Genomic DNA, 57,671 nt, shown 5'->3' on the forward strand with positions numbered 1-57,671 from the left:
AGAGAAAACTGCTCCAACAACTGGGAAAAATAAACCCCGCTTAAAAAAGCGGGGTTTATCATCAATCTGAGGCCCTTATAAAGGGCCTTACTTTTATACCCATTTGCTTCATTAAGTGATCTATTTTGAGGTAAGGGAATCTTGTCGATAATACCGCTACCGCCCTACTATCTCCAAGGTACCTACATCCATGTAGGCAAGGCGAAAAATTTGCTATTTAGTTGTTCTAAATAAGAAATTTTTAACACAATTAGCGTCAGATTTGCTCCTTCAAATTGAGCTAATATTAAGATAGATTGATATATCCCTTCCTAGAATGACTTCACCACTTTAACGCTGCTATCTGCAGCTCCCGAAGATACAAACCCAATTAGGTTAGGGTTACTCGCAACGAGTTTGAGCACCTCAGCATCATCAGCAGCTTCTTTTGGTGGTGTCCCTTTTCCAGTAAATACTAATTTTGACCAATAAGCTTTAAGCTGACTCGATGACTTATTAAGTACCTTTTCATTAAACTCATCGGTTACCGTCGAGCCATCAGCCTGTGTTATCGGAAGTGCTTTAGAGCCATCGGAGAATGACTTTGATTTACCGATAAAAATTTGCTTAATTTCGTTTTCATCAAGTGTAGAAGTATTGGCAGGATTGACAATGACATCCACGGCTAAGCAACTAAAAGTGCTGCAAAGTAGAGTAAGTAAAAATAATTTTTTCATGCTTCTCTCCTTAAAATACCATGTCGATGCCAATTGTAATGGCTTTACTATCACCCGAGACCGCTAAACCAACAGAGTTATCCTCCACCTCATCATACTGAATCTTGAAAGCCGCAGAGGAATGAAAATCCCAACGTACTCCAAATGAAGTAGTTTCATGGCTTTCGGCATCCTCGCCCTCCCCTTCAAAATCTGCATAAGATACGAATGGCGTGATACTGTTAAAGCGGTAGCCCAATGTCAGCATCTTGGTGTCTAAATTACCGTCTAAATCCAACCGATTTAGCTCAGATAAAATAAAGAAATTTCCCCAGTCTGCATTTACTGCTAAACCATAAAACTTGCCATCTCGCTCATCACTCCCCTCCCATAAGACGGGCTCTCCAGAACGATATCGCAGGTTGGTGTAACGCATATGGGTTAGACGCACCTCAAGCCAATCATTACTGGTTTGAATTACGCCGCCTAGGATGTCTTTCCAGATTTCTCTAGTTGGCTCTTGAAAGAAAAACTCGCTCAACAGCTTATTGTCATCATCGTCTTCTTTACCGGCGTAAATATTCCCGCTTAATGACCAGTCACCTATACTACCGCTGTAAAGCATATTGATGCCATTGTAATTAAAAATTTGCCAGGTGTAGTTGTCCGCGGGTGCACGCATCCAAATATAGGCGTAACCCACATCGTAAAAGTCGGAATAATAGAATAGCGGTAACCGCTTTTTACCTGCTTGGAAAGTCCAATTCTCATTAATCTCATAGGACAAATAAGCCCACTCAAACTTTGCATCAAAATCGTCTGCACCGCGCGCAACAATCTGACCAGTAACGCTTAATCCTTCGGTTAGATCAGCACTAAATTGAAGACCCATCAGTGTTTCAGGTTCAAATGAGATATCCTCGTCGTAAACACTGACGATAGGATAATCGGCGAGAAATATTGGATCGTTTATTCCGAATTGTGGAACACCACTTCCGCTCAGCACCTTACCAGCATTGATACTTGCGAATCCGGAAAAGTTAACCTCTGCATGCCCTGAAAAACAGGCAAGGCAAAGGGTACAACCTAAAGCTAGTTTCATCTTCATTGTGATTCATCCCAATTGCTTGTTCTACAAGTACTACATTGCAAGTATAGTTAAATTTAAGAAAATGCTAGCAAAAGCAGAAAATTGATAGAAATATTTGCGGAAAAAGGGATGACATAGGTACAAAAAAGCAGCTTACGCTGCTTTTTAACGGCTAAGATTCGTCGTTATAATAACGTTCAATTTGATCCTTTAAGTTAGGCGGTACACCTTTAATTGTAAGTGTATCGCTTGCAGCATCATAAATAACTCGCTCACCTAAATGCTTACGTTCAAAGCCAACGCTCACTCCGCCACCAAGCCCAGAAAACTTTACCATACTCGTTACTGTCTTTTTATCAACAGGAAAGCTTTCTTCCAGCTCATAGCCCTGCTCTTTATAAAAATCTTCAAACTTTACGTCTGAAGACTTAGAAAGCGCCTCAGATAGTGTATTAACATCCGCGTCCTCGCCGCTTGAAACACAGTCGTTACAATAGTCAAAAATCTCCTTACGGATGTCGTCTTTTTCAGACTTTTCATATTGCTGTGTAGACAAATAATCCTCAACCGCGTGTAACATAGTTTGCGATTGCTGCTTTGGATCGATCCCCTCTTCACAACCAAGAAAATCTAAAAAGAAATCAGCGACTTTTCGACCAGCACGCCCCTTAATAAAGGAAATATAGCGGTTCTCTTCTGCGGCCGTATCCCAAGCATCTAAATCGATTCTCGCAGCCAATTGCATACGTGAAATATCTAAGTGTTTTGCTGCAGATAAGTCTAAATCTGAGGTAATTGTGTAATGTTCTTTAATATTAATCAGAGCAATCATAATAAAATTGCTAGCAACATACTGATAATGACAAAACACTAAATATCCGGTTTCATGAAACGCATATTTATTAAGCTCTTCTTTAAGCACATTGGTTGCTTCTTGGGTTAAATTCCAAAAGTTCAGCTCATTATTTCTATAACTCTGCATCGCAGACGCGACTACACTGCTTTTTTCACTGCTAAAAGCACAGAACCCTTTACCCGGTTTGCCATTGTAGGCATGATGCAATTGTTCAATGAAAACATTAACTTTGTCATTGATTTGCATTTCATCTTCACGTAGATGTATTTCGGTATCTTCGTCTTGTTTGTCTACATAGTGAACAACTAGTTTTTTTACCTCAACGCTCATCTTTGTTTTTCACGCCTCTAATGTTAAAATGTAAGAATTATTGCTTTTATAAATTGAACCAACTGATGCCTATCCAATCAAAGTATTCCAATAAACAAGTAGAAGAAATTGTTGACCAATTAGTTAATGTATTAAGCTCGCAAAACGCACCAGTTGATCTCAGCTTAATGTGTTTGGGTAATTCTATCACGCACATTCTAAAAGAACATGTTCCTGAGAGTAAGAGACAATCTGTTGCCGAAAATTTTGCCAAAGCGCTTACACAATCAGTAAAGTAACGGAATGAATCTTACACCGCACAGCCCTTTTTCATCAAAGGCAAGTCAATTACTAAGCTGGGGACACTGGTTTACCTTTGCTAACATTGGCTTAGTTTTATTGATTAGCTCAGTTTATTTGTTCGCCGACAAAGCGCCGAATACCTTTGTCGGTTGGTTTTATATGCTGATCACATGGATAAGCCATACCAGCTTTATCACTTTTTGTGCGTTTGTATTAACTATCTTTCCGCTTAGCTTAATATTCCCTTACCCACGACATATTCGCGGGATGGCTGCAATTATTGCCTCGGTCGGTATTGTTGTATTAACGGTGGATGCCTTTGTTTACCTACAACTTGGCTACCATATAAACCTGGCTTCGCTTTCCGATATCTTTGTTTTATTGTGGGAAGCGTTAGTCGGTTCATCCCTAGTTAACCTCATCATCACCATCGCAATGCTTGCGTTGGTGCTCACTTTTGAGCTACTCGCTGGAAATTATGCTTGGCGTCATTTGGCCGAGCTTAAATCCTATAAATTCCCCCGTTATGCAACGGGCACCATTGTGACCTGCTTCGCGCTCAGTCACAGCCTACATATATGGGCTGATGCGAATGCCTTTTTCGATATCACTAAGCAAGATAATGTATTGCCCCTATCTTACCCAACAACCGCAAAGAGCTTACTCGCTAGACACGATTTACTTGATATCGAACAGTATGAAGAAGCACATTCGCTAAGTATTGGTGATACGCATTCAAAATACAAAGCTCCTGTAATTTCAGCAGTATGCAAAGAAAAGAAAGATACCGCTGAGCAACCTATCAACGTTTATGCTTACACAAATGAAAGGCTCTTTCAAAAAACAGCAACAGCGCTTCAGAACGACGGTAAAAATAACGTGTTCCGAATGGATTCTGTTTTGCGAGCAGGAAATAGTAGCGATGCACTATTTAGCCTTATATATGGTCTACCGAGTTATTATAAAGAGTCTGTCCTGCTGCAACAGCAAGTTCCAGTTTGGTCAATTGATAATGACTTAATGAGCGTCAATGCTGGCGGCGAGTTCTCTTTTGTTCCTTCTCACCAAGCAAGTAAATTAACACTCGTTGAAGTAAGTGACGAAATTGACATTGATAGTTCAAAGCCTTTCGTGGCAATTGATATTAGTGCACAGAAAGCGACAGTATTAACCAGTTCTGCGGTAACCAACATTGACCTGTTTGCTCATGCTTATGGTCTTGTGCAGCCCAATGACATCACCTATACCCTGTTAAGCTCTTATCTAGGCTGTGATCCCCTTGCTCAACAAAGTATGCTGGCATCGAACATTAAAACTCGCTCTCATGTAGAAGGCGTTAACTTTACGCAAGGTGTCTTAGTTGCCTTCAAAAAAGACAAAATCACTTTAGTCAATCAAGATGGTAGCTTCAAACAGATATCAGCAAAGGAAGGCTTTGTATTAAATGGCAATTTAGATATTCCATTTTTAATACAAAGTATTAAGACATTAAAAAAATTCACAGCCCCTGAAGCGCAATAACCTTGAATAAAGTGGGATGTCATCTATTGTTAAGTAGATATTGACTGTTACAGCAAGGATGCCATATGCAATTATATCTAAAACTACCTTTACTGATTTTTGTCTCTGCTCATTGTTTCGCCGCAACATCGGTAAAATACTTCAAATGCACTACCGACAGAGGCATCGTTTTTAGCCAATTTCCCTGCTCGGCCAATGCGACCCAGCATACAATAACCACATCCGATCCTAAAGCCTCAGTTCCCTCGGAACAGCACTATAAAATGCTAAATAATTTGGAACGTAACCAAATTGCGAAAAGGACAAAGCGTGCGCTCAGAGCCAAACACCATGAAAAAGCCGTGCTCAATCGCAAAAGAGATACCGCGGTTAGAGAGCAACAAGATAAATTAACTAAACTAATGAATGAAGACAGGCGCAAAAAAGTCGTCAGGCAGGTTAAAAAGGAAATAAAAGCCATTAATAAGGCGCATGCTAAAGCGCTTAAAAAACTAGAGAAAGAGATTTCAAAATTAGAGAAGCAACTAAAAGAATATGAGTGATATAACCGCTCAATTACATTGATTGCTTTTTTGAGAGTCGCACTTGGTCAATGAGCATTAGCTATGACTATACAAATGCCTTACTGGTATTACCAGATGACTTTTCGTACATTACCTTGTAAAGTGAAACCACTTCGCGTGGATAATTTATGAGGGATGTAGATGCAAGAACAGCAGTTGGCAGAACAAATTTTATCTGGTTTCCAAAACCACTATCACGCATTTGTAAAAATTACGAAGTTGGCACCAATCGCTTTTGCTTCTCAAAATTGGGGAGAGATAGAACGAATAAGTAAAGCGAGGATCAGCCAATACGATAGTAAAGTTGATGAAACCGCACAGAAGTTAATACAACTCTATGGTTCGACGCAACTAGATGAATCGCTATGGTACCAAGTCAAGCAGGCTTACCTTGAACGTCTTACCTTTCACCCTCAACCAGAGCTTGCTGAAACTTTCTATAATTCAGTCTTTTGCTGCCTCTTTCACCGCCGATATTACAATAGCGATTTCATTTTTGTTGAAACCCAACTAGCTAATGCCACGTCGCTCCCTGTAGAGGCTGAGTATCGAAGTTATTTCCCAGTCGTCAATGGTCTCAAGCCTACCATCAAAAAAATCATTGAACACATTGACTTTCATTGTAAATTTGAAGATTTAGATAGAGATATTCGACTACTCGTTAAGGCGTTTCTTAAACAAGCACCTAATACGCATCATCAGGCGCACCTAATGCGCTTCGATATCCTCAGCGCACCTTTCTATCGTAATAAAGGCGCCTATATTGTCGGCCGAGTGGTATCTAAATCTGGTGTGCAGCCGTTTATCATCTCGGTATTACACGCACAAACAGGGGGCTTACTGATCGATGCGCTGCTTACCAACAGCTCACAAATGCGAGTGATTTTCGGTTTTGCGCGTGCTTACTTTTTAGTAGAAACCCATGCTCCATCTGCGCTAGTTAAGTTTTTAAATCAACTCATGCCAAATAAAACAAAGGCTGAGCTTTATAACGCCATCGGCTTTCATAAACAGGGGAAAACCGAATTTTATCGTGAGTTTTTACACCACTTAGCGAATTCTGAAGAACAGTTTGAAGTCGCACCAGGTACACCCGGTATGGTGATGATGGTATTCACTCTGCCTAGTTTTCCCTATGTTTTTAAAGTGATCCGTGACCAATTTCCAGAAAGCAAGCCATTTACAAAAACAACCGTTCTAGAGCGGTACCAACTCGTAAAACGCCATGATCGCGTGGGTAGAATGGCAGATACGATAGAATATTCCGATGTGGTACTCCCACTTACACGTATTTCACCAGTCCTTTATCAGCTGTTGCTGGACTCTATCTCTCAAAGTATACGTATTGAGGGGGACAATATGGTGATAAAACACTTGTATATTGAGCGCCGTATGACACCGCTCAACCTCTTTGTACAGCAAGCCGATAAAGAAACGTGCGAGCAAGTTATTAGAGATTACGGCTATGCGCTCAAAGAAATGCTCGCTGTAAACATTTTTCCAGGAGATATGCTGTTAAAAAACTTTGGCGTGAGTAAACACCACAGAGTTATCTTCTATGACTATGATGAAGTGCAATACCTTACTGAAATGAACTTTAGAGCGCTGCCAAAACAAGAGCTTGATAATATGTACGACTCTGGCGATATTTCCAGTGCGCCACAAGACGTCTTTCCTGAACAGTTGTGTACATTTGTTCTCACAAATCCTACACTAAAGGAAATGTTTCTGCACCATCATGCTGATTTGGCTGAGGTGTTGTTTTGGCAGCAAGCACAACGAGATATTCGTGAGAGAGTCGTAAGACATATTTACCCTTATCCACATGAAAATCGTTTTCTCCAAGATGCCAAAAAAGAAGAAGAATACAAAGGAAAACTGAGTGAACATTAGTAAAATTGACCTTAACCTGCTGGTTTACCTCGATACCTTACTTCGAGAGTGCAATGTAACACGTGCCGCAAATCAATTAAGTATTACCCAACCGGCAATGAGTAATGGTCTTAAGCGTCTCAGAAACCTCTTTAATGACCCCATTTTAGTACGTACCAGTGAAGGCATGGTGCCAACAGAGCGCGCACTTGAGCTGCAGCCTGTGATCCGTGGTATACTCATGACTTTGGAAGAAACTTTAGCCCCTAACAGGGAATTTGAAGCAGCGAGTAGTAATCGAGTCTTTCGGATTATGGCTAGCGACTATGCTGCGAGTACGCTTGCGCCAAAACTCCTGACTAAACTTCACGAAGAAGCACCAGATACGACCCTTGATATTCTCACGCCGAGTGATGTTACTTTCCATGATGTGGAAAATGGCAAGGTAGACATGGCAATTAACCGCTTTGAAAATCTACCGCAATCGTTTCACCACAAACGAATTTGGAAGGATAGTTTTTGCTGCCTCGTGAAATCCGACAACCCCGTCATTACCCACTTTACCCTTGATGCCTATTTAAAATCTCGCCATATTTGGGTAAGTAAAACCGGATTTGGTGTTGGGGTTGGAATGGACCCTGCAGATGTACAGAAACTTGGCTGGGTTGACGAAGCGCTTGCACACTTTGGAAAACACAGAAACATCGCAACTTTTACGCGTAATTATCACGTTGCAATTCACTTGGCAAAAGAGCAGAACTTAATTGCAACATTACCGTCAAAAGCCGCGAATATCTATCGTGATGACCCGACCTTAGCGGTTCTGGAGCCGCCATTCCCTATTCCGCCATTTGAGTTAGATATGATTTGGAGCCCGCTATTACACCGCGATGCGAGTCACATTTGGTTGAGACAAAAAATTGCTGAGGTAGCTGAAGAACTAGCATAACAATATAACTAGTCAGCAGCTTTGCTTAGGTGCGCTTTTTGAAATTGGTATCGCCAGCTAATTGAACTATCCTTTTATCTATATGCATAAAAGGTGCAATAAAGCATGGCGAAATTCTCTTATAGAGCAACGATTGATAGTAAAGAGGAACTTATCCACGCAGCCGCATACGGGGAGTGCATGGAAGCCAATATCATAGAGATGTACAAAAATTTAGGGCTTGCACTTAAATCGAATCAGCTAAAGAGTTTAGTTATCGACGTCTCTCAATTACATATCACCTACGACTATCCAAGCGTGCTAGCCGTTTTACAAAAACTCAATCAATTTGTTGATGGGATTGCTCTTGCCCGAGTTATCTCCCCCTCGGACACTAAAAGTGGATTAATTGAAGCATTTGCTGACAAGCACGGCTTAGCGATTAAGAACTTCGAGAACTACAATGATGCAGTAGCTTGGGTACATACTGTGAATGCAAAAAATAAATAAAATTAAGTGAATATTCAGAATAAAGTCATGAAATTAGTGATATTATTTGCCGTTGGTCAATAACTGATGGCCAATCATAAGCAATTTGTGAACAACCTTTATTTCATAATAGGGAACTATGGAACACTATATCTCAACGTTCATCTTTTTCTTTGCGGTCATCGACCCCATTGGCACTATTCCGGTATTTATCGCAACCACCACAGGCTTTGATATTACGACAAAACGAAAAATAGCGGTTAAAGCGACACTGGTTGCAGCCATTGTGTTGCTGTTTTTTATTATTGCGGGTGAAATCATTTTAAACGCGATTGGTATTCCCCTACCTGCGTTCGCGATTGCCGGTGGCATCGTACTATTCATCTTTGCCATGACAATGATTTTTGGCGAAGGCAAGCCAAGTGAAGAGATTAAGTTAGACAGTAAAGCATCCGACACCGCTATTTTCCCTTTAGCGATGCCTTCCATCGCAAGTCCAGGAGCAATGTTGGCAGCCGTTTTGCTTACTAAAAACAGCGAAAACAATGTATTTGAACAACTCCAAACATCGATTATTATGCTCAGCGTATTGGCTATCGTGTTGATATTCTTACTGCTTGCAACAAAAATTCACCAATGGATTGGTGACAGTGGCGCAAGTATCGTCAGCCGAGTAATGGGACTTATTTTAGCTTCCGTTGCAGTATCTAGTGTATTGGCGGGTATTAAAGAATATTTTATGTTGTAATATAGAGAGTAACGAGAGGGCTAGCCCTCTCTTTCAACGCCAGCTCTCTTGCAATGTCATTGTTTCAAAATAAATTTCTTCACCGCTTTATTGTGTTCAGTAAGTGTTTTCGAAAAGTGGTGTCCACCATCTCCTGACGCAACAAAGTACAAGTATTCGGTTGTTGCTGGATTAAGTGCTGCATGGATAGCGGCACGAGACGGCATTGCAATGGGTGTCGGTGGCAAACCATCAATCCGATAAGTGTTATATGGTGTCTTTTCACGGATATCTTCACGTTTAATGTCACCATCAAAGTGCTCACCAATACCATAAATAATGGTTGGATCTGTCTGTAAACGCATACCTTTACGTAAGCGATTGATAAAAACGGAGGCTACTTTATCTCTTTCTGCAACTACGCCCGTTTCTTTCTCAATAATCGAAGCCAAGATCAAGGCTTCATAAGGCGTGTTTAAAGGAAGATCTGGCATTCTATTTTGCCATTCCTTTTCAAGCACACTCTGCATTTTGGTATGGGCACGTTTAAGTAAGCGCAGCGCTGAGTCATTTCCATGATAATGGTAAGTATCGGGGTACAACCACCCTTCAGCTGAACTTTGCGATAAATTCAGTTGTGCTGTGAGCTTATCAATGTCTTGCCTTAAGTAGGGGGCGCTAAGTAGCTTGTTTTTGACTTCCCAAATGGGCATCCCTTCAATGATTGTAAAGCTAAAGTTGTGTTGCTCTCCACGACTAATTTTGCTGATGGCCTCTAGTACCGTTAGACCTTTAAGATCGTAAAAACCCGCTTGTAACGCGAATAGTTTAGGGTCTAACTTACTATAAAGTTGATAAGGAAAGCAGTTAGATAATGCCCCGCTACGCTGCCATAGATGACATAGCTGATTAAATGTTTGCCCAGACTTTATCTCAACTAATGGCTCAGAGATATTAAGTGGTTCAAATTTAACCTTATTTATTTGCTGAGATAACCACCATGACGCTGCTGCTATCAAAAATGCGACTATGATAAACAGTTTTTTCATTAATATTACTTCCCTAAAAATCGCCTTTTCAATTTATGTAAGTCGGCGATATCGAAATGTTTATTCTCAATTCTTACTACAGGTACCAACTGCATTAAACTATTACAAATAAAGACACCATCAGCTGCTTTTAACTCGTCAAAAGCTATATTTTTGACCCTTATATCGTGTTTACTTGCAAGTGCGGTTAAAAACACGCCTTTAATGCCTGAGCCACTAAGATCTGGTGTATACAACATGTTGTCTTTAATCATGATGATATTTGCCGCTGACGCTTCAATCACCCTATCATTGATGTCCGTCACAATGACATCGTCACAAACCAATGTCTGTGCATCTTGTTTAATAAGTACTTGTTCTAACCGATTCAGTGTCTTTAATCCAGCTAATAACGGCTGAATACCTAGCTGTACCCTACTTAATACAACCTCAATCCCACTCTGCTGCCAAGTTGTATAGTGTGAAGGAAAAGGTAAGATCTGAATACTCACACTCAGCTCAGGCGTCTCAGGAGCTTGATAACCACGACCCCCTTCCCCTCGAGTGATAAGGAGCTTTAGCACCGCTTCCCTTTTATCTTTAACTTGCTCTTGAACCAAAGACTCGATTTCACCTAGTCGTAACTCAGGAAAGCCCAAGCGCTGCTGACATTCCACCAGTCGGTTTCTATGAAGTGGCCACAAATCAACATTTCCATCACGGACTAACGCGGTGGTAAAGAAGCCATCGCCATAGGCCAATCCTCTGTTAGTGCAAGAAAAAAGCTGTTGATTCTCCACATCACTTTCCTTTTTAAGGGTATCCAAAACATAAAAAAGCTCGGCATTGCCGAGCTTTTTTATCATAACCTACTTTGCTATTAGATTACTAAGGCTGATCTACACCTTTTTAAATAGCAATGAACCGTTTGTTCCACCAAAACCAAACGAGTTACACAAAGTGTACTCTAGTTTCGCATCACGGGCAGTATGAGGCACATAATCTAAATCACAGCCTTCATCTGGGTTATCTAAGTTAATGGTCGGCGTTACTTTTTGGTCTTGCAGCGCCAGAATTGAAATAATTGATTCAACTGAGCCCGCAGCACCAAGTAAGTGACCCATCATTGATTTAGACGAGCTCACCATCACATCTTTTGCCGCAGAACCAAATACCGACTTAACAGCATGCGTCTCTGCAACATCACCCGCTGGAGTGGAAGTACCGTGTGCGTTGATATAGCCAACCTGCTCTGCATTGATCCCTGCGTCGTTTAATGCATTAACCATGGCTTGTGCAGCGCCAGCACCATTTTCTGGTGGTGATGTCATGTGATATGCATCGCCACTCATACCAAAACCAACCAGTTCAGCGTAGATCTTCGCACCACGTGCTTTCGCATGCTCATACTCTTCCAGAACGATAACACCCGCTCCATCAGCTAGCACAAAACCGTCACGGTCTTTGTCCCAAGGGCGAGAAGCCGCTTGCGGATCATCGTTACGCGTAGAGAGCGCACGAGCTGCACTAAAACCACCCATACCAATTGGGGTTGACGCTTTTTCAGCGCCGCCTGCAACCATCGCATCCGCATCGCCGTATGCAATCATACGTGCCGCATGACCAATATTATGAAGGCCAGTTGTACATGCTGTCACAATCGAAATATTTGGGCCTCTCAAGCCATGCATGATGGACAAGTGACCAGAGATCATATTAATAATGGTAGAAGGAACGTAAAACGGAGAAAGTTTGCGTGGACCGCTATTTAATAGCTTAACGTGGTTTTCTTCAATTAGCGTTAAGCCACCGATACCAGAGCCGATGGCTACACCAACTCTAGCGGCATTCTCTTCGTTAACTTCAAGACCTGAGTCTTTTAAAGCCTGTACACCTGCTGCGATACCGTACTGGATGAAGACATCCATTTTTTTAGCATCTTTAGGGGAAATGTACTCAGTGACATCAAAGTCGTTAACTAAACCAGCAAACTTAGTTCCGAAACCTTCTGTGTCAAAATGCGTGATATTGCGAATGCCACTACGGCCTTCTAATAAGCCCTGCCAGGTAGATGCAACATCATTACCCAGCGGCGTCAACATACCTAAGCCAGTTACTACGACTCGACGTTTAGCCACGGTGTCCTCCAAAAAGGGATTATTATAATAATTGGGGGGTCTAGAAAGAGTTAGGGCAGCGAGTGCTGCCCTAATAGAAAAGCTAGTTACTCAGCGTGAGCAGTAACGTAGTCGATAGCTGCCTGAACAGTAGTGATTTTCTCAGCTTCTTCATCAGGGATCTCTGTATCGAACTCTTCTTCTAGCGCCATTACAAGCTCAACAGTGTCTAGAGAGTCAGCACCTAAATCATCTACGAAAGACGCTTCCGATTTAACTTCTTCTTCTTTAACACCTAGTTGTTCAACAATAATTTTCTTTACGCGTTCTTGGATGTCGCTCATTCTTCTTTCCTTTATTTAAACGCTACTGCGTTAATTTTCAGATTGCGGCGCAGTTTACGACGCATCATTCTGGGATTCAAGGATTGACCCGTACTTTTTTTTCTGGTCAAACCTGTTACAAAGCTTTGGATCTTTTTATCGCCTATTTTCGTGACGATTTCAAGTACGTTGTCGACAAGATCACAAAAATTTCAATTAATTTGTGATCTTAGCGAGTTAAACCATGTACATCGCACCATTTACGTGCAAAGTTTCACCAGAAACATACGCTGCGACATCTGATGCTAAATAAACCACAGCCGCTGCGATTTCTTCAGGCTGACCTAAACGACCTGCTGGTACATTCGCCAAAGTTGCTGCTTTTTGCTCATCAGTTAGCTCATCCGTCATATCTGTCTGAATGAAGCCCGGTGCTACAGTATTTACCGTAATACCACGAGATGCAACCTCACGCGCCAATGATTTTGTAAAACCTATTACACCCGCTTTTGCAGCTGCGTAGTTAGCTTGACCCGCATTACCCATAGTGCCCACTACTGAACCAATGTTAATGATACGGCCATTTTTCTTCTTCATCATTGGACGAAGTACCGCTTTTGATAAGCGGAAAATAGATGACAAGTTAGTATCGATGATGTCATCCCACTCTTGATCTTTCATGCGCATCAGCAAGTTATCGCGTGTGATACCAGCATTGTTTACCAACACATCGATCTCACCTAAGTCTGCTTTGATTGCATCCAAAGTTGCTGCGATTGAGTCGACATTTGTCACGTTTAGCGCATAACCTTTCCCATTTTCGCCTAGATATTCAGAGATACGCTCTGCACCAGACTCACTCGTTGCAGTACCCGCAACTTTTGCACCTTGTGCCACTAAGGCGTTAGCGATTGCTTTACCAATACCACGGCTAGCACCCGTTACTAGTACTACTTTTCCTTCTAAAGAAAATAAATTACTCATAATGCTCTCGTTATTATTCTGCTGCTGCAATGGCAGCTAAATCATTTACCGACACACACGACACTGAGCGGTCGATGCGTTTAACAAGACCCGAAATCACTTTACCAGGGCCGAACTCAAAAGTTGTTGTAACACCTTCTTTCGCAACCGCTTGTACAGTTTCAGTCCATCTTACAGGACTATAGAGCTGACGAATAAGCGCATCTTTTATTGCTGCAGCATCTTTTGCAACAGCAACGTCAACATTGTTGATCACATCAAACTTTGGCTCTGAAAAAGCGAGTGCTTCAAGATCTTTAGCTAATTTATCAGCCGCAGGTTTCATTAATGCGCAATGAGATGGAACACTAACTGCAAGTGGCAATGCACGTTTAGCTCCTGCTTCTTTACACGCTTCAGAGGCTCGATTTACTGCTTCAACATGACCCGCAATCACCACTTGACCTGGTGAGTTGTAGTTTACCGGCGAAACAACGTCCCCCTGTGCAGATTCGGCACACACCTTAGCAATCACGTCATCATCTAAACCAATAATTGCCGCCATTGAACCCGTGCCAGCAGGAACCGCTTCTTGCATGTATAAACCACGTTTTTCAACTAATTTAACGGCATCTGCAAGGGTTAATACTTCTGCACATACTAATGCAGAGTATTCACCTAGACTATGGCCAGCTAGTGTCAATTCAGCTTCAACGCCTTTCTCTTGCCACGCTCTAAAGATAGCAACACTTGCGGTTAATAATGCCGGTTGAGTACGGTGCGTTTGGTTTAATTCTGCTTCAGGACCATTTAGCACAAGTTCGGCTAAATCGTAGCCTAGTGCTTCTGACGCTTCAGCGAACGTCGCTTTAACGATGTCGGAAGATGCTAATAATTCAGATAACATGCCCACGCTTTGTGAGCCCTGTCCTGGGAAAAATAATGCGATTTTTTGTGACATATTGTGCTCTTATTTTCTCTGTTGTCGCCACGTCCTCATGTCACTTAGCAGTGTTAGGGATGCGGACCTGACGGTTGTTTTTCTGTGTCGACCTGAGCAAACACCGCTTGGATCTTTTCAGGGATCTTACGTTGTACTTCTTGCGCAGCTTCTTCAATCGCGGCTAAAAATGCCTTAGTTGTGGCATTTCCGTGACTTTTCACAACAATACCGCGCAATCCTACCAGACTTGCGCCGTTATACTGGTCGGGGTTCACCCTTCTATACAATTTTTTTATAACGGGTCGAAGTAAAAAAGCCAACGCTTTATAAAAAAAGTGCTTTTTTAACGCTTTGCTAAACTTATGCATGATGAGTTTGGCGATCCCTTCACAGGTTTTCAAGGCAACATTACCGACAAATCCCTCACACACAATAACATCGGCTTTGCCAGAAAACATATCGCTCCCCTCACAATAACCTTGATAATTAATAACAGATGAGGATTTCATTAATTTTGCAGCTTGCTTGATACCATCATGGCCTTTGATTTCTTCAGAGCCAATGTTTAGCAAACACACTTTAGGTGAAGGAATATTTAATGCCTCTCCTGCAACGATTGAACCCATAATACCAAACTGGCAGAGGGTTTCAGGATCACAATGCACATTCGCACCAAGATCAAGCAAATAAACAGGTTGTTTTTTCTCTGTTGGAACGGCTGAGATTAACGCGGGACGCTTAATACCGGGCAACATTTTTAACACATAGTGGGCCATAAAAAAGAGCGCACCTGTATTTCCTGAACTAACACAAGCCTGCGCTTCGCCAGATTTCACCAAATCAAGCGCTATACGCATTGAAGACTGCTTTTTATTTCTAAGTGCAGAGGCAGGTTCACAACTGTTAGTGACGACTTCTTTACAGTGTTTAATTTTGAGTCTTGGATGATCCAGCATATTAGCTTTAGTCAAAGCACTTTCAATAACTTGCTGATTACCACAGAGGATTAAATTTAGATTTGGGTGCTTAAGCACAGCAGCGATAGCTGCGGGGATAGATGAACGGGGGCCGTAATCGCCCCCCATCATATCTAACGCAATGGTTAGATCGGTCAGCATAAAGTAATCTCTTACTTAGAAATTACTTTAACGCCTTTGTAGTAACCGTCAGCAGTCACGTGGTGACGACGATGAGTCTCGCCAGAAACCTGATCTACAGTTAGAGCTGGTCCACTGATCGCATCGTGTGAACGACGCATACCACGACGTGCCCGTGACTTCTTGCTTTTTTGTACCGCCATTAGCCTTCTCCTAAGAATCTTTCTTAAGTTGTTTCAAAATTTCAAATGGATTTGGTTTGCTATCTTCTGCTTCAATTTCACCAAAGCTCTTTGGCTTATCAGAATAAGAGCATAGTGCTTCATCATGCGTCGGGACTATCGGAATCGCGAGTAGCAGTTCATCTTCGACGATTTGTCTTAGATTAACTTCACCCTCTTCATCCAGTTCCAACACATCATAACGCTCGGGAAGATCATCCGACTCTGCACCTAATCCGACTGGCGAATACGCAAAGTCTTGTTCCAAATCCAACCCTAATTCATCATTACAACGCTGACATACAACTGTTAGATGAGCTCGGACTTTGCCTTGCACAACAACCAAACCTTGTTCGTCGATGTTGAAATGAATGTCTACCGCTATTTCACTATTTTGATCACGCACAACTTGCTGCAATCGAGAAAGTTCTTCAAGCATTACAACACCGTCATAAGATGCTCGACGTTGCGCTGCTCTGCATGGATCAATAGTGATGGGAATTTTCACCTTTTGCATAGGGGCTGCATCATATAGATAGTTACTGTGTTAGTCAAAGTAAAAATACACTTTCCCTTTGTTTTTCGCGTTATTGCGCATTATCCTGTTGGCTATGTTGTCACAAAGATAAAAATCTCATGAAAACGCCCCTTATTCTAGCCTCAAGTTCGTCATTTAGGCAGTCAATTTTGAAAAAATTAATGCTTCCTTTTGCATCTTTTTCACCGGATGTAGATGAGCAAACACTCGAAGGTGAATCAGCGCAGCAACTTGTTGCACGGTTGAGCGAATCAAAAGCCAAAGCAGCAATAGCAAAATATCAACAAGGTGTGGTGATTGGTTCAGACCAAGTCGCGCTGTTCAACGGTGAGATCCTAGGAAAGCCGCATAATAAAGAGAACGCGATTAAGCAACTAAGCCTATTTAGTAATAATCGCGTGACTTTTTTGACTGGTTTAACCGTTTTCGACATTGAAAGCGGCAAAACGGTCACTAAAGTAGTACCGTTCTACGTTTACTTTCGCCAGCTTACCCAAGCACAGATCAGTAACTATTGTGATGCGGAAACACCTTACAACTGTGCTGGCAGCTTTAAAAGCGAAGGGTTAGGGATCTGTCTGTTTGATAAACTTGAAGGAGAAGACCCCAATACCCTGATTGGCCTTCCCCTTATTCAACTCACTAAAACACTGCTCACATTTGGTATTGATGTGCTCGCTGAGCAATCAGGCCAACAATAGGTTAGACAAGTCTTGATAGTTATCGCAAATATGGGCAGCCGAAGTTTGCGATAACTCGTCTCTAGAGGCCACACCTAAAGTGACACCGATCGCGTCAACACCGGCGTTGCTTGCAAGGTTCATATCAATAACAGAGTCGCCCACCATAACGGTATCTTTTGCATCTACGCCAAGTTCTGTCAATATTTGCAGTAACATGTCTGGGTGTGGTTTAGATTCAGCTTCGCAAGCCGTTCGTGTCGTGACAAAATAATCAGTAAGCCCATTTTGAGCCATCAATCGGTTCAAACCCGTGCGGCTTTTTCCTGTGGCGACCGCAATTTTTACTCCTCTGTCGCGAAGCTTACCAAGTAATGACTCCACGCCCTCGAATATAGGTGATGGCGTGTCATCTTCATTTGAGTAAATGTATTTGTATGCGTTGGCTAACGATTCGGCTTTATCTTCATGATGAGGAAATAATACCTGCATCGCCACAGGCAAAGACAAACCAATAATGCTTTTCACTTCACTATCACTTACTGGCGTTATATTGCATGACTTTGCAGCCAAATGAATGGTATTTACGATTTTTGGTACAGAGTCCATGACGGTGCCATCCCAGTCGAAAATTACACACTTATACTGCATTTTACTTCCTTAATTTAACTAAGCATGCTTCCAAAGCTCCACCCAATGGCGCTTCTACATGATGTGTTGTTTCTGTTTTCGGGTGTATAAATCTGAGTTCTTTGGCATGCAAAAACAGCCTATTTAATCCCACTTCACGCATTTTGGCATCAAACACCTGATCGCCATACTTATCGTCACACGCAATCGGATGTCCTTTACATTGAGTATGTACTCGGATCTGGTGTGTTCTGCCTGTTACGGGTGACGCCTGCACCAAAGTAGCAGACTCAAAACGCTCGACGACTCTAAAACGAGTATGAGAAGGCTTGCCTTGCTCATGATCCACTCGCACTACTCGTTCGCCTGACTTTAAGGTATTTTTACGTAGCGGTTCGGTGACATTTTTATGTTTGGCATCCCATTGCCCTGAAACCAGTGCAAGGTAATTCTTCTCCATAGTCTTTTCTCTTAGCTGCTCATGAAGTCCTTTCAGCACAGCACGACGCTTTGAAATCAACAAACAACCCGATGTGTCGCGGTCCAAACGGTGCACCAACTCCAAGCTTTGCTCTTGTGGGCGTAATGCTCTTAATGCTTCAATTAAGCCGTAGCTTAAGCCGCTGCCACCATGTACCGCCATACCGGCTGGCTTATTTATAACTATCAGATACTTATCTTCATAAAGAATGGCATCTTCTAAGTTTGCGACTTTATCTAGGTTTTTAGGCACAAACTCTGCTTTCTCCGCAACACGCACAGGTGGGATACGGATTTCATCATTGATTTGTAATTTATATACAGGCTTCACCCGCTTTTTGTTTACGCGCACTTCCCCTTTACGAAGAATTTTATATACGGCGCTTTTTGGCACCCCTTTTAAATGCGTAACTAAAAAGTTATCGATCCTTTGACCTTCTTGGTCTTCAGTCACGGTAACGAAGCTAACTTGTAATGCGGGTTTCTCTGACATTGCCTAATCACTGATTTGAGTAATAATTTAGTTGCTATCTCGACATTATTAGTGGGATAATTAGGCCGCAAATTTTTGCGAGGTGCTTTTTATCGCAAAAACAATGTCGTGATGCACATCTTGGATGGCAGATCATACAGATTAGAGCTAATATTTCCAAAGCTTTTATCATCCATCTAAGATAAACACGTGCGAACAGTCAGTGCGAAGCGCGTAATATTTCGTTTAATGACTGGACACGATGAACAAACCAAAAAGCAAGAAATTAAAATTTGTCTGATACGTTTACCACAGTTGCAGTAATACCCGTGCATAGCAGGCCGCAACTCGTGAATAACCACAAAGCAATCAAGTCAAAAAATGGTGATAGCCAAGCTTGGTAAACCAAGCTCAGCTTACCCCGTGCATGACTACTTTGTGAAACGAATAAACGTGCAAAAAGCGAACGATAGATCAGTGATTTTACCCTGATTTAAAGCGGAAACTGTGAATATGTTCCCTTTCCCCCAGTCGTGAGACTGCATCATTTAATAGGAACATCCAAGGTGTAGCACGCTGTCGCTGGCAAGACGTATCAGGCGCTGTAAATAATTAAGTAGAGAATTACAATATGAAACGTATGCTGATCAATGCAACGCAGCAAGAAGAAATGCGCGTGGCACTGGTTGACGGCCAGCGTCTATACGATCTAGATATAGAAAGCCCTGGTCACGAACAGAAAAAAGCCAATATCTATAAGGGTAAAATTACCCGTATCGAACCATCCCTAGAAGCCGCATTTGTTGATTATGGCGCTGAGCGCCACGGATTCCTTCCTTTAAAAGAAATCGCTAAAACGTATTTTCCAGACGGCTATACATTCAATGGTCGCCCTAACATCAAAGATGTGATCAAAGAAGGTCAAGAAGTCATCGTTCAGGTTGACAAAGAAGAACGTGGTCAAAAAGGCGCGGCACTCACAACGTTTATCAGCGTCGCTGGTAGTTACTTGGTATTAATGCCTAATAACCCAAGAGCAGGCGGCATTTCACGTCGTATCGAAGGTGACGAGCGCATAGAGCTAAAAGAAGCATTGAGTCGTTTAAACGTACCTAAAGGTATGGGTCTTATCGTACGCACCGCAGGCGTGGGTAAATCTTTCGAAGAACTAGAGTACGACCTTAAAGCGCTACTCGTTCATTGGGACGCTATTCAAAATGCGGCAAATAGCGGTAAAGCACCTTTCTTAATTCACCAAGAAAGTAACGTGATCTTCCGTGCAATTCGCGATTATTTACGTCGTGATATCGGTGAGATCCTAATTGATAAACCGCGTGTTTTTGAAGAAGCGAAGGCGCATATCGAGCGTTTCCGTCCAGATTTCATCAATCGTGTTAAGCTTTATCAAAACGATGTGCCATTATTCACGCATTATCAAATTGAGAGTCAGATTGAGTCAGCTTTCCAGCGTGAAGTGCGTTTGCCTTCAGGTGGTTCTATCGTTATTGACCCAACAGAAGCACTTACTTCTATCGATATCAACTCGTCAAAAGCGACGAAAGGTGGCGATATCGAAGAGACGGCGCTGAACACTAACTTAGAAGCGGCTGATGAGATTGCACGCCAGTTACGTTTACGTGACTTAGGTGGCCTAATCGTTATCGACTTTATCGATATGACTCCGCCTCGCCATCAACGTGAAGTAGAGAATCGCTTGAAAGAAGCCGTGCGTACTGACCGTGCTCGCGTGCAAATCGGTAAGATTTCTCGTTTCGGCCTGTTAGAGATGTCACGTCAACGTTTGCGTCCGTCTTTAGGTGAAGCGAGCCAGCATACGTGTCCACGTTGTGACGGCCAAGGCACCATTCGCTCAAACGAATCCATTGCTTTGTCTATCTTGCGTCTAATCGAAGAAGAAGCGATCAAAGATAATACCGCTCAGGTCAATGCCCAAGTGCCTGTCGCTGTTGGTGCTTATCTATTAAATGAAAAGCGTCGTTCTGTGCAACGCATTGAAAAGCGCCACGAGTGCCACGTTGTTATCATTCCTAACCAACATCTAGAAACACCTCACTATGAGGTGGTTAGATTGCGTAAAGATGAAACAACAGAAGCTGCAAGCTATGAGCAAATCACAGCGCCTGAGCCTGAAGTTGTTGAAATTACTCGAGCTCAAGCGATTGTGAAAGAGGAGCCTGTGTTAAAAGGTGTCGTTATGCCTGATGCACCAGCGCCTGCGCCAGCCCCTACTCCAACTCAAGCTGCAAAACCACAAGCACGTAAGCCACAAGAAAAGCCAGCTCAAAGCGGCACTAGCCTGTTTGCAAAGATTGGTCAGTGGTTCAAGAGCCTATTTGCTAGTGACAGCGATAACCAAGAAGAAAACAAGCCTTCTGAAGAAAAATCATCACGCGATAACAACCGTGATAATCGCCGTCGCAATAATAACAACCGTCGTCGTAACAATAACCGCCGTCGTAACGATCAACAAAAAGACACAACGGTTGAATCGAAAGACGAAAACAACAGTAACGAGCAACGTGGTGATAACCGCAAACGCCGTCGTCCAAATAACAGAAAACGCCAAGATCAGGACAAAGCAAACCGTCCAGCTAAGCAATCTGTAAACGATAACGTTGAAGCGGCCGAGGCTAACGAGGCGCCAGTTAAAGAAGCAACAGTAAAACCACGCAGACAAAGACGTAATCTTCGCAAGAAGGTACGTGTGGAAGAAACCAACGCACAGGATACTAACAAGTCAGAGCAAACTGGCACTGAAGAAGTGAAAGTAGAAGCAAAGCCGCTTGAACAACCAGCGAAAACGGCAGCTGAGTCTAAAGCTGAACAAAAGCCAAGGCATAGAAAAGCGAAACCTGTCGAGGATAAGTCAGAACAAGAGTCAGCAACAAACGAACAAGTAGCATCACGTTCTCAACAAGCTGACGTACACGCTCAAGCAAAGCAGCAAGAAACTGCTAACACTGAGCGCCACGAACAAAACGATGTTACCGAGGTGGTATCTGCCGAACTTTCAGAATCGCAAATTGATGACGAAAATAAAGAAGGCCGCACTCGCTCTAGACGTTCTCCGCGTCATCTGAGAGCGGCAGGTCAACGTCGCCGTCGTCAGGATACGCCTGAAAAAGGTCAAGCTGCTGCATTTGTGCCCGTTGCAGATCAAGCAGCTGCAGAATACGAAGCAGAGCTAAAAGCAAAATCTTCTTCTGACATTGACGTTCAAGAAGGTGTACAGCAAGAAGCAAACACAATTGAGACTCAGTCGTCACCTAAAACGGTAACTGAAGACAATGCACCAACAACACAAACTGATGCAGAGCAAGATGTCGAAGCTAAGCCGGCCGAAGCACAGGTTGACGAAAATGCAGCGCAAGAAGTGGAGTCTGTAAAAGAAGTTGAGGCAAGTACTGCTGAAGCACCAATGCAACAAACGGCGCAGCCTGAAACATCTACAAGCACTGACGAAGTAATCGCAGAAGAAGTAGAAGCTATGCCGCCAGAAAAAGCAAGAGTGGTTAAAGCTGAGCCAATCGCTGACACAGTAGAGACTGAACAAGTTGAAACGGCGAAGGCTGAAGATGAAGCTGAGACTGAAACTGCAGTTGTAGAAGAAACTCAGGCTTCTGACACTGAGGCAATAGCAGAAGTTCAGGAGCCAGCAGTCGAGGCCCCGGCAACAGAAGCGGTTGTGGAAACAACAGCTGCTGAAACAGTTACTGAATCTTCAACTGAAGAGACTCCAGTCGCTGAAACAGTTGAAGCACCTACTCAACAAGTAGTAAACGGCAATTCAGTACAAAGCCGTATACGCTTCAACCAAACGGCTGCCGCGCCAATGACAAAAGCACAAAGTGTGATTGAGGATGTCGTGGTAGAAACACCATCTGCGATGCCACATGAACAGCGTCAGACTGTGGCGAATAGCGGCTTGGGTGTTGGCTCTAAGTCACCAACAGGCAGAGCAAGCGCCGACATGGCCTCTCCTGCTCAGGTTGACTAAGCAGTAATTGAAAAGCCAGTCTTTTTAGACTGGCTTTTTTGTGTCCGAATTTTACTGAGCAGACAAATGGTAATACCAGTCCTTCGTAGCACTCCGTGTTATTTATCAGTAGAATGCCGTCAATTCTTTGATCGTTAAAGTCAAAAGTATGATCACACTTAAGAGATTTAAAAACGCCTCTTTAAAAGGTGACCTATTCGGTGGTGTAACCACTGCAATTATTTCTTTACCACTCGCACTCGCTTTTGGTGTTGCCTCTGGTGCTGGCGCAGAAGCTGGGATGTGGGGCGCAATTTTAGTTGGCTTATTTGCCGCGCTGTTCGGTGGTTCAACCTCCCTCATTTCTGAACCAACCGGCCCAATGACTGTTATCATGACAGCAGTACTCACCGCCATGATGAGCAAGTACCCCGAAAATGGTCTTGCGATGGGCTTTACTGTTGTCATGATGGCAGGTGCTTTTCAGGTTTTACTCGGTACGCTCAAGTTAGGTAAATACGTTACCTTGATGCCTTACAGCGTCATCTCCGGATTTATGTCTGGTATTGGTGTTATCCTCATTATTTTGCAGCTTGCTCCTTTACTTGGACACCAAGCGCCTGCAGGTGGTGTTGTTGGCACTTTGTCTAATTTGCCCAGCCTGCTAATGGATTTACACTTTTCCGAGTTGTTCCTCGGGGTGATCACACTTGCAATCTTATTCAAAATGCCAAGTAAGTGGCGCCAGTACGTCCCCGCTCAACTGGTCGCACTCGTCGCCGTTACACTGCTTTCAATTATTATTTTTGATACCGATAGTATTCGCCGCATCGGAGAAATTCCAAGTGGCTTGCCAAGTATTGTGTTGCCAGTATTATCACCAGAGCTATTCGTTGAAATGCTTATCGACGCATTGGTACTGGGCACTTTGGGCTGTATAGATACGTTGCTAACAGCAGTAATAGCCGACAGTTTAACGCGAACCGAGCATGATTCCGATAAGGAGCTCAGAGGCCAAGGTATTGCCAATATGATAGCTGGCCTTTTTGGTGCATTGCCAGGTGCTGGCGCAACGATGGGAACTGTGGTCAATATTCAAGTGGGCGCTCGCTCGCCAATCGCTGGCATATTCAGGGCACTAATTTTGATGGCCGTAGTCTTTATCGCGGGCAGTTTGACCGAGCCAATCCCAATGGCGGTGCTTGCTGGTATTGCAGTGTATGTTGGTTTTAATATTCTGGATTGGAGTTTTATCCAGCGTGCTCATAGGCTTAGTGTCAGTCAAATGGCGATTATGTATGGCGTAATGCTCCTTACCGTTTTTGTTGACCTGATTGTTGCCGTGGGCCTTGGCGTATTTATCTCTAATGTGATGATCATAGAGAGATTAAGCCGAGTGCAAGCTAATCATGTTAAAGCAATTAGCGACAGTGATAGCGATGAAGATGTGCCACTAACAAAAAAGGAAAGCGAGCTGTTAGATAAAGCCAACGGTAAACTATTATTCTTTTATCTTTCCGGGCCAATGATTTTTAGCGTCTCAAAAGCAATCGCAAGACAACACCGCAAGATTAGTGAATACAAAGCCATGGTATTAGATTTAAGCGACGTAGCTATGATTGATGTCACCGTGGGCTTAGCCATTGAAAATGCGATTACAGATGCGCTTGATGCTGACTGTAGCGTGTTTATCTATTCACCAAATTTAGAAACCACCGATAAACTCAAGCGCTTAAACATTCACGACCGTCTAGGCGATCGTGCATTTTGTGATAGTCGCGAGATAGCGCTCAGTCAAGCCATTGATACTATGGCTAAAGCTTATTGAAGTGCACGCTCAAGTGATCCAGCAATAACCTTAAGCTGGTCGCGACAAATTGTCTGGGTGGGTACAGCGCCCAGACCCCCTCTTCTTCAGGTCTAAAATTGGTTAGTACCTCTGTTAACTCACCACTCTCTAGCGCCTCTTGCACGTAATAATGTGGTAACTGTACCAACCCTAAGCCTTGCTTTGCTGCTTCCAAGAGCCCCCAACCACTGTTGCAACGCAGTGGCCCAGCCACTTTAATTTGCCGCGCTTTACCGAGCTCAACAAAGCGCCATTCGCTACTATTGCCAATCAAACATCTATGATTGCCAAGCTCAGCGAGCGTATGCGGTTGGCCAAATTGATTTAAATAGATATTCGCGCCACACACCATGGTTTTACGTGTGGTTAGCCGTTTGGCGCGCAGTGATGAATCCTGTAACTTACCGAGTCGAATTGCCAAGTCAAAGCCCTTATCGAGCAAGTCGACTTGATTGTTCGTCAAATGCATTTCAACCTCAACTTTTGGATACAAACGCATAAAGTCAACCACGGCAGGCATGACATAAGATTCGCCGTACATTACCGGTGCGGTAAGCTTAAGTTTGCCTGTTGGCTGTCTATCACGTTGACGGATTGCAGCAGTGGCATCATCTAATCCATGTTGCAAATGCTTTGCGTGAGATAAAAACACTTCACCTTCCTGAGTCAGCGCTAATTTTCGGGTAGTGCGCGTCAAAAGTTGGATGTTGAGCCGCTCCTCTAACATTTTCACACGGCGACTAATTTGCGCAACCGAAGTATTTAACTGAGTTGCAGCCCCACTAAATGAGCCATTACTCGCGACCGCTACAAACTCATCAATGCCAATCCATCTATCCATTATTACATATACGTAAAAGTCTTTATGATTTTTATAGATTATCAAAAATCGTAATGTAGTTATACTGCTATCAACTTTTAAGAAAGGAACAAACCATGTCTGAATTTATTAAATCTAAAGCAGCAATCGCTTGGGGCCCAGGTCAACCGCTTAGTATTGAAGAAGTTGATGTTATGCCACCGAAAAAAGGCGAAGTCTTAGTTAAAATCACCGCAACGGGCGTATGTCATACCGATGCTTTCACTTTGTCTGGCGACGATCCTGAAGGCGTATTCCCAGCAATCTTAGGTCATGAAGGCGCAGGTATTGTTGAAGCAATTGGTGAAGGCGTTACCAGCGTTGCCGTTGGCGACCACGTGATCCCATTGTACACACCAGAATGTGGCGAATGTAAGTTTTGTAAGTCTGGTAAAACGAACCTTTGTCAGCAGATCCGTGAAACCCAAGGTAAAGGCTTGATGCCTGATGGCACAACCCGCTTTTATAAAGACGGCCAACCAATTTATCACTACATGGGCACGTCAACGTTCTCTGAGTACACTGTACTGCCAGAAATCTCTTTGGCTAAAGTAAACAAAGAAGCGCCTCTTGAGGAGATCTGTTTGCTTGGCTGTGGTGTCACCACGGGAATGGGCGCAGTAATGAACACCGCTAAAGTGCAAAAAGGCGATACCGTCGCCATTTTCGGCCTAGGTGGGATCGGCTTGTCCGCTATTATCGGTGCGGCAATGGCTGGCGCGAGTCGGATCATTGGTATCGACATCAATGAAGATAAGTTTGAGCTGGCGACAAAGCTTGGCGCAACCGATCTTATCAACCCGAAAAACTTCGATAAACCTATCCAAGAAGTGATCGTTGAAATGACCGATGGCGGCGTGGATTTCTCATTCGAATGTATCGGTAACGTAGATGTCATGAGAAGTGCCCTTGAGTGCTGTCACAAAGGTTGGGGTGAGTCAGTGATCATCGGTGTTGCAGGCGCTGGACAAGAGATTTCAACACGCCCATTCCAATTGGTTACCGGTCGCGTATGGCGCGGTAGTGCTTTTGGTGGCGTAAAAGGTCGCTCAGAGCTTCCTGAGATTGTTGAACGCTATATGGCTGGTGAATTCAAGCTCAATGACTTTATCACTCATACTATGAAGCTCGAAGATATTAATGAAGCCTTTGATTTAATGCATGAAGGCAAGAGTATCCGCTCTGTGATCCATTACTAGTACCCGCTCAAGGACGCACAGGTTGCGTCCTATTTCACTTAATTAAGGAGCACTTGATGGAACTGATTTCCAGCAACAAAGTATCCGGCGGTTGGCATAAGCGCTACAAACATACCAGTCAGTCGACGCAGTGTGAAATGACCTTTGCCATTTTTTTACCTGAAATCGTCAATGAGGGACAACAAGTCCCGGTTTTATATTGGCTCTCAGGTTTAACTTGCAGCGATGAAAACTTCATGCAAAAAGCAGGCGCGTTTAAAAAAGCCAACGAGCTTGGCATCGCTATTGTCGCACCAGATACAAGCCCGCGCGGAGAAGGCGTTGCAGATGACGAAAATGGCGCTTATGACTTTGGTCTAGGTGCAGGGTTTTATGTCAATGCGACACAGGCGCCATATAGTCAACATTATCAAATGTATGACTACGTGACAGAAGAGCTGCCTCAGTTAATCGAAGCACACTTCCCGGTTAGCCCGCAAAAAGCCATTAGTGGTCACTCCATGGGTGGACATGGTGCGTTAATAATTGGGCTTAGAAACCCTGATGCCTATACGAGTATCTCAGCGTTTAGTCCAATCGTTCACCCAAGTAACTGCCCCTGGGGTCAAAAAGCGCTAACAGGATATTTAGGGGACGACAAACAGCGTTGGCAACAATATGACGCGACCGAACTATTGTCGCACTATGTTAGTCCAACAAAACGTCCGATACTCATTGAGCAAGGTTCAAGTGACCAGTTTTTAGACGAGCAGCTAAAGCCTTGGTTATTCGAACAAGCTGCAGAAAAAGCAGGCTACCCTATCACGCTAAACATGCATGAAGGTTACGATCATAGCTATTTCTTTATCTCGAGCTTTATTGAAAATCATCTTGAGTTTCATGCTAACTATATGAAGTGAGCCTGACTGCCGTTTGCGCATTTAAGCACAGCAATAAGCTAAAAATAAAAAAGGCGTACTCCCTGTACGCCTTGCTTGCTTAACATTATTCTTGGTATCAAATCATCAGATTAAATCACCGTATGGATTCGTTGGACAAAGCTGTATACTTTGCTCGAACCCAGGAATGGCTAATTCTTGCTGACTTAAATTCAATTCAGACTCATCAATCATGCCATTGCCAAAACGATAAATGAGCTCGTATTGACCATAATCAGCCGCTTGCTGATATGCAATTTGTCTTTGTGTTGTAATGGCAAGTTGTTGCTCATAATTTGCAAACTCAGCTTGGCTATAGCGCTTGCTCAGTAGCTGCTTCGTGAGCTTTGGAGAAAGTACTGTTGCCGTTGCATTGTTGCCGCCAAAGCCCTTGGAGTTTATAAAGGCGATATCCATTGGATCGCACTCATAGTGCTCAGTGCGAATATCTAAATGCTCGGCGTGAACATCCTCTGCTACTGCATTGATTGTGGTGATCCCCGGCATGATATTGTATTCAAATACCCCAAGTGCCATCGCTAGCTGATCGCCAGACGCTGGCGCGATAGTATGACCAACATATGCTTTTGGCGCCGCCACTTTCCAGCCGTTAATCGCAAAAGTTTCTGCGATTTTGTGGTAGATAAGCGACTCAGTGACCCGGTTTTGTGGTGTGCTTGAGCCATGTGCCAAAATAAAGCTGCGTTTTACTAAAGCCTCTGTGCCTGCGATTTGCTGAGCCAGTGCGACCGATTTTGCCATGGTAATATAGTTACCAGGTCCAGGTGCCGTAATCGACTTTTTCACGCCGTCTGCATTGACATATACGTCAGCAACCGAGCCCATGATCTGCGCGCCAAGTTCAATTGCTAAGGCGTCATCCATCAAAATCGCCACTTGTGCCCCTTCACCAATTGTAAAGCCACAGTTTTCACCAAAAGGACGACTTGTTTTGCGATAGTCTACATGCTCAGTACCATCAAGTTTGCGTAAGCCTTCTTCATTTGCGAGTGCGCCCATATTACCGAAGCCTTCTATGATTTCTGGTGTGATCGCACATTCAACACTGGCTACAATCGCCACTCGAGTACGGCCAGCCTGAATATCATTCACTGCAGCGCGGAGGTTATATAGAAACGTCGCACAGGCACCTGATGTCGTAAATGTTGTGCCAACGCTGCCAGTAACATAAGCATTGATAAAGTCAGTGGACATGGTGTTGAGTCCTAGCGCCAACTGCTTAGTGCTTACTCGGTCGCCACGCAAACGACTACGTACTAATCCACCTAAGCCCTCATCATTCATTTGCCCTGCCACAGAGGCGGAGTAAGTGCCGATTTGGTCCGGTCGCACGCTGTTCATTACCTTGTCCCACTCAAGACCCGTTGAGCGGATAGCGTCGGTTGCAGCAAAAATCGTCGCCTGAAGGCCGCGTGGTTGATAACGGCTGTTATACATGAGTGATGGCTCAAAGCCTGTTGGTAATTGACCTGCGGCTTTAATTGGATTGTCTCTATAGCTATCGTGCTTAACTTCAATCTGGTCCGCAATGGTTACTTCAACCGTTTTTGGATCAAGCTCAATCACTTGCCAAGCTGCAGGAACGGGTTTTGGCAAGTCACGCTTACGACAACTGAATACTATCTTGCTGTCATCATTTGCTTTCATCGTGAGCTTTTGCTGCCAAGGGGTCGCGTCTACATCAAAATGGTTTTTTTCAATTTTACGGATCAACGTTCCCGCTAAGATCTGCTCACCAAAACGCGACTCAATCTCTACCTCTTGAATGATTTGGTCGTTTTGGTCAATCAGCTGACCATCTTCATAGCGCACTAAGTTCATTAAACTCGCAAGGCCCAAATAGGTTTCTTGTCGGTCTTTAGCATTTAGTTTATCAAGTACAATACGTTTGTAGCCTTGATGGAAAGAGGTGCGCCCCGCGGCGTTAATCCCCCCCATTCCTACAATAATTGGCAATGCTGTCATGTCGTTCCTACTTCTGAACTAAGATAATGACTTGATTTTAATTGCATTCGAATTTAAGTTTTTACAAAATACGCCAAATATAAAACACTTTTCGCCAAACAGAAGAGGTCAGATCAGATGGAATCCTGTACGAAGGTTGCTATTGTGCTTTACAAGCATATGCTCATCACCAGTGTTACCTTACCGCTGGAAATGCTCAAAGCCGGACAAGCCTTTGCTAAAGTACATCTAAAAGAGGCTTATGTTCCTTTAGAAGTTATACTTTGCAGCAGCCAAGGCGAGGCAGTCAACGCCGATAATTACCTGACACTTGAGGCACAAAGTGACTTTAGCTCATTGCCTTTATATGACTACATTATTGTGCCAAGCATATGGCGAAATCCAAGGCCAATTGTAAGACAAAACCAAGCGCTGAATGAATCGCTTGCGGATGCATGGGGAGCAGGAAGCACACTGATAGGTGTTGGCACGGGTGTTTGCTTTTTAGCAAATTCTGGCCTGCTTGACGGTCATTCAGCAACGACCCACTGGCATTTTGCCAAACAATTTTCTCAGCTATATCCCAGTGTTGAATTAAAACCGGATTACTTTATCACTCAATCAGAGCGGATCTACACTGTAGCCAGCTTAAATGCACTAGCCGATGTTATTGTTCATATTATTGAATTACTGTACGGAATAGATGCCGCACACCATGTTCAGCAAAACTTTTCTCATGAAATTCGTAAACCTTACGAAGAACAGCGCTATTTAGAAGGTGCCGTGGACCGTCATGCCGACGAGCAAATTGCTGCAATTCAATTTTGGCTAAAAAATAACGCCGCATCGGAAATCTCTTTACCCGCTGTCGCGGCGCAATTTGATTTAAGTTATCGCACTTTTAATCGCCGCTTTAAACAAGCAACTGGACAAACCGCCATTGCCTACTTGCAACAGGTACGTATTGAAATGTGTAAAGAGCTACTCGCGAGCAGTAATCTCTCCATTCAAGATATTGCCCTCACTTCTGGGTTTAATTCACAAGGGCAATTAAGTAGAGTATTTAGGCAATTAATGGGAAAATCACCAAGCACATATCGGGCAATAGTAAGAAAGAAATTGTTCTCGTAGTAAGACTAGGGTCTGTTGATCTTTGCTGTTTGATTTTTGTTCTTCTGAGTGTGTTTTGGTCGCGACGCTCGACTTACCGCCTAGTAATCTAGGCAAAAGTTGAGCAACAATGAACAAAGCGCACTCAGGTGAACCCAAAGGGCAGCGCTTGATTAGCATTTCTTCTGTGTTGCCCCACAAGGATGTGGGGTAAGGTGACTTTGCAGGAGCACAAAGTCTTTATCGCCTGATTCACATAGAATAACTATGCTACATAGGCTCTGCCTTGTATAAATACCAATCAAACTGCTGCAAAAACAAACTTGAAAGGTAAACAGGCCCGAGATTAAACCACTCTACTGTATTTGCACCACACTTAACGTTTGCTGTTGGCCGTTGAAGAAAAACGAAATATCTTCGTCTACCGTTAACCCCTTTAACCGCTTGCCAAGGGGCGCATCAAATGTTAACACCAACACTGGTGTTTCTTTATATTGGATTTTTAGCCCGCCTTCGCAAGGCGCAAAATAGAACCAATGACGGTTGCCCTGCTCGTCTTCAATTTCAACTAGTGCGTTATGTGCAATTGTATTGCTTACAGCTAGAGCCAACTGATTCAATATTGTTTGTTTTGCCAAATGCATGGCATCAACGCGCTCACTTTGTCCTTCTGCCAAATACCCATATTCGATACTCAACGAGTCATATTGTGTTTCAGCAGCACTTTGTTCATGGGTAGCATCAGCACGTGCACTGTTTGCCGCTTCAGTGGCTTCAATCAGCTTTTGTTCAAGTGCAAACTTGAGATATTCGATAAAAACAGATTTATTCATTGGTAGTTTACAGCTATTGGATGACTGGTAGTAACAGACTGGCCGTTAACGGTTAGCGCCAAACGTAAAATCCAACGCATAGATTTATCCGTGCAAACACCGACCATGGTTTTTGCTATCAGTGTGTTTTTGTCAAAAAACACTGGGATCCTTCCCATGTTCATATTTTCTCCCTCAAGCCATGCCGAAACGACCTCTACTTTAGTCGCACTTTTTAGCCCAATGGTAAATTCTGTTTCCGGTTGAACCTGCTCTGAGCCCAGATAAATCTGCACTTGTGGAGTCAAATCACAGGGCGTTGAAAAATTACAGACATTTCTTGTTACTGAACTTTCACTTTTTTCTGAACTTTCATGTATAATAATAGTCGGGTCTGAACAGGCCACGAGGAAAATACCTAGCAACCCGACTGTTAATTGCTTTGCAATCATGAGGGATTTACCGTCACTTCTGAATCCTGCGCAGTGTACGCAAGTTTCAGGGCAAAAGCTAGGTTGCTTAAGAAGCGAACAAAAACCGCGTGAAAACTTGATTGATGTCATAATTTTAGGCGTTTTAGGTATCTTTTCATAAGCAAAAAAATTATTATTTCCTCGCAAAAATAAAGGTTTCTCGGGCTGGTTAGGTTTTCACTCATCTTTTGAGTGAAAACATGACGGGCTTGAAGAAATATAACTAGGGCCTGTAATTCAGGTAATTCATTTCTAATCGCAATAAATTGCAGCGGAATCCAGAAAATGAGCCAAACAGTAGCATCACAAACTGAGTACAATTATAAAGTTGTACGCCAATTCGCTATCATGACAGTGATTTGGGGCATTGTTGGCATGGGTGTAGGTGTATTTATCGCAGCGCAACTTGCGTGGCCTGCGTTAAACTTCGACATTCCATGGTTAACTTACTCTAGACTTCGTCCGTTACACACGAACGCAGTAATCTTTGCATTTGGTACAAGTGCACTATTTGCAACCTCTTACTATGTTGTTCAGCGCACGTGTCAAACGCGCCTGTTCTCTGACAAACTTGCCGCATTTACCTTCTGGGGTTGGCAAGCCATCATCGTATCTGCGGTTATCACACTTCCTCTAGGCATGACTTCTTCTAAAGAATATGCTGAACTAGAGTGGCCGATTGATATCGCAATCGCGGTAGTATGGGTTACTTATGCTGTCGTATTCTTTGGTACTCTTATCAAGCGTAAAGTGTCACACATCTATGTAGCAAACTGGTTCTACGCTGGTTTCATTATCACTGTTGCAGTGCTTCATATTGTAAACAGTATGGCTATTCCTGTATCGCTTACTAAATCTTATTCAATCTACGCAGGTGCCGTAGATGCGATGGTTCAGTGGTGGTATGGTCACAACGCTGTAGGTTTCCTACTTACCGCTGGTTTCTTGGGTATGATGTACTACTTCGTACCAAAACAAGCAGGTCGTCCCGTATACTCTTACCGTCTATCGGTTGTTCATTTCTGGGCACTTATTTCTCTATATATTTGGGCAGGTCCTCACCACCTTCACTACACAGCACTACCTGACTGGACACAGTCTCTAGGTATGGTGATGTCAGTTATCCTATTCGTTCCTTCTTGGGGTGGTATGATCAACGGTATCATGACGCTGTCTGGCGCTTGGCACAAACTACGTACTGACCCAGTACTGCGTTTCTTAGTGGTGTCTCTATCTTTCTACGGTATGTCTACGTTCGAAGGCCCAATGATGGCTATTAAGTCTGTAAATGCGCTTTCACATTACACAGACTGGACTGTAGGTCACGTACACTCGGGTGCACTAGGTTGGGTTGCGATGATTTCTATCGGTGCAATTTATCACCTTATCCCTGCACTATTTGGTCACGGTAACATGTACAGCATCAAGCTAGTTAACACCCATTTCTGGCTACACACAGTTGGTGTTGTGCTTTATATCGTTGCAATGTGGATCTCTGGCGTTATGCAAGGTCTAATGTGGCGCGCAGTAAATGCTGACGGTACATTAATGTATAGCTTTGTTCAGTCACTAGAAGCTTCTAAGCCTTTCTATATCATGCGATTCCTAGGCGGTGTCTTCATCGTAATCGGTATGCTAGTAATGGCTTACAACGTATTCCGTACGGTTACTGCAAAAAGTGGTCAACTTACCACTGATGCAAACCCGCAAGTGGCTTAAGGGGTATCGAGTATGAGCAACAATAACTCAACAAACAAACACGAAATCGTTGAAAAGAACGTTGGCCTGATGGCTATCCTAACGGTATTCGCGATTAGCTTCGGTGCATTAGTTGAAATTACTCCACTAATGTTCCAAAAAGATACCACTCAGCCAGTAGAAGGCTTACGCCCGCTTACCGCGCTTGAAATGGAAGGTCGTGACATCTTCGTACGTGAAGGTTGTTACAACTGTCACTCACAGATGGTTCGTCCATTCCGTGATGAAGTTGAGCGCTACGGTCACTATTCTGTAGCTGGTGAGTCAGTATGGGATCACCCATTCCAGTGGGGTTCTAAGCGTACAGGTCCAGATTTAGCTCGTGTTGGTCAGCGTTACTCTGACGACTGGCACTATGCGCACTTAATGGATCCTCGCTCGGTGGTACCTGAGTCAAACATGCCAGGTTACCCTTGGCTTGATAGCACTAAAGTAGATACCACTTATACTCTGAAAAAATTACAAATGTTCCGTGATGCATTTGGTATTGATAAGTCGTCAGACCGCTACAATGGCAAAGGCTACGGTGATGATGCTGAACTGCAAGGGCAAGTGGATGAAATCCACGCGATGAACGGTGGTGAAGGTGCGACAGAAATGCAAGCACTTATCGCTTACTTACAACAACTTGGCACACATTTGAAGTAATTGTTATGGATTACGGCACATACAGAGGCATTTTGACTCTGGTAATTTTGGTACTGTTTATAGTGATTGTTGTGTGGGCATATAGCAAGCGCTCTAAGCGCCGTTTCGACGACGCAGCTAATGCCATTTTTGAAGATGAGAAAAAACACAACAACACTATCTCTAACGAGGAAAAGGAGTCTGAAAAATGACTAGCTTTTGGAGTATTTGGGTTATCGTACTAACCCTAGCGTGTCTAGCTCTGATTTTCGGCCTGCTGATTTGGAACCTGAAGAACTACACAGGTGTCAAAGAAGGCGAAAGCTGTGGTCACGAGTTCGACGGAATTGAGGAATTAAATAATCCACTACCAAAATGGTGGACTTATATGTTCTTCGCGACTTTTGTTTGGTCAGTATATTATCTTGCTGCTTACCCAGGTCTTGGTAACTTTAAAGGTTTCTTGAACTGGACGAGCTCTAACCAAGGTATTACCACCTTGGCAGAGTCTAAGAAAGCAGTCGCTGAAGCACATGAAAATGGCCAGTGGGTACAGCTTGATAAAGAAGTTGAAGCAGCACAAGACCGCTTTGGTCCTATCTTCCAAGAATTTGCAAAGCAAGACGTACTTGCGCTTGCAAAGAATGAAGAAGCACTTGAAATCGGTCAACGTTTATTCTCGCAAAACTGTGCTCAGTGTCATGGCTCTGATGCTCGTGGTGGCGCAGGCTTCCCTAACCTAACTGATAAAGACTGGTTATATGGTGGCACGCCTGACAAGATCAAAGAAACACTGCTTAACGGTCGTGTTGCAGCGATGCCAGCTTGGCAAGATGCGCTTGGTGATCAAGGCGTAAAAGAAATGACTGCTTATGTACTAAGCCTTTCTGGACGTACTGTTAACCAAAAAGATGCTGATGCAGGTAAAGCTAAGTTTGCAATGTGTGCGGCTTGTCATGGTATGGACGGCAAAGGTTCTGTTGCACATAACCTTCCGTTTGGTGCACCAAACTTAACTGACAATATCTGGCTATACGGTGGTTCTCAACGCGCAGTTGAAGACACACTTCGCCACGGTCGTGCAGGTGTAATGCCAGCATGGAAAGATATCTTAGGTGAAGATAAAGTACACCTTCTAACAGCGTATGTTTATAGCTTGTCACAAGACCAATAAGCTTAGCTTTTAGAACATTATTTGAGATCAAAAAAGCCTCCATTTGGAGGCTTTTTTTTAGGTATTTACCGCAACTTACGGTAGAATACGAGCAAGTTTTATAGCCATGTGAGCAACTATGAACCCTACCCCTTGGTATAAGAATTTTTGGCCTTGGTTTTTAATTTTTTTCCCACTCGTTACTGTCGTTGCCTGTGTTTTTCTCATCACGTTTGCAGTCGGTAATGGTCCTGATATGGTCGTTGATGACTACTACAAAAAAGGTAAAGCAATCAATCTGGAGCTGAGTAAGTTTGATAAAGCAAAAGCGCTCTATTTACATGGTGACCTGCAAGTAGCAGAGCAAAAAGTCACCTTTAAATTTACCAAGGGCGACGCTTCTAAAGTTCATGCACTAAAGCTCTCGTTTTACCACCGCACTATTGAGAAATATGACTTTGCAGTCACGCTGACTAAAAACGCCAGCGGCGAGTTTACGGGCTTATTTGATGAACCTCATAACGGTGTGTTCACGGTATTTATAGAGCCTATGGACAACAGTTGGAAAATGAAAGAAAAAATCCAACTGCCACATGATGGTATTATCGCGGTCACTCCACAGTATAAGTAAGCTGCCATGGCAAATTCGTGTTTTCATTGTTTGGAGCCTATTCCTAAAGGATTTGTAGGCTCGGTTACCTTTGAGGGTAGCGCACAACCGGTTTGCTGTATTGGCTGCCAGGCCGTTGCCGAAACCATCATTTCTCAAGGTATGAGTGACTACTATACTTACCGCACAGAAAGTGCAGGTAAAGTTGAAGAGCTTGTACCTGAACAACTCAAAATGCTACTCAGCTATGATAACGACGAGATCCAAGAAGACTTCGTCGAAATTAGTGGAGACCACAAAGAGGTACTGCTCAGTGTTGAAGGGATAAGCTGCGCCGCTTGTGCTTGGCTTATCGAAAAGCAACTGCTGGCGCTCGGTGGTATCGTTCGTGTTGATGTTAACACCTCCACTCACCGCGCCATGATTGTATGGCAAGATAAACACGTTAAGCTTAGCGATATCATTAAATCTTTGATGGAAATTGGCTATAAGGCCTACCCATTTCAAGCCGATGAAGAAGCTGCACAGAAACAAGCCGTAGCGAAAGCATACATCCGTCGTTTAGGCGTTGCTGGCCTCATGACTATGCAAGTGATGATGTTTGCATTTGCCATGTACTTTGGCATGTTTTCAGGCATGGAAGAGGACTTTGAACAGTACTTTCGTTGGATAAGTCTCGTGCTTGCCTCCCCTGTTATTCTATATTCAGCAATGCCATTTTTAACGAATGCGGTTAAAGGGCTGAAAGCTAAACAACTGAATATGGATCTCCCTGTTTCACTTGCTATATTCGGAGCTTACGGCGCCAGTACTTACGCGACTTTTATGGAAGTCGGCGAAGTCTATTTTGAATCCATCTGTATGTTTACCTTCTTGCTGTTGTTAGGTAAATACCTTGAGTTCAGGGCCAGATTAAAAGCCAGTGAGTTTACTGCAAACCTGCAAAAGCTGCTGCCATTGACCGCCAGAAAGGTTGATGAGAATAACAATGAGCAACATATTGCCGCCAAAAAGCTAAAACTGAACGATCTGATATTAGTTAAGGCTGGAGAAACAATCCCTGCGGATGGCTTAGTGATCAAAGGCCATACCACAGTTGATGAGTCGATGATGACAGGCGAACATTTGCCAGTTAAGAAATATCAAGGCCATCAAGTGTATGCAGGAACAGTAAATCACGACGGTATAATTACGTTAGAGATCAATAAAATTGGGCAAAATACCCTGCTCAACCAAATTATTCGACTGCAACATAACGCACTTACCAAACGCCCTAAGTTGGTGGAAATCACCGATAAAGTCGCGCAGTGGTTTGTTGCCTGTCTATTAGTTTTTGCCTCAATTACCGCCATCGGCTGGTACCCTATTTCACCAGATAAGGCTTTTTGGGTCACGATTTCGGTGTTAGTAGCAACTTGCCCTTGCGCATTGAGCCTAGCTATACCCACCGCGCTGACTTGCGCCGTGGCGTCACTTACAAAGAAAGGGATCTTGATTAAAGAGGCCCATGTATTAGAAACGGCAACCAAATTAACGCGTGTTGCCTTTGACAAAACAGGCACACTGACCGAAGGCCGTTTCTCAATCAAGCATATCGAATTGCTACAAACAGAATATAACGAGCAACAAGTCTTGGACTTTGCCGCAGCGTTAGAGCGCTTTTCTGAGCACCCTATCGCTCGTGCATTTGTACATATCACCCCAACCGAAAATCTAGTCCAAGATGTTGAAGTTGTGGCTGGTTCAGGTATCCGTGGTCACTGGCAAGAAGTCACTATTGCCCTTGGGAAAAGCCATTGGTTTGATAACCATGCGTCATTTGCTCAAGCAACCTTATTCATTGACAACAATGCAGTCGCTGACTTTTACTTCAATGACAAAGTAAAAAACAATGCAGAAACAGTTGTTGAACGGTTACAACAAGCAGGTCTTACATGTCACATGCTAACTGGGGATAGCTCCAATGCGGGCAAAGAATTATCGCAGCAATTAGCATTAGATAGCTACCAAAGTGCTTGCACACCAGAGATTAAGCAACAAGCCGTTGAAGCTTGGTCCAAACAAGGCGAGATTGTCGCTATGGTTGGTGATGGCATCAACGACAGCCCAGTATTCAATAGCGCTCACTTGTCAGTTGCGATGGATACCGGCGCTGATATCTCAAAGAATACCGCTGATGTAGTGTTGTTAAATAGCGATTTGAATGCCATTCTAGCCCTTCAGCAAGTAGCGAAACAAACACGCAGAATAGTAAAGCAAAACTTAACCATATCACTTTTGTATAACGGCTCCATTTTGCCACTCGCTGCACTTGGCCTCATTCCACCTTGGATAGCAGTTATTGGCATGTCAGCTAGCTCGATCATCGTGATCGGTAATTCATTAAGGTTATTAAAGCTATGAGTATCATCTACGTATTAATACCTATCGCCATTTTATTCGTCATTATTGCTATTGGTATTTTCTTTTGGGCAGTAAAAAGCGAACAATTTTCAGATTTGAATAAACAGGGCCACAGCATCTTATTCGATGATGATAAAGCGCAAACGGGTGACAAGTCCGTAAAACCATCAAATAATAAGAGCAATAACGACAACTAGCATGAATGAGATAAGCTTGCTAAGTGCATTTGTGATGGGGCTTGCTGGAAGTGGTCACTGTTTGGTGATGTGTGGCGGTATTGCCAGCTCGCTACAACTGGCGAGCAAGCAGCTTTCTGCAGTGGTTGTTACCCTGTTGTATAATATCGGACGTATCTCCAGCTATGCGCTTGCTGGCAGCCTTGTTGCCCTACTCGGGGCAAGTCTCGCTAAGCAAAACACATCTCTCGCCATTATATTACAATTGATGAGTGGTATTTTTATGGTGCTTGTCGCTCTCTACGTAATGCGCTTAGCCAGCACCTTAAAATGGCTAGAGTCATTTGCTAAAAGCTTAATTTGGCAACATATTGTTAAGCTCAATCGCTACTTAGTCCCGGTCAATACAAAAACCAAAGCGTTTTGCTACGGCGCCTTATGGGGGTGGCTACCCTGCGGCCTAGTTTATTCGGCTTTAACATGGACATTACAAGCGAGATCAGCAACTGAAGGCGCACTCATTATGCTCGCCTTCGGTGTCGGCACAATGCCTGCACTGATTGTAATAGGGCAATCGGCTCAGCTGCTACAAAAGTTTATAAATCATTTAGTTACACGTATTATTATGGGTAATTTATTGATTTGGTATGGTGTTTATTTAATTATTATTGCAACTGATAAGTTAGTACATTAACCTATCCTTATCTAAGCAAACTCATCATTTAAGATTATTGGTTAGCGCTTTGAGATTAGGAGCTCCAATTGATAACCAAATTTTCTTTTGCGTGTCATATGAGTTTGTGGCGATCTGTAGTACCAAAACCGTTATGCTTTGTACTAGGTTGCCTTCACGTGCGTCATAGACTTATGGAAATTTTATGGACTTAAGTAATCAAAACCGCTCAAAGAGCCAATGCACAATCAGCTGCAATAATTGCAGTATCAGTCAGCTTTGTCTCCCATTTTCGCTCAATGGCAGTGAAATGGACAAGCTAGATGAGATCATTGAACGTAAAAAGCCGCTTCATAAAGGAGATTTTCTTTTCGAGTCAGGTACGCCATTAAATGCTATCTTTGCCGTTCGTTCCGGCTCATTTAAAAGCTACACTCTGTCTGAGCAAGGTGATGAGCAGATCACAGGATTTCACCTTGCGGGCGATCTTGTGGGTTTTGATGCCATTAATAAAATGCAGCACCAAAGCTTCGCACAAGCTTTAGAAACCTCTATGGTGTGCGAAATCCCTTTTGACACCCTTGATGAGTTAGCTGGTAAGCTGCCAAAACTGCGCCAACAGATCATGCGATTAATGAGCAGTGAAATCAATTACGACCAAGAGATGTTGTTATTACTGAATAAAAAGACTGCTGAAGAACGCTTAGCAACTTTTATCTATAACCTTTCAAATCGCTTTGGCGAGCGTGGTTTTTCTCGTAAAGAATTCCGCTTTACGATGACGCGCGGTGAAATTGGTAACTACTTGGGTCTTACTGTAGAAACCATTAGTCGTTTACTCAGCCGTTTCCAAAAAGCGGGAACAATAAAGGTCGAAGGCAAGTTCATCACCATTATTGATGCTGCAGCCCTAGCTGAAACAGCCGCGATTGCATCTTGATTTAGAACAAACTATTTATCGTTAAGACTTTATCCTTAGATAGGATCGGTTACACTCAATAAGGTCAGAGGTGAAAAGCTTCTGACCTTATTTGTATACCGTTTTAAGGAGATAGTCGTGGATAAAATCAAAAGTATACTCACCGTAATTGATCCAACTAAAGAGCGCCAAAATAGCTTAGAACGCGCTATCAATCTTGCCAAGCGTACCGGTGCAGCCATCACTGCATTTATGTCTATTTATGACTTCTCCTATGAAATGACCACGATGTTGTCTAAAGACGAGCGTGAAGCAATGCGTGAAGCGGTGATCAAAGACAGAGAAGCATGGCTTGCCGATATGGTTAAGGACTTTTCTGATGTGAGTATCCAAACTAAAGTGTTGTGGCACAATCGCCCCTACGAAGCGATCATCAAAACCGTGCTTGCGCATGATTATGATTTGGTCATTAAATCTACGCATCAACACGACACCCTGAAATCAGTGATCTTCACCCCAACCGATTGGCATTTAATTCGCAAATGCCCTGCGCCTCTATTACTGGTTAAAGATCACGCTTGGCCAGATCAAGGCAACATTATTGCAGCGGTAAACTCTGTCAGCGATAACGAGCAACATCAAGAACTCAATAAACGTATCATTACAGATGCTCAGTTTTTATGTGAATTAGCCAATGCCAAATTGAGCCTGGTAAACACCTATCCAGCAACGCCTGTTAATATTGCCATTGAAATTCCCGAGTTTAACCCATCGCAATACAATGAAGCCGTAAAAAAACACCATGAAGACGAAACATTTGCACTCGCAGAAACTTATTCAATAGATAAAAGCGATTGCATCATCAAAGAAGGGCTACCAGAGGACGTTATTCCCTACGTTGCTAAAGAAAAAGACGCTGAGTTAGTGGTCATTGGCACTGTCGGTCGCACTGGACTGAGTGCAGCGCTGGTTGGCAATACTGCTGAGCATGTGATAGATAGCTTAGACTGTGATGTCTTAGCACTAAAGCCAGATGGCTATAAATCCCCATTAGAAGACTGAGCCAGCGCGCAAGTTAATTTAATGTGCGGCTATAATACATAGTCGCACATTCACTTTATGTATACCTGGCGAGCCAGAAATAAAAGTAAAATGCTGATAAGCAAAATATCGACAATGTCGCCAGCTGTGCACTCGTTATACTTTTAGACTTAGTGCGCTTGTATGTCATCATCACACCGGTAAACGACAGTCCGGTTAATGCAAAGCCAAACACGAACCATATAAGCTTAGAAGTGATCCCCGCAAAATAACCAAAGTGTAATGGATCTGCATACTCGTTAAGATAGTTTCCCCACGCCATATTTTTGGGGTGCTGTATTGCTAAAACCTCTAACGTTGTTGCGTCTATATAAACCTTGTGTGCTCTATCTCGAAGTAAAGGGTTTGTACTCATTCCTTGAAAACGCAGCACCACATTATCTGCTCTTGGCAATTGTATCGTTGTTATCGTCCAATTGGGAATGGCAAGCTCCGCCTTCTCAAAAGCGCTTTCAAATCTCTTTGCAGAGAGCATGTTAATGTTTTCTACCGCTGTAATATGCTCAACTTTTGGAGCCGGAGGCTCCAAACTCACACCCGCTACCCGTGCAGAAAACTCATATAGATACCAAATACCTGTGATTATTATAAGCGCAGTAAACCACAGTCCCCATAAGCCAAAAACCTTATGCAAGTCACTCAAAAATACTCTTGTACCTTGTGCCACTCTCAAACGCCAAAGCGCAACTTTCCAATTTCGTGTGGTTTTCAGTCCAGTGTAGACAGAGATCAGTAAAATGAATGCAAAAGCGGTAACAATTGGTAGTCCGGGCATTGCCGGCATAAATAGGTAGCGATGCAAGTCTCTAAAAAAGCGCTGTATTGTGAGTAATGGAATATCACCTGTTACTTCATGGGTCCATTGGTCGACGTGCACATACCTATCACTTTTAGCCTCGAAAGCTACCCTTGCACGATAGGTAAAGTAGTCACTTCCCATTGTGCCTAACGTAATAATACGGCCTTCAGGATAGCGCTCAGCTATCGACGCATACATGTTTTTCCACGATGCCGCCGTTTGCTCTTTTATCTCTTCGGGCTTTTGACTCGCACGCATTTCGTCAAAAACAAGCCAATCTAATTCATTTGAAACGGTTGCAATTGTGCCCGTTGCGAGGATCACAAACATGACCACCGCTAATTGAAAGCCTACCCAGGCATGTAAATCATATAGCTTGCGTAGCCGCTTTCTTTGTCTAGCTTTGTCTGCCATATAGATCCTCTTAAAGGTCGACTTTCATTCCCATAAGCTCGGATAACTTACCGAGCCTCAGGTCAACTTAAGCATTACCAGTTGTAGGTAAACTCCAAGAAAGCATTTCGTGGCTCACCAGGAAAGTGTCCTGTGCGCTCTAAAAAGCCCGACTCTGCATATTCTTTATCGAATACGTTTTCAACTCTGAATAGCACACTGTAGTTATCTAGTTCCCAAATAATGGAGGTGTCAGCGACGAAATAGGAATTTAGAGTTTGACCAGATAAACTAAGTTGCTCATCCACGTAGTTACCGCCAACTGCGAAAGCCAAATTCCACTCAGGGACCTGATATCGAGTCCACACCCCAAACTGATTTTCAGGTGCGTTAGCAAATTTATCACCGACACTATTGCGGATCCCACCAGCGCCATTGTCAGCGGTGATAGTCGCATCATTATAAGCATAGGCTAGGCTTACTACCCAGTCTGGGGTCACGTCGGTGATCAACTCGATTTCTAGGCCTTTACTCGTGATTTCTCCGATTGGCGCTAAATTATCAACCCCATCTTGCTCAGGATCTGTACCTGTATTTTGTAGCAAGTTTTGCCTTGTTATCTGATAACCAGCCACTTTTAGCAATGTACTTCCGTTAAATAACTCTGCGTTAAGCCCAACTTCAATGATATCACCCGTCGTTGGCTCAAATGGGCCACCTGCTTTTTCATCCTGACTGGACACACCTTGAGGTTCGTAAGAATCAGCCCACTGTGAATACAATGAGATATCATCAGATAGCTTGTAGATACCACCAATTCTAAAGCTGACATTGGTATCATCAAACTTACTGCCATTGGCATCGTCTTCAAACTGGTCATAACGCACGCCTGCAACAAACGTTGCTTTCTCCCAAGCAAGCTCGTTGAGTACATACGTGCCATTACGCTTTTGTTTTGTTGTACTTTCTGGCGCAAACCTCACATTGTATTGGTTTGACTGCGTTTCGCCATAATTAGGATTGTAAAGAGACAAAGGCAAAATATCCGAGTCTAAAGAGGTACCATTTAGGTAACGAGTGACAAAGTCATTAGATGCTGACGCTCGACCTAATAATGCATCTTCTTCACCAGAATATATGTCTAGTCCAAATGCAGTACGCTGCTCAGCGCCAAATACTTGTGTTTCGTAAACAAAGTTAGCCGCAAAAGAGAGTTGAGATTGGGCTCTTAGTTGATCTCGAAACTCACGTGCGACCAAATCGATTAGACCATCTTTATTGCTATCGATGAGTGCTCTTGGTTCATGATAATTTTGTTCTTGCTCATTATCTATGTAGCGAAGCGCAATGTTGTAGCTTAGCAATGGACTTAAATCCCCAACAACGCTCGCTTGTAATACATCTGAGGTTAGATTTAAAAAGTCTGTAGGTTCATTATGGTTCCACGATGGTGTAGTTAAAAACTCACCGTCATCACCAGCAGGGACACCGCGTAAGCGATTTGCGTCCAAGTCCTGTTTGTAGTGTGTGTATTGCAAAATCAAACGAGCATCATCAAAATCATAAGCGTAACCAGCGTCTACAATTGCCACTTCGCTGGCACTATTATCACGGTAGGTATCTTGTTGTTCGTAAAAGGCTCCGAGACGAATGCTTTGCGCTTGTGTTACTTCACCAGTCACTTCGCCAGAAGCCCCATAACGGCTATCTGTGCCCGCAATGATACGGGTGTTTGCACTAAACTCAGATTGCGGCTTTTTAGTTATATAGTTGAATAATCCACCAGGTGCCCCGGGTCCATACAGCATACCGGCGGGACCTTTTAAAAAGTCGACACGCTCGACATTAAATAACTGCGGGACATTAAACCCCACGTATGGGTCGCCTCTTAGGCCATCAAAATAGATTTCTTCTTGACGAAAGCCACGCGCAGTTACCCCTGCGTAGCTAAATTGGCTTACCCCCGCGATATTACGATAGAGATCTTTGGCATCTCTTGCTGCTAAATCACGGATCAGATTTGCATTGAGAGAGGTCACCATTTGGGTCGAGTTAAGTGGGTCAACCGCAAGCTTTCCTGTTGAAGATTCACCATTACGATATAAATTTAATGTACGGCTAACAACGGTTATTTTTTCGATATCTTGGTCTTTAAGCTTATCTTCTGACGATTGCTGCTGAGCTGAAGCATGCAAAGAGGGATACATAATCGCTAAAGCGATAAGGGATAGTTTTGATACTGTTTTCATTAAGAGCCACAATTTGGTTATTATTAAAGCGCAAACAAATGATAACAATTATTAATTTCATTTGAAACAACCAACCTGCATTTAATTGCGTTTTTTGCAAAATTAAATGCAAAAATATTTCATGCAGAGATCAGTTTCCCGACCATATCTATGAATTAGGTGCGTAGAGTTAACAGATAATTTAAAGTGAAGGATTTTTAGTCTGTTGGAGAGCAAGAGTAGTTAAGTTATAGAGTGCCAATTATTGAGTTTTAGACTAGGCCTATCAGACCTAGTCTGGAAAAGTCATTGTTGAAAATTAAATATTGGTTACATCAATGAACAATGATTCATCAATGTTTGTCGAGGAAACCACAGCTTCATTAAAATCATAAGCTTCTCGCTCACCGTCTCTATCTAGAGGCAAACTTTCGAAATCAAAGAGTTCAGTGTCAGCCAGTTGGCTTGGACTAACATTTTGAATTGATTTGAAAATACTCTCTACTCGACCAGGCGTTTTCTTATCCCACTCCACCAACATAGATTTAATGTTTTGACGTTGCAGGTTTTCTTGCGAGCCACATAGGTTGCACGGAATAATAGGAAAATCCTTATGTTCAGCGTATTGAATAAGATCTTTTTCACGTGCATAAGTGAGCGGGCGGATCACCACATTACGGCCATCATCAGAACGTAGTTTGGGTGGCATCGCTTTCATTCTCGCGCCGTAGAACATGTTTAAAAACAGCGTTTCAACAATATCATCTAAGTGGTGGCCCAGTGCGATTTTAGTCGCGCCAATCTTTTCAGCAAATGAATACAAAGTACCACGGCGCAAGCGTGAACAAAGGCCACAAGTCGTTTTGCCCTCTGGTACTTTTTCTTTTACGACTGAGTAGGTATCTTTATCAATGATATAATAAGGAATGCCTAGCGTTTCGAAGTACTCTGGCAAAATATGCTCTGGGAATCCAGGCTGCTTTTGATCCAGATTGACCGCCACCACATCAAAGTGAATTGGTGCCGCTTTTTTTAGGCTAAGTAAAATATCCAGCATGGCGAATGAATCCTTACCACCGCTGATACAAGCCATCACCACATCGCCTTCTTCGATCATATTGTAATCTTTGATGGCGTTGCCGACATTACGGCGCAGACGCTTTTGCAGCTTATTAAACTCTAAAACTTCTTTGCGATTATCTTGCTCTGTCATGGTGTTAGGTGCCGTATTCATACTTACTCAACTGCGTACTGTGCGCGTTATCGCGCTAGTACATTACTACATCAATTATGGGGCGCCGATTATACGTGAAATTAAGATGAGGTAAAATACAAAAATGGCGCCGCTTTGGGCGCCATAGTTGGGAACAAATAAATTAAAGGCCGAACACTACCTTTTCACTTTTTAGCATACGACTGCTTAGGTAGGTGAAAATAGCAAACAACCCCAGTGTGACCGCGCTCGACAATAATAGTTGTGGTACTGGTATCGCATTGCCTTTAATGATTTCAATCATTGCATTTTGCTGCGCTGCGATCGGCATCCACTGCATAATGTCGGTAGCAATATCATAGGTCGTTGCCATGCTCATCATTACCGGAATGAACAGCGCCATCGCCACATAAGATTGCGCTTCTTTAAATGATTTAGCTAGGAAAGAGATAAATATCAATAAACTGGCAGACATTAACGCAATAGGCAGACCAATTATAATTGCTGAAATAATAAATTTAGGACCAATGACCACTGTAAAGCCCATCATTTCCCATGGCACCATATTATAAGCAAACTTAGATACTATGGTGGTTAACACTAAAGCAATGATAGAAAAACCTGCGATTGCCCCCACTTTAGCTAACACAATATGCATGGTACTGATCGGGTGGCTAAGTAATAGCTGTAATGAGTTACGTTCACGCTCCCCTGCACTACTGTCAATTGCCATACCCATCGCCGCATAAAATAGCGAAATAATAATAGATAATGTTGCAATACCTAATACGAAGCCTCCTTTAGAGGTCGGTGTCGCTTGGTCATGAGTTTGGACATCAATTGCACGTGCAATAGTCGGATCGATACCACGCGCGACTAATCGCAATGAAGCAACTTCGCTGTTGTATAACATGAGGTTACGCTCTAGTCGGTTAATTGATGAACGTAACTTTTGCTCCGATTTATCAGCAATGATAAATACCGTCGCACTCTTACCTTGCATCATATTTTCTTGGTAATCTTCGCTTACCTCCAAGGTAATGGCTTTAACCTCTTCGCCTTCACCATGTTCAATTTCTTTACTCGCTAAAAATTGTACTAAGTTTGGCGCATTTTCTGCGTTATTAATGGTGATTTTGAGTGCTTCAGGCGAAGCCATTTGCTTAAACATGACGGTAAACAATACACACATTAGAATAGGTGCACCGATACAATAGTAAAGGCCAGCCATCACTGAACGTTTGTCGCGGCTTGCGTCTAACACTTCTTTTTTAAATAAAACTGAGATTAATTTCATCATGCTGCAATTCCTTCATCTGTACCTATCAGGGTAATGAAAGCTTCCTCAAGCGACGCTTTACCTGTTTGTTCACATAGGGCCTCTGGAGAACCTTCCGCGACCACTTTGCCTTTCGCCATGACCACCACATGATCACAAAGTGCTGCAACTTCTTGCATCACGTGGCTAGAAAATAAGACACAGTGACCTTGCGCCTTAAGCATCATCAACAAATCCCGTAACACTCTGGTACTCATTACATCTAAACCACGTGTTGGCTCATCAAGTACAATATTCGTTGGTTTATGCACGATTGCCTGTGCCAACGCCGTTTTCATTCTTTGGCCTTGTGAAAAGCCTTTACAGCGTCTATCCGCGATATCCAACATTTGTAGCTTTTCTAATACTTCTTGCGTCGCTGTAGCGGCCGATTTTGCGTCCATTCCACTTAGTTCAGCGTAAAATTGGGTATATTCACGCGGCGTCATGCGCTCGTAGAGCCCACATGGGTCTGGGAACAATCCTAATTGTTGTTTTGCCCTGGTTGGCTCTTTGGCAACATCAATACTATCGATAGACGCCATACCTTGATCAGCTTGAAGCAGGCCAAATACGGTCCGTAAGCAAGTCGTTTTACCAGCTCCGTTGGGTCCCAATAGTCCCGTAATTTGACCATCACGAGCGGTAAATGACAGCCCGTCTAGCGCGTTCACTTCACCAATCTTTTTATGTAAGTTATCTACTTGGATCATGAGTTACTCCTTATCAGCTGTTGCAGGGCCATTGATGTTCATAAAGAATTGTTTGCGTGTGTCTTCTTCAAGACAACTGGTATCAAAGTCTCCCACTGTCTTTTCATCGTAAAACTTAGCAATGAGTTTATTAGCACAGCTTTGCCCTGCGACAATATGCGTTGCCGTTGGTGCAACTAAGTGTGTGGCATTGCTTAGTTTTTCCATCGCAACTTCGGCCCACTGAGCAGGCGTTGCTGGATCTAGTCCGCCAGAAAGCAGTAAGGTTGGAATATCCGACGCAACGGGTTCATAGTAACTACTTGGCACCGGACTCACATTCCAAATTGGGCACGTCGCATCCAATCCTGTGATCATCATCTTACCCATATAGTTTTCACTATATTTGACTTTGTCTGCAGCCGTTAATCGTGGCCAATCCTCCCCACATACAATTGCCTGATGCATCCCCATGGCCAATCCAAGGCCGTCTTCACTTGGTGCCATCATGCCAACTAGAGGAGCAAGGTTACCTTTAGTCGCTTCACTAATCGCAAGCGGCACCAATGCGCGGGAGGTATGAGAGTAAAGCGCCATCCTAATCGCGCTAAATAGCTTCATTTTGGTCATCGTCATCGCAAGCGGTTTGCTGGTTCTTGGGTGAAGTACAGAAACCTCTATCGGCGTTTGCTCAACTTGCTTCAGCAAGCGTTGCCATTGCTGCTTTAGATTCGGATAATTATTTGCACACTTTTTATCAGCTTCACATTGTGCAAAGAGAGCGTTCAATGAGTCTTCTATCGCGCCACCAATCGCCATTAAACTTTGGTTATTAGGAGCAAGACCATCTAACACAGCCGATGCAACACTATCAGGGAACTGTCTCATATACTCAAGTGCGATGCGCGTTCCATATGAGCCACCATATAAGTGTAATTTGCTATAGCCAAGCGCAACTCTTACCGCGTCAAAATCTTTTGCGGCCGCAACCGTCGTATAATCGGAAAGATCTGTGTTTAGATTTTCTTTACACTTAAGGGCATCTTCTTTGTAAAAATCGAGACCCAACAAAGTGTCATTTAGCGCAAATTGTTGCTCAAGATCATCCATATCGCATTGCAAAAGATTAGATTTTCCGGTTCCCCGTTGGTCAACAAGTATAATGTCTCTGCTTTCTCTCGCGTATTTAAGGATCCTTTCAAAATTTGCTGCGATTTCGGTGGCTGACTGCCCAGGCCCCCCTGCAAACGCAATAATCGCTTCTTGTGGGTAAAGCTGCTTAATTGCTGGAATAACCATAAAGTGAATATCAATTTTTTGTTCTGTTTTGCTTTCACTTAATGGTTGCGAGATTTTTCCGCATTGCGCTCTGTCACTGAGGCCTTTTGCATAACAAGCGGATAATTCTGCTATTGATGTTGCCGCATGTGATGGCAATGCAGCTCCTAAAATGAGAGGAAGCAGCGCTAGCTTTACTAAGCTTTTCTTAAACTTAAATGGCTTTTTCATAGTTATTTCCTTGTTGACTCACGGTCAGTATGCTAACTTTAAGTGAGTGTATCAGTGTATTATTGTATTAATACAGTAGAATTAGAGTAATGCTAGATCTTATTCATGTCAACCCCAACAGCGCAGAGCCGATTTACAAGCAGCTATTTGATCAGATAGTGCGCTTAATTGTGTCTGGTAAAGCGCAAGCCGGAGAAGAGCTACCTTCTGTAAGAAAGCTAGCTGAGCACTTCTCGGTAAATCCGATGACCGTCTCTCGGGCTATCGGGCAACTTGTCGATCAAGGTTGGCTTGAACGAAGACGCGGCCAGCCGACACGCGTTGCACAGCAGCAAACGGCACAACAGACCGATAATCTACTCCATAAAAACCTAGATATTTTAATTAGTGATGCGAAACAGCTTGGGATCAGTAAGACTGAATTGATATCATTAATTGATAAAAATTGGGGACAAGAATAATGACAAGCCCACTACTACAATTCACCAAAATCCATAAACAATTTACTGACAAGCCAGTTCTTGAAGACATAAACCTTATTATTGAACCAGGCATGGTTATGGGTTTACTGGGACGAAACGGGGCTGGTAAAACGACACTACTGCGAATTGCACTTGGATTAATCGCACAAAATAGTGGTGAGGTTAGCTGCCTCAACAGCAGCAATCTTGAGCTGAGCCCTACATGCAAGAGCCAAATTGGCTATGTGCCGCAACAACCCTGTGGCTATCAAGGCTTTAAAGTCAAAGATGCCCTCACACTGCACCGCAGCTTTTATCCAAATTGGGATATTACACTTGAGCAAGAATGGCTTTCTCGCTTCGAGTTAGACGAAAACAAGCTAGTAAGTAACCTTTCAGTTGGCCAACAACAAAGTTTAGCGCTTATAATGGCGATGTCGTACCGACCTAAGTTACTGATCCTTGACGAGCCAGTGTCAAGTCTCGACCCCATTGCACGCCGAGAATTTATGTCGGACTTATTCGAGTTAGCGCTTGAGTCCAGCTCTGGTGTACTTTTCTCCTCGCATATTACATCTGACGTTGAGCGCGTCGCGAGTCATATTGCCATTATTAAAGATGGTAAGGTTTTGGTTAGTGGCGAATTAGATACACTGAAGGAACAAATTAGGCTTGTACCACATCATCTTACAAATAATCTGCCATCAGGGCACTTACTTCATCAATCTGAACGTTTTAGCATTTATCAAGCTCACGACAGTGCAAACTGGCAAGCGGACTTACAGCAAAGCCATAGTAACCTTGAGCAGCTCTTTGTGGAGCTACATACATGAGTACATTAACGCAGCGTAATTGGTGGGCAGGGTTTTCCGGGTTTTGGTTGCGAGAGTGCGGCTCAGCAAATTTTTTCATTCCAGGGATCTTAGCGTCTATCGCTTCACCTTGGTTAACCTTGATAGAAGATCAAAACATACAAGTATTTAGTTTGGTCTTTTCAATCAGCGCCTTATGGATGGCTTTTTGTTGGCAGTTAGTGAAGTTGCAAGCACAGGAAAGTGCCTTACTATTTCCTGCAATTAAACAGCACATATACTTGCAAGGTACGATAATTCTGGTCATTGGCTACCTACTCAATGCCCTTGCTCTTCTCAACCACCCCGCACCTGAAGTTGCCTATGCCATGCTGTTTGCAACAAGTTTTGGCGGTAGTTTCTTTTTACTATGTATTCGAAATAGTGCGTATTTCAAACATAATAGTTACGTTTTTATGCTCGCACTCGTGCTCGCTATGTTTTATGGCGACGCCTCCCAAATTTTAGCACTGCTTGCCGTCCCCCCTATGTTAATGGGAACATACCTGTTAGTGACACGGACTCATCACTGCCAATGGCATCATTTGGCATATCAAACCTACATAAATAATATTCAAACTGGGTGGCTCCCAAGCAATACCTTCGTACCAGATTTCCTCACTCGGGGGTTTAGACAATTTTTTATGCCGATGAGCTATTTTGCAGGTAATCTGTTGATACAAACCTGTCAGATATTGTTTGCCTCTGGGCTATTAGCCATTGTGGCAAGTGGCTTTTTTGGTGTCACATTCCATTTTGTTGTCGGCTTTACCGATATGCTTGTTTTGATGGTCGCTATTTTTGTCTGTTGGTCCAAACTACAAACAAAAATGACATGGGATCAACTATACCTACTCCCCATCTATTCAAGCCTTAAAGCGATAAAGCAGGCGTACCACGTCTCTGCGGTTAAACTTGGGTTTTGCCTAGCCTTGTTTCAACTTCTAATATTGCTAGCTTGTAGCGTCCTTTCCACATTCGAGGCTGTGGCTTTCTACTTAGTGATATTTACAGGCTCTATCGCGGGGTTTGTTCTTTGCGTTGCGCTAGGAAGCATGATTAAAAGCGCCCTTGCATTGTCGTTTTCCTGTATGTTCGTAGTCATTTTGCATAGTGCGTTTAAATCTTACCTGTTAAATCACGAACAATCTGCAACCACCCTTTACCTATTATTAGGTTACGTTGTGATAGCCATCGCACTGCTTCTTTACAGTAATAAGAGGTTTGATTAAGAAGGATGTCGCTCGTAGTGGCGTGGCGCTATAGCACTTGAACCATCAGAGATGATGCTAGTAAGAATAAAGGAGTGATAGTGAGCATAAATCGATTATCACTCTTTTATAACCGCTATATTTAATGGGTGTGGGTTCGACTATTAATAAAGTCAGTGACCGAAAACAACACTCCAGAGATCACGAAAGTAATGTGTATGCCTACTTTCCAAGCAAGCTGCTCACTGGTTAAATCTTGAGAATGAATAAAGACCTTGAGCAACTCTACGGCAGATATCGCCACGATGGCGCTGATCAGCTTGATTTTAAGCCCTGAGAAGCCAACTTTCCCCATCCAAGTCGGTTTATCTTCTTGTGGTTCGACATTAAGCTTAGAAACAAAATTCTCGTAGCCACTAAAAATAATGATGATCAACAGCCCGGCCAGTAAAGCTGTATCAACCAATGTTAAGATACCAATGAGTAACTCTTGATTTGTCGCTGTAAGCGCACTGATGGTCATCACATAAAGCTGTTTAAAGAACTTAAGTAACAGCAACACAATCGCGAGTAGTAGGCCAACAAAGAACGGCGCTAACAGCCATCGTCCTTTAAATAAGGTTCTTTCTAAGAGATGTTCATAACGATTAAATTGCTCATTCTCGGACTTAGTTTCTTGCTCCATGTTTTTGATTTTCACCATTTTTAGTTAGTTTAACTTAACCTATAAATGTAGCATCAACGCTTATATTTCTCACCATTTTTTAATATAAATTTGAATCAATTTTCTGCTCTTAAAGAGAAAATTAATTCGTTTTCCTTATTTTAAATTTTGCTTTAAAACATGCTTGTTCTTTCAACTAACAGGTAACACGAATGAAAACCTTAGTTTCATCATTAATCGCTCTATCTCTTTTTGCTTGTGTACAAGTACAAGCCGATGAAGAGTTACCAGTCGCGCCTGCAGATTTGGTTCAAGAGTTAACTCAAATGTGCCTTGATTGGGCAAAGGATGATGATGTACAAGCATCTGAGATGAAAAAATATGTTTTAAATTGCGTTAACGACGAACTAGAAGCAACTGGCTATCAAAAAGTCAAAGACGTAAACATTAAGTAATACCAGTTCGCTTATTTAACCTGAGCTGCGGATAATTAATGCCTTTCTAGCAGCCAGTTTTAGCGCTAACTGCGTTGAATTCACTTCCAATAGCCAGCTATTGGTGCGTAAATTCGCCTTGCCTACAGGATGTAGGTACCTTAACGAGAGCAGGACGCGGAAGCGGTGTTTTCCCTAAAACTCTCTGGCTAGACAAGGAGAAAACTAAGTTGTGCTTTAGCAACAATGAGTTGGAACATTCCTTATCCAAACCTCAGGTTATTTAAGTGATGGCATTCATGATGAAAAAGGCCGCTCAATGTGTTGAGCGGCCTTTTGTTTTTAATAATATTTTGGACAAAATATCCATTGCACCCGAAGACGCATATCGATGTTTGGCTAATCGTTAAGCTTTCTTTTTCTTGGTGGTTTTCTCTTCTTCTACCCATTTACCATTGCTATATGTCGCTTTCCAGCCAGTTGCCTTACCATCCACTTCTGTCATCACATATTGTGTCTTGGTTTTTCTAGAGTAGCGAACAATCGCTGGATTACCATCCGAGTCTTGCTCAGGCGCGTCAGCCAGATAATAGAATTTAGGTGAAATTCTATCTCTGAAGCGTTTTAACTCTGATACTTTCGGAGCACGTGTCTCACGAGATTTCGGGAATGTGTGCGCCGCTAAGAAAATACCTGAAGCGCCATCTCGAAGCACAAAGTGCGCATCCGACTTTTCGCACTCTAGTTCCGGTAGCGGAACTGGATCTTCTTTCGGTGGTGCAGCTTCACCGTTTTTCAATAGCTTACGTGTATTTTTACAGTCTTCATTTGTACAACCAAAATACTTACCAAAACGGCCAGATTTAAGCTGCATATCCGAGCCACACTTGTCACACTCAATCAGTGGTCCATCGTAGCCTTTGATCTTAAATGCACCTGTCTCAATGACATAGCCCTTACACGCAGGGTTATTACCACATACATGGAGCTTTTTCGTTTCATCGATAAGGTATGAGTCCATTGCCGTTTCGCAAATTGGACAACGTTTCATATGACGCAGCGATTCAGCTTCTGCTTCTTCGTCCGCATCCGCAGCAACCGCTTCATCACCAGATACTAGATTAATTGTGGTGGTACAACGCTCTTTTGGTGGCAAATTATAGCCTGTACAGCCAAGGAATACCCCTGTAGAAGCAGTACGAATCCCCATTTTACGTGAACATGTGGGACAATCGATGTCTGTTTCAACCATCACATTTTGTCGCATACCGCCTTCACTTTCATCGCCTGCTGCAACTTCTAGCTGGTTAGAAAAGTCGGCGTAAAACTTATCAAGTACCTGTGTCCATAGACGTTCGCCTTCTGCAATATCATCAAGGCGACCTTCCATTTTTGCGGTAAAGTCAAAGTCCATTAAATCATTGAAATTCTCAACGAGTCTGTCAGTAACGATCTCGCCCATTTTTTCAGCGTAAAAACGGCGGTTTTCAACGCGAACATAACCACGGTCCTGAATCGTCGAAATGATAGCTGCATAGGTAGATGGACGACCAATACCACGCTTTTCTAATTCCTTAACTAAGCTTGCTTCGCTGAAACGTGCTGGTGGTTTCGTAAAGTGCTGCTTAGGATCAATCGCAATAAGATCAAGCTTGTCGCCAACCGAAACACTTGGAAGCGCCTGCTCTTCTTCATTCTTCTTACGAACGGCCGGTTGTACACGTGTCCAACCATCAAAACGTAGCACACGACCTTTCGCTTTTAACGTGTAATCTTCCGCGGCCACGGTCAGCGTCGTTAAGTCATACTCTGCAGGCATCATCTGACACGCCACAAACTGACGCCAAATAAGCTCATAAAGCTTCTTAGCATCTGCCTCTACGCCGTCTAAATGACCTGATAATATCGTCACATCAGAAGGACGAATTGCCTCGTGCGCTTCTTGTGCATTGCCTTTTGCGGAATAACGCAGCGGTGCTTCTGGTAGATACTTACTACCAAACTCACTATCAATATAGCCACGACACATTTCTAACGCATCGTTTGATAGGTTCGTCGAGTCCGTACGCATATAGGTAATGTAACCCGCTTCGTATAGACGCTGTGCTAACATCATGGTTTTCTTTACGCCATAGCCTAAACGAGTACTTGCCGCTTGCTGCATTGTGGAGGTAATAAATGGCGCACTTGGCTTACTCTTACTTGGCTTTTCTTCAACCTTGACTACTTCGTAAGCACTGCTTTCAAGCACTTGTACGGCAGAATCAGCCTGCGCTTTATTTACTGGCTTAAATGCTTCGCCTTTAAACTTAGTAACCGCTAGGCGAATATCATCTTTTGTTGCTTTAACATCAGCGTGAATATCCCAAAACTCTTCTGGAATAAACGCTTTAATCTCACGCTCTCGCTCAACAAGTAATCTCACAGCAACAGATTGTACGCGACCTGCCGATAACCCTCTTGCTACTTTTTGCCAAAGCAGCGGGGATACCATGAAGCCAACAACTCGGTCAAGGAATCGTCTTGCCTGCTGCGCATATACCATGTCGGTGTTAAGGTCGCCAGGCGCTTCAAACGCTTGGGTTATCGCGTTTTTGGTGATCTCGTTAAAGACCACACGCTTATATTTGCTCTCATCGCCACCGATAATCTGTTCAAGGTGCCAAGCAATGGCTTCCCCTTCTCTATCCAAATCGGTTGCGAGATAGATATGGTCAGCATCCTCAGCAAGCTTTTGTAGTTCTTGAACTACTTTTTCTTTACCCGGCAAAATTTCGTAATGCGGTTCCCAACCCTTCTCAGGATCAATCCCCATCCTCGCAACTAAATTTGCATAATCTTTTTGCTTTTTATATTGCGCTTTTTCTTCAGGTGACATTTTACGTACTTCAGCTGGCGACTTAGTTGCCAAGCCTTTCGTTTTACCTGCCCCTGAGGTAGGAAGATCTCGAACATGGCCTACACTGGATTTAACAATGTAATCCTTGCCGAGGTATTTATTGATTGTTTTTGCCTTCGCGGGAGACTCTACAATTACTAGCGATTTGCCCATAGCTGCCTATTTTTGACCGATTCTGTCTGATGTTTGCCCTTACTTGGGCGTTAAATTACTTATAGGTATATCTACAAACACCTATTGTTACAAGCTAAAAATACTAACTTTTCCCTGATCACCGAATTATTATCCAATTTGTGTACAATATTCAGCCAATTTAGGGACGCATTCATATATATAAGGTTAAGGCACGGGAATATAAAGGAATAGAAACAAAAATGCCAACCCGAAAGTTGGCATTTGTCATTTTATCCAGCGTCAATGACGGTTAATGGTACACTTTGAACCAAGCCATCATCGTCATCACCTAATCCTTTAAAAGTAAACTTAATCGTCAACTCACCCAAAGTTTTATTATTAGGCTCGGTTTCACGAGTCAGAAATGCAGAATAGACCAATGGCTTATCGGTTCCTGTATTTCCTAATACATCGGTTTGAGTTCCAGATGCAAGTTCACCATTGGTGGTCGCTATTTCCACTTCTGTTTTCGCAGGCAACGGATTACCGTTAATATCCGTGACGAAGATAGAAACTCTAACGTTACTTATTTGATCGTCAATTGTGTCGTCATCTATCTCAGGAGCAGATAAATTGATTGTTTGAACATCACAATATTGAGCGTCATCGGATTCCTCAAGGTCTAAGATAACAACAGTATTTCCATTGTCAACGCGAGTAACGTCTTGGCATTGATCAAGTTGGTTTGCTGTCAGTCCCATACTTTGTGCATCCGATTTTCTAACTGCGAATCGTACATAAGCGGTGTCATCAGACATAATTAGTTCAAAATTTCTAAAGACGTTAACCAACTCACGGTTACACTGATTTTGCGCTAAAGCAGCTTCAGAACAAAGTAAGCCATTATATTTACCATCTCCAGGAACACCATCACCATTAGCGTCATAATCAAAGATGCCATTGTTATTTGCGTCTATCCACCAATCATCATGGCCACCATTTTTCGTATTCACCGGTGTGCAAGGACCGGTAGTTGGTGATGCGTCACAATCTTCTTTGTCAAACCGTCCATTTTCATTGGTATCCAAAATAGCTTCTGTGAGATCAAACTCCTGACGATATTCGCCAACATCAAACAAACCATTCCTGCGCTGATTTTCAGCGTCAGATTCTTCATCTCTGAAACTTTCTTGGCCTTTAACAAAAGCAAGGACACCAACTCGACCACCCATCACAACTCGTTCTTCAGCATCAGGATCATCTCCTATTTTGGGTGCATCTTTTTGACGCTTTAATCCATTGATACAAGGTGCTGGTCTATTAAAATAAGGATCACAATTCCAATTGTCAGGAATATTCGCAACCGTACCTTTTTTTCTTGGCGCAATATCATTGATCCTATTGCCCCATTTAGGGTCAGAAAACGGACGTTCACCTTG

Annotated in this window: 54 protein-coding genes (1 of these 54 running past the window's edge); 27 read left to right on the forward strand and 27 right to left on the reverse strand. The window is 43.1% G+C overall.

Annotation, left to right across the window (positions count from 1 at the left end; genetic code table 11):
• Positions 1-311: 311 nt before the first annotated feature.
• The 3 genes from CKO50_RS19435 to yejK form a co-directional block, all read right to left on the reverse strand.
• A complete protein-coding gene (locus CKO50_RS19435) occupies positions 312-716 on the reverse strand; it encodes a phosphate ABC transporter substrate-binding protein (RefSeq protein ID WP_095729495.1) in 405 nt (134 codons plus the stop codon).
• A gap of 10 nt (positions 717-726) precedes the next feature.
• Positions 727-1,803 (reverse strand): porin, encoded by a 1,077-nt coding sequence (locus CKO50_RS19440; RefSeq protein ID WP_095729496.1) that lies wholly within the window; start codon positions 1,801-1,803, stop codon positions 727-729.
• Between the two features lie 154 nt (positions 1,804-1,957).
• Entirely contained in the window at positions 1,958-2,971 is a 1,014-nt protein-coding gene (gene yejK, locus CKO50_RS19445) for a nucleoid-associated protein YejK (protein ID WP_095729497.1), read from the reverse strand.
• 65 nt (positions 2,972-3,036) lie between these two features.
• Between yejK and CKO50_RS19450 the strand changes: the two genes are divergently transcribed.
• From CKO50_RS19450 to CKO50_RS19480, 7 genes are all read left to right on the forward strand, one after another.
• Positions 3,037-3,249: a DUF1414 domain-containing protein gene (locus tag CKO50_RS19450; RefSeq protein WP_010374035.1), complete on the forward strand. Its 213-nt coding sequence runs from the start codon at positions 3,037-3,039 to the stop codon at positions 3,247-3,249.
• A 4-nt stretch (positions 3,250-3,253) separates the two neighbouring features.
• On the forward strand, positions 3,254-4,774 hold the full coding sequence (locus CKO50_RS19455) for a DUF3413 domain-containing protein (RefSeq protein ID WP_095729498.1): 1,521 nt from the start codon (positions 3,254-3,256) through the stop codon (positions 4,772-4,774).
• A 65-nt stretch (positions 4,775-4,839) separates the two neighbouring features.
• Positions 4,840-5,316 (forward strand): hypothetical protein, encoded by a 477-nt coding sequence (locus CKO50_RS19460; protein ID WP_095729499.1) that lies wholly within the window; start codon positions 4,840-4,842, stop codon positions 5,314-5,316.
• 162 nt (positions 5,317-5,478) lie between these two features.
• On the forward strand, positions 5,479-7,230 hold the full coding sequence (gene aceK / locus CKO50_RS19465; protein ID WP_095729500.1) for a bifunctional isocitrate dehydrogenase kinase/phosphatase: 1,752 nt from the start codon (positions 5,479-5,481) through the stop codon (positions 7,228-7,230).
• Complete coding sequence (locus tag CKO50_RS19470) at positions 7,220-8,158, forward strand: LysR family transcriptional regulator (RefSeq protein WP_095729501.1); 939 nt, start codon at positions 7,220-7,222, stop codon at positions 8,156-8,158. Before aceK ends, CKO50_RS19470 begins: the two co-directional genes overlap by 11 nt.
• A 105-nt stretch (positions 8,159-8,263) precedes the next feature.
• Positions 8,264-8,647: a hypothetical protein gene (locus CKO50_RS19475; RefSeq protein WP_095729502.1), complete on the forward strand. Its 384-nt coding sequence runs from the start codon at positions 8,264-8,266 to the stop codon at positions 8,645-8,647.
• A gap of 118 nt (positions 8,648-8,765) precedes the next feature.
• Positions 8,766-9,374 carry a MarC family protein gene (locus tag CKO50_RS19480; RefSeq protein WP_095729503.1) on the forward strand — a complete coding sequence of 203 codons (609 nt, stop codon included), beginning with the start codon at positions 8,766-8,768 and terminating at the stop codon, positions 9,372-9,374.
• Between the two features lie 56 nt (positions 9,375-9,430).
• Here CKO50_RS19480 and mltG read toward each other — a convergent pair whose 3' ends face one another.
• The 9 genes from mltG to yceD all read right to left on the reverse strand — a co-directional run bounded on the left by mltG (position 9,431) and on the right by yceD (position 16,562).
• On the reverse strand, positions 9,431-10,402 hold the full coding sequence (gene mltG / locus CKO50_RS19485; protein ID WP_095729504.1) for an endolytic transglycosylase MltG: 972 nt from the start codon (positions 10,400-10,402) through the stop codon (positions 9,431-9,433).
• Between the two features lie 5 nt (positions 10,403-10,407).
• Positions 10,408-11,247, reverse strand: coding sequence for an aminodeoxychorismate lyase (pabC, locus tag CKO50_RS19490; protein ID WP_095729505.1), 840 nt, complete (start codon positions 11,245-11,247; stop codon positions 10,408-10,410).
• 33 nt (positions 11,248-11,280) lie between these two features.
• Positions 11,281-12,519: a beta-ketoacyl-ACP synthase II gene (fabF, locus tag CKO50_RS19495; RefSeq protein ID WP_010374022.1), complete on the reverse strand. Its 1,239-nt coding sequence runs from the start codon at positions 12,517-12,519 to the stop codon at positions 11,281-11,283.
• 86 nt (positions 12,520-12,605) lie between these two features.
• On the reverse strand, positions 12,606-12,842 hold the full coding sequence (gene acpP, locus CKO50_RS19500) for an acyl carrier protein (RefSeq protein WP_010374019.1): 237 nt from the start codon (positions 12,840-12,842) through the stop codon (positions 12,606-12,608).
• Between the two features lie 216 nt (positions 12,843-13,058).
• A complete protein-coding gene (fabG, locus tag CKO50_RS19505) occupies positions 13,059-13,805 on the reverse strand; it encodes a 3-oxoacyl-ACP reductase FabG (RefSeq protein ID WP_095729506.1) in 747 nt (248 codons plus the stop codon).
• Between the two features lie 13 nt (positions 13,806-13,818).
• Positions 13,819-14,745 (reverse strand): ACP S-malonyltransferase, encoded by a 927-nt coding sequence (gene fabD, locus CKO50_RS19510; RefSeq protein WP_095729507.1) that lies wholly within the window; start codon positions 14,743-14,745, stop codon positions 13,819-13,821.
• Between the two features lie 53 nt (positions 14,746-14,798).
• Complete coding sequence (gene plsX / locus CKO50_RS19515) at positions 14,799-15,845, reverse strand: phosphate acyltransferase PlsX (protein ID WP_095729508.1); 1,047 nt, start codon at positions 15,843-15,845, stop codon at positions 14,799-14,801.
• Positions 15,846-15,856: 11 nt separating this feature from the next.
• Positions 15,857-16,027 carry a 50S ribosomal protein L32 gene (rpmF, locus tag CKO50_RS19520; RefSeq protein WP_010374010.1) on the reverse strand — a complete coding sequence of 57 codons (171 nt, stop codon included), beginning with the start codon at positions 16,025-16,027 and terminating at the stop codon, positions 15,857-15,859.
• Positions 16,028-16,037: 10 nt separating this feature from the next.
• The gene (gene yceD / locus CKO50_RS19525) at positions 16,038-16,562 is read right to left on the reverse strand and encodes a 23S rRNA accumulation protein YceD (protein WP_010374009.1); all 525 of its coding nucleotides are present in this window, start codon (positions 16,560-16,562) and stop codon (positions 16,038-16,040) included.
• Positions 16,563-16,681: 119 nt separating this feature from the next.
• Between yceD and CKO50_RS19530 the strand changes: the two genes are divergently transcribed.
• Positions 16,682-17,284, forward strand: a complete 603-nt coding sequence (locus CKO50_RS19530; RefSeq protein ID WP_095729509.1) for a nucleoside triphosphate pyrophosphatase — start codon at positions 16,682-16,684, stop codon at positions 17,282-17,284.
• On the opposite strand, the gene CKO50_RS19535 is transcribed toward CKO50_RS19530, so the two are convergent.
• Both CKO50_RS19535 and rluC read right to left on the reverse strand, forming a co-directional pair.
• The gene (locus CKO50_RS19535; protein WP_095729510.1) at positions 17,270-17,914 is read right to left on the reverse strand and encodes an HAD-IA family hydrolase; all 645 of its coding nucleotides are present in this window, start codon (positions 17,912-17,914) and stop codon (positions 17,270-17,272) included. The two genes, CKO50_RS19530 and CKO50_RS19535, sit on opposite strands and share 15 nt — an antisense overlap.
• Before the next feature lies 1 nt (position 17,915).
• Positions 17,916-18,866 carry a 23S rRNA pseudouridine(955/2504/2580) synthase RluC gene (gene rluC / locus CKO50_RS19540; protein ID WP_095729511.1) on the reverse strand — a complete coding sequence of 317 codons (951 nt, stop codon included), beginning with the start codon at positions 18,864-18,866 and terminating at the stop codon, positions 17,916-17,918.
• Between the two features lie 610 nt (positions 18,867-19,476).
• Here rluC and rne point away from each other — a divergent pair.
• Both rne and CKO50_RS19550 read left to right on the forward strand, forming a co-directional pair.
• Positions 19,477-22,863: a ribonuclease E gene (gene rne, locus CKO50_RS19545; RefSeq protein WP_095729512.1), complete on the forward strand. Its 3,387-nt coding sequence runs from the start codon at positions 19,477-19,479 to the stop codon at positions 22,861-22,863.
• 148 nt (positions 22,864-23,011) lie between these two features.
• Positions 23,012-24,670 (forward strand): SulP family inorganic anion transporter, encoded by a 1,659-nt coding sequence (locus CKO50_RS19550; RefSeq protein ID WP_095729513.1) that lies wholly within the window; start codon positions 23,012-23,014, stop codon positions 24,668-24,670.
• On the opposite strand, the gene CKO50_RS19555 is transcribed toward CKO50_RS19550, so the two are convergent.
• Positions 24,657-25,532 (reverse strand): LysR substrate-binding domain-containing protein, encoded by an 876-nt coding sequence (locus CKO50_RS19555; RefSeq protein ID WP_095729514.1) that lies wholly within the window; start codon positions 25,530-25,532, stop codon positions 24,657-24,659. The two genes, CKO50_RS19550 and CKO50_RS19555, sit on opposite strands and share 14 nt — an antisense overlap.
• Before the next feature lie 95 nt (positions 25,533-25,627).
• On the opposite strand from CKO50_RS19555, the gene CKO50_RS19560 reads away from it, so the two are divergent.
• Positions 25,628-26,749, forward strand: coding sequence for an S-(hydroxymethyl)glutathione dehydrogenase/class III alcohol dehydrogenase (locus tag CKO50_RS19560; protein WP_010605006.1), 1,122 nt, complete (start codon positions 25,628-25,630; stop codon positions 26,747-26,749).
• Positions 26,750-26,805: 56 nt separating this feature from the next.
• Positions 26,806-27,648, forward strand: coding sequence for an S-formylglutathione hydrolase (fghA, locus tag CKO50_RS19565; protein ID WP_095729515.1), 843 nt, complete (start codon positions 26,806-26,808; stop codon positions 27,646-27,648).
• A 105-nt stretch (positions 27,649-27,753) separates the two neighbouring features.
• Here the strand turns inward: fghA and CKO50_RS19570 are convergent, their stop codons facing one another.
• Positions 27,754-29,652, reverse strand: coding sequence for a beta-ketoacyl synthase (locus CKO50_RS19570; RefSeq protein WP_095729516.1), 1,899 nt, complete (start codon positions 29,650-29,652; stop codon positions 27,754-27,756).
• A gap of 117 nt (positions 29,653-29,769) precedes the next feature.
• Here CKO50_RS19570 and CKO50_RS19575 point away from each other — a divergent pair, with 117 nt between their 5' ends.
• Positions 29,770-30,762 (forward strand): GlxA family transcriptional regulator, encoded by a 993-nt coding sequence (locus tag CKO50_RS19575; RefSeq protein WP_095729517.1) that lies wholly within the window; start codon positions 29,770-29,772, stop codon positions 30,760-30,762.
• A 335-nt stretch (positions 30,763-31,097) separates the two neighbouring features.
• On the opposite strand, the gene CKO50_RS19585 is transcribed toward CKO50_RS19575, so the two are convergent.
• Positions 31,098-31,574 (reverse strand): transcription elongation factor GreAB, encoded by a 477-nt coding sequence (locus CKO50_RS19585; RefSeq protein WP_095729519.1) that lies wholly within the window; start codon positions 31,572-31,574, stop codon positions 31,098-31,100.
• Positions 31,571-32,005, reverse strand: a complete 435-nt coding sequence (locus CKO50_RS19590; RefSeq protein WP_095729520.1) for a hypothetical protein — start codon at positions 32,003-32,005, stop codon at positions 31,571-31,573. Before CKO50_RS19590 ends, CKO50_RS19585 begins: the two co-directional genes overlap by 4 nt.
• A gap of 306 nt (positions 32,006-32,311) precedes the next feature.
• Between CKO50_RS19590 and ccoN the strand changes: the two genes are divergently transcribed.
• The 10 genes from ccoN to uspE all read left to right on the forward strand — a co-directional run bounded on the left by ccoN (position 32,312) and on the right by uspE (position 41,407).
• Positions 32,312-33,745: a cytochrome-c oxidase, cbb3-type subunit I gene (gene ccoN, locus CKO50_RS19595; protein ID WP_095729521.1), complete on the forward strand. Its 1,434-nt coding sequence runs from the start codon at positions 32,312-32,314 to the stop codon at positions 33,743-33,745.
• Positions 33,746-33,757: 12 nt separating this feature from the next.
• A complete protein-coding gene (ccoO, locus tag CKO50_RS19600; protein ID WP_095729522.1) occupies positions 33,758-34,432 on the forward strand; it encodes a cytochrome-c oxidase, cbb3-type subunit II in 675 nt (224 codons plus the stop codon).
• Positions 34,433-34,437: 5 nt separating this feature from the next.
• A complete protein-coding gene (locus tag CKO50_RS19605; protein WP_010373992.1) occupies positions 34,438-34,623 on the forward strand; it encodes a cbb3-type cytochrome c oxidase subunit 3 in 186 nt (61 codons plus the stop codon).
• A complete protein-coding gene (gene ccoP, locus CKO50_RS19610) occupies positions 34,620-35,585 on the forward strand; it encodes a cytochrome-c oxidase, cbb3-type subunit III (RefSeq protein WP_045963915.1) in 966 nt (321 codons plus the stop codon). Before CKO50_RS19605 ends, ccoP begins: the two co-directional genes overlap by 4 nt.
• A 118-nt stretch (positions 35,586-35,703) precedes the next feature.
• Positions 35,704-36,195, forward strand: a complete 492-nt coding sequence (locus CKO50_RS19615) for a FixH family protein (protein WP_095729523.1) — start codon at positions 35,704-35,706, stop codon at positions 36,193-36,195.
• A gap of 6 nt (positions 36,196-36,201) precedes the next feature.
• Positions 36,202-38,577, forward strand: coding sequence for a heavy metal translocating P-type ATPase (locus CKO50_RS19620; RefSeq protein WP_095729524.1), 2,376 nt, complete (start codon positions 36,202-36,204; stop codon positions 38,575-38,577).
• Positions 38,574-38,774: a cbb3-type cytochrome oxidase assembly protein CcoS gene (ccoS, locus tag CKO50_RS19625; RefSeq protein WP_010373983.1), complete on the forward strand. Its 201-nt coding sequence runs from the start codon at positions 38,574-38,576 to the stop codon at positions 38,772-38,774. The genes CKO50_RS19620 and ccoS overlap by 4 nt, the downstream gene beginning before the upstream one ends.
• A 1-nt stretch (position 38,775) precedes the next feature.
• Positions 38,776-39,447 carry a sulfite exporter TauE/SafE family protein gene (locus CKO50_RS19630; RefSeq protein WP_095729525.1) on the forward strand — a complete coding sequence of 224 codons (672 nt, stop codon included), beginning with the start codon at positions 38,776-38,778 and terminating at the stop codon, positions 39,445-39,447.
• A gap of 184 nt (positions 39,448-39,631) precedes the next feature.
• Positions 39,632-40,366, forward strand: coding sequence for an FNR family transcription factor (locus CKO50_RS19635; protein WP_095729526.1), 735 nt, complete (start codon positions 39,632-39,634; stop codon positions 40,364-40,366).
• A gap of 117 nt (positions 40,367-40,483) precedes the next feature.
• On the forward strand, positions 40,484-41,407 hold the full coding sequence (uspE, locus tag CKO50_RS19640; protein WP_095729527.1) for a universal stress protein UspE: 924 nt from the start codon (positions 40,484-40,486) through the stop codon (positions 41,405-41,407).
• 55 nt (positions 41,408-41,462) lie between these two features.
• Here the strand turns inward: uspE and CKO50_RS19645 are convergent, their stop codons facing one another.
• The 6 genes from CKO50_RS19645 to CKO50_RS19670 all read right to left on the reverse strand — a co-directional run bounded on the left by CKO50_RS19645 (position 41,463) and on the right by CKO50_RS19670 (position 49,598).
• Positions 41,463-42,659, reverse strand: coding sequence for a PepSY domain-containing protein (locus tag CKO50_RS19645; protein WP_095729528.1), 1,197 nt, complete (start codon positions 42,657-42,659; stop codon positions 41,463-41,465).
• A 74-nt stretch (positions 42,660-42,733) separates the two neighbouring features.
• Positions 42,734-44,887, reverse strand: a complete 2,154-nt coding sequence (locus CKO50_RS19650) for a TonB-dependent siderophore receptor (protein WP_095729529.1) — start codon at positions 44,885-44,887, stop codon at positions 42,734-42,736.
• A 298-nt stretch (positions 44,888-45,185) separates the two neighbouring features.
• Positions 45,186-46,079: a tRNA 2-thiocytidine(32) synthetase TtcA gene (gene ttcA, locus CKO50_RS19655; protein WP_095729550.1), complete on the reverse strand. Its 894-nt coding sequence runs from the start codon at positions 46,077-46,079 to the stop codon at positions 45,186-45,188.
• Positions 46,080-46,242: 163 nt separating this feature from the next.
• Positions 46,243-47,379, reverse strand: coding sequence for an ABC transporter permease (locus CKO50_RS19660; RefSeq protein ID WP_095729530.1), 1,137 nt, complete (start codon positions 47,377-47,379; stop codon positions 46,243-46,245).
• Positions 47,376-48,110 carry an ATP-binding cassette domain-containing protein gene (locus tag CKO50_RS19665; RefSeq protein ID WP_095729531.1) on the reverse strand — a complete coding sequence of 245 codons (735 nt, stop codon included), beginning with the start codon at positions 48,108-48,110 and terminating at the stop codon, positions 47,376-47,378. Before CKO50_RS19665 ends, CKO50_RS19660 begins: the two co-directional genes overlap by 4 nt.
• A 3-nt stretch (positions 48,111-48,113) precedes the next feature.
• A complete protein-coding gene (locus tag CKO50_RS19670) occupies positions 48,114-49,598 on the reverse strand; it encodes an alpha/beta hydrolase (protein WP_095729532.1) in 1,485 nt (494 codons plus the stop codon).
• Positions 49,599-49,687: 89 nt separating this feature from the next.
• On the opposite strand from CKO50_RS19670, the gene CKO50_RS19675 reads away from it, so the two are divergent.
• Genes CKO50_RS19675 through CKO50_RS19685 form a run of 3 tightly spaced genes read left to right on the forward strand, consistent with a single transcriptional unit; the run spans position 49,688 to position 52,142 of the window.
• Complete coding sequence (locus CKO50_RS19675) at positions 49,688-50,059, forward strand: GntR family transcriptional regulator (RefSeq protein ID WP_095729533.1); 372 nt, start codon at positions 49,688-49,690, stop codon at positions 50,057-50,059.
• On the forward strand, positions 50,059-50,892 hold the full coding sequence (locus CKO50_RS19680; RefSeq protein WP_095729534.1) for an ABC transporter ATP-binding protein: 834 nt from the start codon (positions 50,059-50,061) through the stop codon (positions 50,890-50,892). Before CKO50_RS19675 ends, CKO50_RS19680 begins: the two co-directional genes overlap by 1 nt.
• Positions 50,889-52,142, forward strand: coding sequence for a hypothetical protein (locus CKO50_RS19685; protein ID WP_095729535.1), 1,254 nt, complete (start codon positions 50,889-50,891; stop codon positions 52,140-52,142). Before CKO50_RS19680 ends, CKO50_RS19685 begins: the two co-directional genes overlap by 4 nt.
• A 121-nt stretch (positions 52,143-52,263) precedes the next feature.
• On the opposite strand, the gene CKO50_RS19690 is transcribed toward CKO50_RS19685, so the two are convergent.
• Positions 52,264-52,824, reverse strand: a complete 561-nt coding sequence (locus tag CKO50_RS19690) for a TIGR00645 family protein (RefSeq protein ID WP_095729536.1) — start codon at positions 52,822-52,824, stop codon at positions 52,264-52,266.
• Between the two features lie 173 nt (positions 52,825-52,997).
• Between CKO50_RS19690 and CKO50_RS19695 the strand changes: the two genes are divergently transcribed.
• Entirely contained in the window at positions 52,998-53,240 is a 243-nt protein-coding gene (locus CKO50_RS19695) for a hypothetical protein (RefSeq protein WP_010373953.1), read from the forward strand.
• 385 nt (positions 53,241-53,625) lie between these two features.
• Here the strand turns inward: CKO50_RS19695 and topA are convergent, their stop codons facing one another.
• Complete coding sequence (topA, locus tag CKO50_RS19700) at positions 53,626-56,271, reverse strand: type I DNA topoisomerase (RefSeq protein ID WP_095729537.1); 2,646 nt, start codon at positions 56,269-56,271, stop codon at positions 53,626-53,628.
• A gap of 251 nt (positions 56,272-56,522) precedes the next feature.
• A protein-coding gene (locus CKO50_RS19705; RefSeq protein WP_255230597.1) for a hypothetical protein crosses the window boundary here: on the reverse strand, positions 56,523-57,671 show its 3' end. It continues 1,839 nt past the right edge of the window; only the last 1,149 of its 2,988 coding nucleotides appear in the window; its start codon lies off the right edge, out of view; its stop codon occupies positions 56,523-56,525.

The organism is Pseudoalteromonas sp. HM-SA03 (assembly GCF_002289345.1).
Taxonomy (GTDB): Bacteria; Pseudomonadota; Gammaproteobacteria; order Enterobacterales; family Alteromonadaceae; genus Pseudoalteromonas.

What these genes read in the sequence shown, in the direction of transcription:
- CKO50_RS19435 (WP_095729495.1), bottom strand. Translation starts at nt 716, where the DNA reads ATGAAAAAATTATTTTTACTTACTCTACTTTGCAGCACTTTTAGTTGC.
- CKO50_RS19440 (WP_095729496.1), bottom strand. Translation starts at nt 1,803, where the DNA reads ATGAAGATGAAACTAGCTTTAGGTTGTACCCTTTGCCTTGCCTGTTTT.
- yejK (WP_095729497.1), bottom strand. Translation starts at nt 2,971, where the DNA reads ATGAGCGTTGAGGTAAAAAAACTAGTTGTTCACTATGTAGACAAACAA.
- CKO50_RS19450 (WP_010374035.1), top strand. Translation starts at nt 3,037, where the DNA reads ATGCCTATCCAATCAAAGTATTCCAATAAACAAGTAGAAGAAATTGTT.
- CKO50_RS19455 (WP_095729498.1), top strand. Translation starts at nt 3,254, where the DNA reads ATGAATCTTACACCGCACAGCCCTTTTTCATCAAAGGCAAGTCAATTA.
- CKO50_RS19460 (WP_095729499.1), top strand. Translation starts at nt 4,840, where the DNA reads ATGCAATTATATCTAAAACTACCTTTACTGATTTTTGTCTCTGCTCAT.
- aceK (WP_095729500.1), top strand. Translation starts at nt 5,479, where the DNA reads ATGCAAGAACAGCAGTTGGCAGAACAAATTTTATCTGGTTTCCAAAAC.
- CKO50_RS19475 (WP_095729502.1), top strand. Translation starts at nt 8,264, where the DNA reads ATGGCGAAATTCTCTTATAGAGCAACGATTGATAGTAAAGAGGAACTT.
- CKO50_RS19480 (WP_095729503.1), top strand. Translation starts at nt 8,766, where the DNA reads ATGGAACACTATATCTCAACGTTCATCTTTTTCTTTGCGGTCATCGAC.
- mltG (WP_095729504.1), bottom strand. Translation starts at nt 10,402, where the DNA reads ATGAAAAAACTGTTTATCATAGTCGCATTTTTGATAGCAGCAGCGTCA.
- pabC (WP_095729505.1), bottom strand. Translation starts at nt 11,247, where the DNA reads ATGATAAAAAAGCTCGGCAATGCCGAGCTTTTTTATGTTTTGGATACC.
- acpP (WP_010374019.1), bottom strand. Translation starts at nt 12,842, where the DNA reads ATGAGCGACATCCAAGAACGCGTAAAGAAAATTATTGTTGAACAACTA.
- fabG (WP_095729506.1), bottom strand. Translation starts at nt 13,805, where the DNA reads ATGAGTAATTTATTTTCTTTAGAAGGAAAAGTAGTACTAGTAACGGGT.
- fabD (WP_095729507.1), bottom strand. Translation starts at nt 14,745, where the DNA reads ATGTCACAAAAAATCGCATTATTTTTCCCAGGACAGGGCTCACAAAGC.
- plsX (WP_095729508.1), bottom strand. Translation starts at nt 15,845, where the DNA reads ATGCTGACCGATCTAACCATTGCGTTAGATATGATGGGGGGCGATTAC.
- rpmF (WP_010374010.1), bottom strand. Translation starts at nt 16,027, where the DNA reads ATGGCGGTACAAAAAAGCAAGAAGTCACGGGCACGTCGTGGTATGCGT.
- yceD (WP_010374009.1), bottom strand. Translation starts at nt 16,562, where the DNA reads ATGCAAAAGGTGAAAATTCCCATCACTATTGATCCATGCAGAGCAGCG.
- CKO50_RS19530 (WP_095729509.1), top strand. Translation starts at nt 16,682, where the DNA reads ATGAAAACGCCCCTTATTCTAGCCTCAAGTTCGTCATTTAGGCAGTCA.
- CKO50_RS19535 (WP_095729510.1), bottom strand. Translation starts at nt 17,914, where the DNA reads ATGCAGTATAAGTGTGTAATTTTCGACTGGGATGGCACCGTCATGGAC.
- rluC (WP_095729511.1), bottom strand. Translation starts at nt 18,866, where the DNA reads ATGTCAGAGAAACCCGCATTACAAGTTAGCTTCGTTACCGTGACTGAA.
- rne (WP_095729512.1), top strand. Translation starts at nt 19,477, where the DNA reads ATGAAACGTATGCTGATCAATGCAACGCAGCAAGAAGAAATGCGCGTG.
- CKO50_RS19550 (WP_095729513.1), top strand. Translation starts at nt 23,012, where the DNA reads ATGATCACACTTAAGAGATTTAAAAACGCCTCTTTAAAAGGTGACCTA.
- CKO50_RS19555 (WP_095729514.1), bottom strand. Translation starts at nt 25,532, where the DNA reads ATGGATAGATGGATTGGCATTGATGAGTTTGTAGCGGTCGCGAGTAAT.
- CKO50_RS19560 (WP_010605006.1), top strand. Translation starts at nt 25,628, where the DNA reads ATGTCTGAATTTATTAAATCTAAAGCAGCAATCGCTTGGGGCCCAGGT.
- fghA (WP_095729515.1), top strand. Translation starts at nt 26,806, where the DNA reads ATGGAACTGATTTCCAGCAACAAAGTATCCGGCGGTTGGCATAAGCGC.
- CKO50_RS19570 (WP_095729516.1), bottom strand. Translation starts at nt 29,652, where the DNA reads ATGACAGCATTGCCAATTATTGTAGGAATGGGGGGGATTAACGCCGCG.
- CKO50_RS19575 (WP_095729517.1), top strand. Translation starts at nt 29,770, where the DNA reads ATGGAATCCTGTACGAAGGTTGCTATTGTGCTTTACAAGCATATGCTC.
- CKO50_RS19585 (WP_095729519.1), bottom strand. Translation starts at nt 31,574, where the DNA reads ATGAATAAATCTGTTTTTATCGAATATCTCAAGTTTGCACTTGAACAA.
- CKO50_RS19590 (WP_095729520.1), bottom strand. Translation starts at nt 32,005, where the DNA reads ATGATTGCAAAGCAATTAACAGTCGGGTTGCTAGGTATTTTCCTCGTG.
- ccoN (WP_095729521.1), top strand. Translation starts at nt 32,312, where the DNA reads ATGAGCCAAACAGTAGCATCACAAACTGAGTACAATTATAAAGTTGTA.
- ccoO (WP_095729522.1), top strand. Translation starts at nt 33,758, where the DNA reads ATGAGCAACAATAACTCAACAAACAAACACGAAATCGTTGAAAAGAAC.
- CKO50_RS19605 (WP_010373992.1), top strand. Translation starts at nt 34,438, where the DNA reads ATGGATTACGGCACATACAGAGGCATTTTGACTCTGGTAATTTTGGTA.
- ccoP (WP_045963915.1), top strand. Translation starts at nt 34,620, where the DNA reads ATGACTAGCTTTTGGAGTATTTGGGTTATCGTACTAACCCTAGCGTGT.
- CKO50_RS19615 (WP_095729523.1), top strand. Translation starts at nt 35,704, where the DNA reads ATGAACCCTACCCCTTGGTATAAGAATTTTTGGCCTTGGTTTTTAATT.
- CKO50_RS19620 (WP_095729524.1), top strand. Translation starts at nt 36,202, where the DNA reads ATGGCAAATTCGTGTTTTCATTGTTTGGAGCCTATTCCTAAAGGATTT.
- ccoS (WP_010373983.1), top strand. Translation starts at nt 38,574, where the DNA reads ATGAGTATCATCTACGTATTAATACCTATCGCCATTTTATTCGTCATT.
- CKO50_RS19630 (WP_095729525.1), top strand. Translation starts at nt 38,776, where the DNA reads ATGAATGAGATAAGCTTGCTAAGTGCATTTGTGATGGGGCTTGCTGGA.
- CKO50_RS19635 (WP_095729526.1), top strand. Translation starts at nt 39,632, where the DNA reads ATGGACTTAAGTAATCAAAACCGCTCAAAGAGCCAATGCACAATCAGC.
- CKO50_RS19645 (WP_095729528.1), bottom strand. Translation starts at nt 42,659, where the DNA reads ATGGCAGACAAAGCTAGACAAAGAAAGCGGCTACGCAAGCTATATGAT.
- CKO50_RS19650 (WP_095729529.1), bottom strand. Translation starts at nt 44,887, where the DNA reads ATGAAAACAGTATCAAAACTATCCCTTATCGCTTTAGCGATTATGTAT.
- ttcA (WP_095729550.1), bottom strand. Translation starts at nt 46,079, where the DNA reads ATGACAGAGCAAGATAATCGCAAAGAAGTTTTAGAGTTTAATAAGCTG.
- CKO50_RS19660 (WP_095729530.1), bottom strand. Translation starts at nt 47,379, where the DNA reads ATGATGAAATTAATCTCAGTTTTATTTAAAAAAGAAGTGTTAGACGCA.
- CKO50_RS19665 (WP_095729531.1), bottom strand. Translation starts at nt 48,110, where the DNA reads ATGATCCAAGTAGATAACTTACATAAAAAGATTGGTGAAGTGAACGCG.
- CKO50_RS19670 (WP_095729532.1), bottom strand. Translation starts at nt 49,598, where the DNA reads ATGAAAAAGCCATTTAAGTTTAAGAAAAGCTTAGTAAAGCTAGCGCTG.
- CKO50_RS19675 (WP_095729533.1), top strand. Translation starts at nt 49,688, where the DNA reads ATGCTAGATCTTATTCATGTCAACCCCAACAGCGCAGAGCCGATTTAC.
- CKO50_RS19680 (WP_095729534.1), top strand. Translation starts at nt 50,059, where the DNA reads ATGACAAGCCCACTACTACAATTCACCAAAATCCATAAACAATTTACT.
- CKO50_RS19685 (WP_095729535.1), top strand. Translation starts at nt 50,889, where the DNA reads ATGAGTACATTAACGCAGCGTAATTGGTGGGCAGGGTTTTCCGGGTTT.
- CKO50_RS19690 (WP_095729536.1), bottom strand. Translation starts at nt 52,824, where the DNA reads ATGGTGAAAATCAAAAACATGGAGCAAGAAACTAAGTCCGAGAATGAG.
- CKO50_RS19695 (WP_010373953.1), top strand. Translation starts at nt 52,998, where the DNA reads ATGAAAACCTTAGTTTCATCATTAATCGCTCTATCTCTTTTTGCTTGT.
- topA (WP_095729537.1), bottom strand. Translation starts at nt 56,271, where the DNA reads ATGGGCAAATCGCTAGTAATTGTAGAGTCTCCCGCGAAGGCAAAAACA.